Origin of the sequence: Demequina sp. NBRC 110052, from assembly GCF_002090075.1 — a bacterium.
In the GTDB taxonomy this organism is placed as follows: Bacteria; Actinomycetota; Actinomycetes; order Actinomycetales; family Demequinaceae; genus Demequina.
On sequence record NZ_BBRI01000002.1, the window covers coordinates 568092 to 624443 of the forward strand.

The window sequence follows — 56352 nt, forward strand, 5'->3', positions numbered from 1 at the left end:
GTCGCGGCGTCCCCGAGACGTAGCGATAGCGGAATGTGAGGTCCAGGTACTGCGAGCGGTCGCCGTTCTCGTACATCATCTCCGGCAGCGCCTTGACGCGTACGAGCGCCTCCGGCCGCGCAATCACGTCGGCCTCCTCGAGGCACTCTCGCGCACCCGCCACCGCGGGCTCCTCGCCGGGGTCGATGATGCCCGTCACCGGCGTCCAGGCACCGTTGTCGGAGCGCCTCACGAGCAGCACCTCACGCCCCGACTCGCCCTCGCGTAGCACGACTGCGGTCACGCCTGACAGCCACAGCAGGTCGTGACCGATCTGCGCACGAAGATCCAGGATGAACTCGGGTGTCGCCATGCGCCCAACCTACCTGCCGTCGCTCACGCGTCAGCGGGCACGCGCACCCAGCCGGGGTGCTTGGGGGTGCGTCCATCGCCCGACGAGCGTCCGGTGAGGCGACGGCCGATCCACGGCAGCACGTACCGGCCCACGTAGCGGGCCTGCTCGAGGACGCCTCCGCGCGCGGGATCGGGCTCCGCGACGGTCGGCAGCGGCGTCTCGACGTCCAGGTGCGTGAGCACGCGAGCGGCGACGCGGGCATGCCCGAGCGCGTTGAGGTGAAGGCGGTCCTCGGACCAGTACACCGGGCGGCGCAGCTCGTGGTCGATGAGGTTGTCGACGACGCTGGCGTGTGGCTTGTTCTCGATGTACTCGTCGATGCGTCTCATGAACTGCGAGGCACGTTCGACCATGAGCGCGCCGCGCGGAAGCTGCGCGGACGGGTCGCCACCCGAGAGGACGACGAGCCGCACGCCCGCCTCCTCAGTGCGGTCGATCACGCGCGCCACGAGCGCCATGAGCTCGTCGAGGTCCCAGCCTGGCCTCAGCATGTCGTTGCCGCCGCCGTCGATGGTCACCAGGTCAGGCAGCGGGTCGAGGGCGAGCGCGGCGTCGCACTGCTCGGTCGCGATCGGCGCGAGCAGGCGCCCCCGGATCGCGAGGTTGGCGTAGTCGACGGGCTCGTCGAGTCCCGCTGCGAGGCCCGCGGCGACCAGGTCGGCCCAGCCGCGCACCGCCCCGCCCTCGACCTCGTCTCCTACACCTTCCGTGAAACTGTCACCGATTGCCACGAAGCGCATGCGATCAGGATACGGGGAGCCCGTGGGACGCGCGCCGGACTCGACCGCCGGCGACACGGAGCCCGGGACCTGCGGCGCACACGACTTCGCTCTCCGACGCGATAGCGTCATGCCATGACACTGCTGTCCGGAGACCAGGTGACCCTCGAGCACGGCGCCCAGAGCGTCACGCTCGCCACGATCGGCGCCGCGCTGCGCACCTACGCGGTGGGCGGACGCGACGTGGTCCAGCCGTTCGAGGCCGATGCGGTCGCGCCCGCATTCCACGGCATGGTGCTCGCGCCGTGGCCCAACAGGCTCGCAGACGGCGCCTACGAGTTCGCAGGGCGTGATCTCCAGGTTCCCCTGACCGAGGTGGACCGCCGCACGGCGCTGCACGGGCTCGCATGCTGGCAGCGCTGGGAGATCGAGTCCGCGACCTCCGATGCGGCGACGCTCGTCCTCGACCTTCCCGCCTCCCCCGGGTACCCGTTCTCGCTGACCGTCGCGACGACCTATGCGCTCTCCGACTCGGGACTTGCGATCACCACCCGCGCAACCAATACGGGCCACGAGCCGCTGCCGTACGGCGTCGGCTTCCACCCGTGGTTCTCCCCCGGCGACGGCCCCCTCGACGCGTGCACGCTCAGCCTCGATGCGGGCTCGCGTGTGCTCGTCGACGACAGGCTGCTGCCCACCGGCACAGCGCCCGTCACGGACTCCTACGACCTGCGCGAGGCGCGGCTCATGGAGGGGATCTCCCTCGACGACGCGTTCGTCGACGTGATCCGCGACGGCGACGGACTGTCCTGGTCCCGCCTGTCGTGCCCCGACGGCGCCGTGACCGAGATCTGGATGGACTCCGCGGCGCAGGCGTGGCAGGTGTGCACGGGAGACGCCGTGCCCGGAGTGCGGCGCTCGTCGGTCGCGATCGAGCCGATGTCGTGCATCGCCGACGCATTCCGCACCGGCGACATGCTGGTCACCCTCGCGCCAGGCGAGTCGCACGAACTCGCGTGGGGCATGCGCCTGAGCCGCTGAGTCGGCAACCCCGCGCGAGGCAGCGGGATAGTCTCGTGAGGTGACCTCCGCGCTCGCTCCGCTACCGCCCGGGCGCAAGGCCATCTTCCTCGACATCGACGGCACCTACGCGGATCACGGACAGGTCCCTCACGCGCACGCCCACGCGGTGCGCGCGGCGCGCGCCGCCGGACATCTGACGTTCCTGTGCACCGGCCGGCCGCGCTCCTTGATCTTCGATCACGTGCTCGCCGCAGGCTTCGACGGCGTCGTCGCAGCGGCCGGCGGACACGTCACCCTCGGCCACGAGGTACTCGAGGACGTGCGCTTCCCGCGCGAGCTCGCCGCGCGCACGATCGCCGCACTGGACGCGCAGCGCGCCGCCTACTGGGTGGAGGCGCCTGAGGCCACGTATGCGCGCGAGTCCACGATCGACGCGATCGTGGCGCATCGCGAGCGGCGCCGGCAGCGCGACGCGGAGGCCTCCGATCCCGAGGCAGCGCACTCCCGCCAGGACATCTCCGCTCATCTCACGGCCGTCGAGGACCTCTCCTCGGTGACGTTCGCGAAGATCACATCGCTCGCCGCGAACGCGCCACTCGCGCAGATCGCGGCGAGCATCGGGCCTGCGGTCGCGTCCATCCCGAGCTCGATTCCCGAGCTCGGTCCCGGGGCCGGCGAGCTGTTCCTCGCGCATCTTCACAAGGCGCGCGGCATCCAGACCGTCATCTCCAAGCTCGGTCTCACGCCCGACGACGTGGTCGCCTTCGGCGATGGCTTGAACGACCTCGAGATGCTCGAGTTCGCGGGCACCGGCATAGCGATCGAGGGGTCGCATCCCGACCTGCTGGCCGTGGCCGACGCGACGTGTGCCGGCCCGTCCGAGTCGGGACTGGCCGACGCCTTCATCGCACTCGGCCTCATCGAGGCCTGAGACGCGAAAAGCCGCCCCGAAGGGCGGCTTCTGCGGTGCTGTCTCCACACCACGTGGAGCTGAGGGGACTCGAACCCCTGACCCCCTGCATGCCATGCAGGTGCGCTACCAGCTGCGCCACAGCCCCGTGACCCGAAGGTCAGGCGCTCCGAAGAGCGAGTTAGATGATAGCCCAGATTCCGATCCAGGTGTTAATCCTGCGCCAACCCTAGTCGACGTCCGGCGCCTCACCGCGGCGAGGCATCCGCGCAGCGGAGGGATCGATCGCATAGCGCTCGAGCGACCACGCGCCCGTGCTCGATCGGGTCATCACGTTCCAGTGCCCGTGCGGAAGCTTCCCGAGCGCGGTGGAAAGCGGCGGGATCCCCAAGAGCGCGAGCGCGCCGAGCATGAGCGCGCTGCCGTGGCTGACCACCGTGACCAGCTCCCGCCCATGCACGGCCTCCTCGAGACACTCGGCGACGCGCCGCCCCACCTCCACGGACGTGCCCCATCCGGGGATGTCGGGGTCCTCGCCTCGCATGCGGGCCGCGTACTCCTCGGGCCACCGTGCGCGCACCTCGTCCCAGGTGCGCCCCTCCCAGGCGCCGTATGAGCGCTGCGTGAGGCGCGCGTCGGACACGGGCTCCATCCCCACGAGCCGTCCGATCTCCGCAGCCGTGTCGAACGCACGCGCCAGCGGCGAGGTCAGCAGGGCGTCGGGCGTGCCGTAGGCGGCCGCGAGGTGCTGGCCCGTTGCGACCGCCTGCGCCCGCCCCTCAGCGCCCAGCGGCACGTCGAGGCTCCCCTGCAGCCGCCCCTCGACGTTGTAGTCCGTGCGACCGTGGCGCACCAGGATCATCGTCGACATCTCAGCCCCTCACCGGGTCCGCGCCGACGTTGTGACGGTCGAGCGACCACGCGCCCGACGCGGTGGGCACCAGCCGCGACCAGCACGCATTCTCAAGGTTGCCGAGCGCTCGCCCTGTGCTCGGCAGGCCGAGCAGGCTCATGAGCAGCATCCGCCCCGTCGAGCCGTGCGAGACGAACACGAGATCGCCGCCGCCTGACGCTTCCACGCGCGCCGTCCACTCGTCCGCCGCCGCGACGCTGCGCGCAGTGAGGGCCGCGTGGGTCTCGTAGCCCTCGATGCGCGGCTCGAGCCCTGCCTTCCAGCGGTCGTAGTCCTCCGGATGGTTCACCTGGCGAAGATCGGCCTCCATGCCCTCCCACACGCCATAGGACCGCTCCGCGATGCGCGCGTCCTCATGAATCTGAACATCCCACCCTTCGAACAGGATCTGCGCAGTCTCGCGCGCCCGCGACAGCGTGGAGGCGACGACGGTCGGCATGCCCTCGAGCTGCGCGAGCAGGCCGGGCGCAGCGACCGAGGCCTGCGCACGCCCCGTGTCGTTCAGCGGGATGTCGGACGAGCCCTGCAGGCGGTTCGCGAGATTCCAATCGGTCTGGCCGTGCCGGACCACGAAGAGGCGGGTCACTCGGCGTCGGGCAGCGGCACGACCGGACAGTCCTTCCACAGCCGCTCGAGCTCGTAGTACGCGCGATCCTCCTGGTGCATCACATGCACGATCACGTCGTTGAAGTCCATGAGCGCCCACCGGCCCTCGCGCATGCCCTCGCGCCGGATGGCCTTGGCCCCCTGGTCGAGCAGCGCGTCCTCGATTCCCTCGGCGATCGCCGCCACCTGGCGTTCATTCGTGCCGGAGGCGATCAGGAACACGTCGGCGAGCGGCAGCTGCTGCGAGACGTCGAGAGCGACGACCTCCTCCGCCTTCTTGTCCGCCGCCGCACGCGCGGCAGCCTCGGTCAACGCGAGCGCGCGCGAGGAGGCGGTCACGAGCCGGGCCCCGCGAGCTGCCACACGAGCACTCCGCACACGAACGCGACCGCGCACAGGACGGCCAGGTGGGCCCATCGGAAGTCGCGGGCTCCGCCTGCGGGGTTGAGCCGTGCTCCCTCTTCAGGGACCTCGATGCCGCTGGTCACCGGAATCGCGGCCGTGATCGGGATGGAGCCGGTCGTCGTGGGCGCCTGGCCGAAGGCGATCGCCTGCGGGATCGCGCCGGTCACGGGCGGCGCATACGACGTGCGCTGGCCTCCCAGAGGGGTCGCCTGGGGAGCGCCGCCGGTCGCCGGACGCAGCAACTGCGTGAGGTCGGGGCGCGGGAGCTGGTCGCTCGGAACGTACTCGTTCGGGTCGAACGACGGGGCGTCCGCGTCCTGCAGCGGGTGATGCTCCCACGGGCTCGGGGCAGGCACAGGGGCATGCAACTGCGACGCCGCCTCGGCATCCTGCGCCGAGCGCGCAGAGAATCCCGACGGCGCGTGCACAGAAACCTCGCCGCTCACCGAAGGGAACGTGGGCTGAGGAGGCGGAGCGTCCTGGATCGCGCTCTCATGGACAGCCGTGGTCGGCTCGCGCTCGACGCCGGCGGGCGCGGCCGGCGCCACGTCGGTCGCCACCTCAGGCTCCGGCCCATGCGCGGGCCGCGACGCGCGCTCGAGGCCCGCCATCGCCTGTGCGGTGAGGCGACGGAACTCCTCGGCTGGGTCGGTCTCGGTTGCCAGTTCGGGGTCCTCGGCGGCGGGCTGCGCTGCCGCGGGAGGCTCGACGGGCGCGTCCGGCTGCGGCTCAGGTGCAGGCTCCGACTGCGGGGCTGGCTCCGGCTCGGGATCTGCAACTGCCTCGGCGTGAGTGTCCGGCTCGGGAGTCGGCTCGGGGCGCGAGGCAGCGAAGCCCTCCGCCATCAGGCGCGCCTGAAGCGAGCCCGGCGGGAACAGGTGGCGAAGGCTCTCGGGGACGGCGTTGGCGGGGTCGTCGGCCGCCGGCGCGGGCACGGCTTCGGCCTCGGCTTCGGCCTCGGGCTCGGCCGCAGGCGCGTCTGACGCCGGCACTGGCTCGAGCCGCTCCGTGAGGTCAGTCAGGTCGTCCCATTCGCTGGCAGCGGGAGGCGCGGTCTCGGCTGCCTCCGCGGGCTCAGGCGTGGGCTCTGCGACATCCGCGTGCTCCACCGCTGGCGACACCTCGGCCACGGGCTCGGACACGGCAGCCGGCTCGGGTGCGGACTCCTGCTCGGGCTCGGCCTCCGAAGCCGCATGCACCTGCACGGGCTCTGGCGCCACGGGCGCGGCCGCCGCGTCGGTCAGGGAGACCCGTCGCAGCTCGGCCGAGGTGCGGGCGGCCTCCTCGGCGGCCTCCTCGGCCTTGCGCTTCGCGAGGCGCTCCTGCTCGGCGATCACGTCGGGCGTCATGGCGGGGAGCTGACCGGTCGCGATCATCTCCTCTTCCGCAGTCCACGTCTCCATGGGCTGCTCGGACCGCTCGAGCGCTCGCCGCTCACGACGCGACAGGGCGCGGCCGTCAGGGGTCTGCGTCGGGATGTCGCCTGTGCCAAGCTCGGCGGCCTGGGCCTGCTGCTGGGCGCGCAGTCGGCGCTCGCGCCGCGACAGCGGCGCACCCGCGTCAGTCATCCCGTCCTCCGGTGTAGAGATCATGCTCGACGATGTAGTCGGCGACGCAGTGAGGGACCAGGTACCTGATGGGCGCACCTTCCCTCACTCGGCGACGCACATCCGTCGAGGATACATCCAGGGCGGGGACGTTCACCAGCACGAAGGGCCCAGGTGCGTCGGGCGTCCCATGCCCCGGGCGGGATACGCCCACGAAGGTCGCGAGCTCGTGCAGACGCGCGGGCTCCTTCCACTCATCGAAGCGCTCGAGGGCGTCGTATCCGGTGATGAAGAACAGTTCCGCGTCGGGTAGCTGCGCCCGCAGATCCGTGAGCGTGTCGAGCGTGTAGGTGATGCCTCCGCGGTCGACGTCGACGCGGGACACCTGGAGCCTCGCGTCCTGCGCGGCCACCCGCTCGAGCATCGCGATGCGGTCCTCGTCCGACGAGACGGGCTCGTCAGTCTTGAACGGCTGCGTGGCCGTGGGCACGAGGAGCACGCGATCCAGGCCGAGCGCGGCGCACACCTCGCTCGCCGCGGCGAGATGGCCGTGGTGGATGGGATCGAACGTCCCTCCCAGGACGCCGATGCGCGGTGCCGTCACGCTCAGTGGCGCGTGCCGACGCTCCGGAAGGCGTATGTGACGAGCAGCAGGCCGACAAGGCCCGCGAAGGCGAGAAGGCCGATCGCGGGGGCATTGATCGTGGACTCGTGCACCGCCTCGGCGGCGGGGGCAACCTCGGTGAAGATCACGTCAGACTCCTTCGGGACTTGGCGACCAGTATTCCACGCCGCGACCGCGCCCACCGTCAGCGTCCGCCGCCCGGCGCGCATGAGCCACGTCAGGGGCGGATGTGCCCGTCGCCGTACGCGATCCAGCGCGTGGTGGTGAGCTCGCCGAGCCCCATCGGCCCGCGCGCGTGGAGCTTCTGCGTGGAGATGCCGATTTCCGCGCCGAGGCCGAACTCGCCGCCGTCGGTGAAGCGCGTCGACGCGTTGACCATGATCGCAGCCGTGTCGAGGCTGCTGACGAAGCGCTCCGCGGCGTTGATGTCTTCGGTCACGATCGCCTCCGTGTGGCCGGTCGTGTACCGCTGGATGTGGTCGATCGCCTCGTCGAGGTTGCCGACCACCTTCACCGCGAGGTCGAGGCTGAGGTACTCGGTGGCCCAGTCCTCCTCGGTCGCGGAGACGATGCTCACCGTCTCGGGCGCAAGCGACGCCGTCTCGTCGTCCCCGTGCAGCACCACCTGCTCGGCGGCGAGCGCCTCGAGTAGCGCCGGCATCACGCGCTGGGCGGCATCCCGGTGCACGAGCAGGGTCTCGGCGGCATTGCAGACGCCGACGCGGTGCGCCTTCGAGTTCACGGCGATCGCGACGGCGCGCTCGGTGGGCGCCGAGGCGTCGATGTACACGTGGCAGTTGCCTTCGCCCGTCTCGATGGTCGGCACGGTCGACTCGCGCACGACCGCCTGGATCAGCCCGCGCCCTCCGCGCGGGATCAGCACGTCGACCAGTCCCCTCGCCTGCATGAGCGCGGTCGCCCCCGGGCGGCCGTATGCGTCGATGGACTGCACGGCCTCGCGGGGCAGTCCCACAGACTCGAGCGCGTCCTGGAGCACCGCCACGATCACCTCGTTGGATGACGCGGCGGCCGAGCCGCCCCGCAGCACCGCCGCGTTGCCGGACTTCAGGCACAGCGCCGCAGCATCGACCGTCACATTGGGGCGCGCTTCGTAGATCATGCCGACCACGCCCATCGGCACGGACTTCTGCAGCAGTCGCAGCCCGTTCGGGAGCGTCGAGCCGCGGCGGACCTCGCCGACAGGGTCCGGCAGTCCGGCGACGAAGCGCAGCGCGCCCGCGATGGCGGCGACCCGGTCCTCGGTGAGCGTGAGGCGGTCGAGCAGCCCCTCGCTCATGCCGCCTTCCCGCTCGCGCGCCACGTCCACGGCGTTCGCCTCGACGATCCGCGGCGCCTGCGCGATGAGCGAATCGGCCATGGCATGAAGCGCCTCGTCCTTCACGGCTCGCGTGGCGGTGGCGAGCACGCGTGAGGCGAGCTTCGCGTGCTGGCAGATGTCGTGCACGGCGGCCTCGACGTCGACGTCGACGGTGGTGGCGGTGTCGGTCATGCCGACCAGTCTAGGCCGCGCCACGCGGGCCGCCCGGGTGCTCGCTGGCACCACCGGAGCCGCAGGCTAGAGCACCACGAGGTGGTCGATGTGGATCAGCTCGCGCGCGTAGTGCTCGCCAAGCGTGTCCCCCAGAGCCTCAGTGCTGAGGCCCTTCATCTGCTCGGCCTCCTCCGCCGAGAAGCCCGCGAAGCCGCGCGCGACGAGCGACCCATCGGGCGCGAGCAGGTCGACGGGCTCTCCCGCCTCGAACTGGCCGCGCACCTCGATCACGCCGGCGGCGAGCAGCGAGGCGCGTCGGCTCGTGACCGCCCGCACGGCGCCCGCGTCGAGCACGATCCCGCCGCGCGTGCGCGCCGCGTGCGCGAGCCACTGGAGACGCGTCGTGTCCCGCTTGCCGGTCGGGAGGAACAGCGTGCCCACATCCTCGCCGACGATGGCGCGTCCGGCGTCGGCCGCGCTCGCGAGCACCACGGAAACACCCGAGGTCGTCGCGATCGATGCCGCCTCGACCTTCGTGATCATCCCGCCCGTGCCCACGGCCGAACCTCGCCGTGAGATGTCGATGCCGCCCAGGTCGTCGGGTCCGCGCACCACGGCGATGCGGTGAGCCCCTGGCGAACCAGGCGCGGCGGTGTACAGCGCGTCCACGTCGGTGAGCAGCACGAGCGCATCGGCCGCGACCGCCGTGGCCACGAGCGCCGCGAGCCGGTCGTTGTCGCCGAACCGGATCTCGTCCGTCGCGACGGTGTCATTCTCGTTGATGATGGGCACGATGCCGAGGCTGAGCAGAGACTCGAGCGCGCGCGTCGCGTTCCCGTAGTGGGCGCGGCGGACCATGTCATCGGAGGTCAGGAGCACCTGGCCCACGTCGAGACCGTGACGCGCGAACGCGACGGTGTACGCGTGGATGAGCTTGCCCTGGCCCACCGATGCGGCGGCCTGCTGGAGCTCGAGGTTGGTCGGTCTCGCGCCGAGTCCGAGCGGTCCGAGGCCTGCGGCGATCGACCCCGAGGTGACGAGCAGCACCTCACGGCCCGCGAGGCGTTCACGCGCAAGCACGTCGACAAGCTCGCCGAGGCGCTGTTCGTCGAGGTGCCCGTCGGGGCCAGCGAGCGAAGAGGAGCCGACCTTCACGACCACGCGTCGCGCGTGGGACACCGCGGATCGCAGGTGCTCGCTCACTCGTCCTCCCTCACACGCCCGACGCTGGGGGCGCTCCCCCGCCGACGCACCGGAAGCGTCGGCTCAGCCTATGGTGTCAGAGCTCGTCGTCGTCCTTCGACGGGTCGGTCCAGTGACCGGAGTCGCGTTCGGTCCAGAGCTCCTGGCGCGCGGCGGACTTCGCGTCCATGCGCTCCTTGTGCTCCGCGCGCTTCTCGGCACGCGTGGCACGGTGTGTGCGCTCGTGGTCCTCCACGCGCAGGTCGGAGCCGCGCTGGCCGAGGAGCTCGGCTCCCGCGGCCATCGTGGGCTCCCAGTCGAACACGACGCCACCCTCGCGCGGTCCGATGACGACCTCGCTGCCTGGAACGGCGCCAGCCTTGAACAACGCGTCCTCGACGCCCGCGCGGGCCAGACGGTCCGCGAGGTAGCCGACGGCCTCGTCGTTGGCGAAGTTCGTCTGGCGAACCCAGCGCTCGACCTTGGCGCCGCGCACCTGGTAGTAGTCCTCGGCGCCGTCGCGCACGTGCGTGACGGTGAAGCCCGACTCGTCGACGGCCCTGGGGCGCAGCACGATCGGCGCCTTCTCGAGCACGGGCGCCTTGGCGCGCTCCGCCTCGACCATCGCAGCGAGCGCGAATCCCAGCTCCCGAAGGCCCTCGTGGCTGACGGCGCTGACCTCGAAAATCGGCATCCCGCGCTCCTCGAGCTCGGGACGGACGATGGCCGCCAGGTCGCGTCCGTCCGGCACGTCGACCTTGTTGAGGATGATGATCTGCGGGCGCTCTGACAGCGGCACCCCGCTGATGGCCTCGTCGCCCGTGTACGCGCGCAGCTCCGCAGCGATCACGTCGAGGTCACGCAGCGGATCGCGGTCGCTCTCGAGCGTGGCGGTGTCGAGCACGTGCGCGATCACCGAGCAGCGCTCGATGTGGCGCAGGAAGTCGTGGCCAAGGCCCTTGCCCTCCGAGGCGCCGGCAATCAGGCCAGGCACGTCCGCCATGGTGAAGCGGCCGCCGCCGGTCTCGACCACGCCGAGGTTGGGCACGAGCGTCGTGAACGGATAGTCGGCGATCTTGGGACGCACCTTGGACATCGCGGCGATGAGCGACGACTTGCCCGCGCTCGGGTAGCCCACGAGCGCCACATCGGCGATCGACTTGAGTTCGAGGACGACCGAGGCCTCCTCGCCCGGCTCGCCGAGCAGTGCGAAGCCCGGCGCCTTGCGCTTGGTCGTGGCGAGGGCCGCGTTGCCGAGTCCCCCTCGGCCACCCTGCGCGATCACGAGCTCCGCGCCCTCGCCGACCAGGTCCCCGAGCACCTCGCCGTCCTTGGTCTTGACGATCGTGCCGCTGGGGACGCCGAGGACCAGGTCGGAGGCGTTGGCGCCGTGGCGCATGTCGCCCGCACCCTGCTTGCCGTTCTCCGCAGTGCGGTGCGGTGCGTGGTGATAATCGAGCAGCGTCGTCACCTGCGGGTCCACCCGCAGCACGACCGAGCCGCCGCGGCCGCCGTTACCGCCGTCGGGGCCGCCGAGCGGCTTGAACTTCTCGCGATGCACGGACGCGACGCCGTGTCCGCCGTTGCCTGCCGTGACGTGCAACGTCACGCGGTCCACGAAGCTGGCCACGGTCGATCCTTCCGTCGGGGCCCGTCGAGGGCCTGGTGCATGTGCCCCGAACTCGTCTGGGGCCATGCTGGTCGGCTCGTCTCCGAGCCTAGAGACACGTCAGGGGCGCTGCCTGTCGGCGCGCCCCTGACGTGGATAAGAGTGATGCGTGTGGTTACTCGCCCACCACGATGTCGACGACCTTGCGGCCACGACGCTGGTTGAACGCCACCGAGCCGGCCGACAGCGCGAACAGCGTGTCGTCCTTGCCACGGCCGACGTTCTCGCCGGGGTGGAAGTGGGTGCCGCGCTGTCGCACGATGATCTCGCCAGCCGAGACGACCTGACCGCCGAAGCGCTTCACGCCGAGGTACTGGGGGTTCGAATCGCGACCGTTGCGCGAGGAGCTCGCGCCCTTCTTGTGTGCCATGAGTGTCTCCTCGCCTTACTTGATGCCCGTGACCTTCAGGCGCGTGAGCTCCTGACGGTGACCGATGCGCTTGCGGTAGCCGGTCTTGTTCTTGTACTTGAGGATGTCGATCTTCTCGCCGCGCTCGTTGCGGACGACCTCAGCGGTCACCTTGACCTTGCCGAGCGCCTTGGCGTCCGAGGTGACCTTGTCACCGTCGACGAGCAGCACGGGGGCGAGCTCAACGGTGGAGCCAGCCTCAGCCTTGAGACGGTCGACGACGATGACATCGCCCTCGGAGACCTTCTCCTGACGGCCACCGGCCTTCACAATCGCGTACACCATGATGTGTCTTTCCTCTTGAAACTCTTGGGTCATGGGCCCTGCACGGACCCGGTCCTGCCGCAGCCGCTCCCTCGAGGAGGGCGCAGGCAGGGCTTGAGGCGCTCTCGCGCCGACGGTCTAGATTACCCGAGCCCTGCCTCGCCGGTCAAACCCGGCGCGCCAGGAATCTCGGCGGTCAGCCTTCGCGCGTCTCCTCGGCCTCGGCGGGCGCGTCCGACGCTCCGTCAGCCGCCGCGTCGGGCGCCTCCGGGTCCGGTGCGACCGCCTCGGGAACCACGTCAGGAGCCGCCCCTCCCTCCGGCTGCTCCGCAGGAGCGTCGGGCAGGACGACCGGCACGACGACGCCCTCGAGGTGGTCCTCGCCGTGGTGATGCGCCTTCTCGGCGGCCGCCGCGATCGAGGCCAGCGTGGCCTTGACCGCCGCACGCGCCTCCTCGCGGTCGTCGAGCGCGTGCGTCTCGCCGCCACCCGCCTTCGAGTGCGCGTGGTCGTCATGCGCCTGCGCGGCGCCGCCGGAGCGCTGTCCAGAACCCTGGCTCTGGCCCTGCGACTGGCCCGACTGGCCGGAGCCGCCGCCCTTGCCACGACGCGAACGACGCTGCTCAGGCTGCTTCTCGCTCGCCTCGGCCACGGGCTCGCCGTGCACGAGGAAGCCGCGTCCCTTGCAGTGCTCGCACGTCTCAGAGAAGGCCTCCACGAGACCTTGGCCCACGCGCTTGCGCGTCATCTGGACCAGGCCCAGCGAGGTCACCTCGGCGACCTGATGCTTGGTGCGGTCGCGTCCCAGGCACTCGATGAGGCGGCGCAGCACGCGGTCACGGTTGGCCTCGAGCAGCATGTCGACGAAGTCGATGACGATGATGCCGCCGATGTCGCGCAGCCTCAGCTGGCGGACGATCTCCTCGGCCGCCTCGAGGTTGTTGAGCGTCATCGTCTCCTCGAGCGTGCCGCCCTTCCCGACGAACTTGCCCGTGTTGACGTCGATGACCGTCATGGCCTCGGTGCGGTCGATGACGAGCGAGCCGCCGGAGGGCAGCCAGACCTTGCGGTCCATGCCCTTCGCGAGCTGCTCGTCGATGCGGGACTCGGCGAAGACGTCTCGGTCGCCCGTGAAGCGGTGCAGACGCGGCATGAGGTCGGGGGCGACCTGCTGCACGTACATCGACAGGGAGTTCCACGTGTCCTCGCCCTGGATGGTGAGCGAGTCGAAGTCCTCGTTGAAGATGTCGCGGACCACGCGGATGGCCATGTCGGGCTCGCCGCGCAGGAGCTTGGGAGCCTTGCCGGTCTTGGCCTCGTCCTGGATGGTCTGCCACTGGCGCTTCAGACGCTCGACGTCGGCGCGCAGTTCGTCCTCGGACGCACCCTCGGCCGCGGTGCGCACGATCACGCCGGCGTCCGAGGGGATGACCTCGCGCAGCAGCTTCTTGAGGCGCGCACGCTCGGTATCCGGGAGCTTGCGAGAGATGCCGGTGACGCCGCCGCCGGGCACGTACACGAGGAAGCGTCCCGCGAGCGAGATCTGGCTCGTGACGCGAGCGCCCTTGTGGCCGATCGGGTCCTTGGTGACCTGCACCATGACGGTGTCGCCCGGCTTGAGCGCGAGCTCGATGCGGCGAGGCTTGCCCTCGAGGCCGGCTGCGTCCCAGTTGACCTCGCCCGCGTACAGCACGGCGTTGCGGCCGCGACCCACGTCCACGAACGCGGCCTCCATGCCTGGCAGCACGTTCTGCACGCGCCCCAGGTAGACGTTGCCCGCCATGGACTGCTGCGCCTGGTGGGAGACGTAGTGCTCCACGAGCACGTCGTCCTCGAGCACGGCGATCTGCACGCGGTGATCCTTCTCGCGCACCACCATGGAGCGCTTGACTGCCTCGCGGCGCGCGAGGAACTCCGCCTCGGAGATCACCGGGCGTCGGCGCGAGCCGTCGCGGTTATCACGGCGACGCTGGCGCTTGGCCTGCAGTCGCGTCGAGCCCTGGAGCTGGTCGTCGGAGCCGCCACCGGACGAGCCGGAGCCGCTGCCCGAGCGCGAGCCGCGGCTGCGGCGGCGCCGACGACGCGACGAGCCTCCCTCACCGTCGCCGTCGGACTCGGCGCTCTCGCCATTCTGATCGTCGCCGACCTTGTCCTCCGAGGCGGGCGAGTCGCCACCCTCGTCCATCACACTGGAGTCCTGCTCGCCCTCGGCGCGCTTCTTGCCGCGACCGCGTCCACCACGACGGCGACGGCGCTTCGCGCCACCACCCTCGCCGGACTCGCCACCGTTGTTGTCGCCGTCGCTGTCGTCGCCGCTGGCGTCGCCGTCATCGGAACCCGCAGCGTCGGCAGTCTCCGCGCTGGCCTCGGCGGGCGCGTCGGACTGCGCGGCGGCCTTCTTCTTGCGACCACCGGACTTCTTCTTGGGCTTGTCGCTCGCGCCCTGCTCGGGCGAGTCGCCGCTCGACGCCTCAGCGGACGTGCCCGACGCGTCGGCCGGCTTGTCGTCCGACGCCTTGCTCTTCGCGGAGCGGCTCTTGGCCGACTTCGGCTTGTCGCTCTTCGGCTTGTCGCCCTGGGGCGCCGCGTTCGCAGACCGGTCGGCCTGGGGTGCCCCGTCGCCCGCGGGGGCGGACTCTGCGGCCTTGGGCGGGCCGGCGGGCGCCGATGCGCGGCGCGACTTGGGGGGCTCCGGCGCCTGGAATACCAGGGCGGCGGCAGGTGCGGTGGTGCTGTTGTCCTCGCTCAAAGCGGGTACCTCGCTGTCGAGGCCGACCACACTCGGCCCCGACCTCGTCGTCGGTCGCGATTCACGTTGCGTGACCGCGGAAGTCTGTCGGTCGCGGCTGACAGCGGCGCCCCTCGTGCGCCGTTTCCCCGATGTCGCCGCGGTGGGCTGTAGCCCTGCGGGATCCTGACGGGACCGGCGGCAACGCGTTCGCTGCGTCTGTCGCGCGGCAGGCACTCGGTGTGGACGAGTGCCGGACCTGCGGACCATTGTGTCACAGGACCGCGGAACTGGGCCGCCATCTTCCGAGCGCGTCGCGCGCGCGAGGCCAGCGGGCCGACCGCGAGCACGCCGCTCGTGCATTCTCATTCTCGGTAATGCAATGCGACAACATCCCTGCCATCCGCCCCGACCCGGGACTGAGGTCCCGGTGCGTCAGATTGCCTCCGAAGGTAGTTTCTGACGTATCTACTAAGGGAGGTCCCCACCATGCTCGAGGCCCTTGATCTCGCGCGTTGGCAATTCGGCATCACGACCGTCTACCACTTCATCCTCGTCCCGCTCACGATCGGTCTGTCCACCCTGGTGGCGATCATGCAGACCGCGTGGGTGCGCACCGGCAAGGAGAAGTGGCTGCGCCTCACCAAGTTCTACGGCAAGCTGCTGCTGATCAACTTCGCGCTCGGCATCGCGACCGGCATCGTGCAGGAGTTCCAGTTCGGCATGAACTGGTCCAACTACTCGCGCTTCGTCGGCGACATCTTCGGCGCCCCGCTCGCGATGGAGGCGCTGCTCGCGTTCTTCCTCGAGTCGACCTTCCTGGGCCTGTGGATCTTCGGCTGGGACAAGCTGCCCAAGAAGATCCACCTCATGACCGTATGGGCCTTCGCGATCGGATCCGCACTGTCGGCGTACTTCATCATCGCGGCGAACTCGTGGATGCAGCACCCCGTCGGCGCCGACTTCAACCCCGAGACCGGTCGCGCCGAGATGAACTCCATCGTGGACGTGCTCACGAACAACACCACGCTCCTGGCGTTCCCCCACGTGATCGCCACCGCGTTCCTCGTCGCCGGCAACTTCGTCGCCGGCATCGCGGTGTACTGGATGTGGCGCAAGCATCGTGAGGACAAGAACCACAAGGACCTGGGTCTGTACCGCACCGCAGCGCGCTTCGGTGCGGTCACGATGCTCATCGCTGGCGTCGCCGTCATCGTCACGGGCGACCTGCAGGCGAAGCTGATGTTCCAGCAGCAGCCCATCAAGATGGCCGCCGCCGAAGGCGTGATCCACAGCGAGGAGTCCGCGTGCTTCTCGCTCCTCGCGATCGGCAACCTCGCCGGAGACGACCCTGAGTCCGTCAATCACCTGCTGTGCGTGCCCGGGCTGTACTCGTACATGGCCACCGGCGACTTCAGCGCCGAAGTCCCCGGACTCGTCGATCTCCAGGAGCAGTACGCGGACCGCTACGGAGCCACCGATACGGCGGGCAACGAGATCCAGTACCGCCCCAACCTCATGGTCACCTACTGGTCGTTCCGACTCATGATCGGCCTCGGGGCATTCTCAGCCGCGCTCTCGCTCGTCATCCTGTGGTTCACACGCAAGGGCGGCTATGCCACCGCGAACTGGATGAAGAACCTCGCGATCGTGTCGCTGCCGATGCCCTACCTCGCTGCCAGCTTCGGGTGGATCTTCACCGAGATGGGACGCCAGCCCTTCGTGGTAGCCCCGAACCCCGACGGCGTCGACATGGTCATGCTGCTCACGCAGTACGGCTACTCGCCGAACGTCTCCGCAGGTGAGGTGGCGACGTCGCTCGCGGTCTTCACGATCGTCTACGCCATCCTCGGAGTCTTCTGGTTCCGCCTCATCCACCGCTACGCGGTCGAAGGGGCTCCCGAGGTCGAGGAGCCCACCGTCGACGAGGACGGCAGCCGCCCGCTGTCGTTCGCGTACTAAGGAGTCCCCGCCATGGATCTGCCCCTCATCTGGTTCATCCTCATCGCGGTCCTCTGGACCGGCTACCTGGTCCTCGAAGGCTTCGACTTCGGCGTCGGCATGCTCATGGGCCTGCTCGCGAAGGACAACAAGGAGCGCCGCGTTGCGCTCAACTCCATCGGCCCCGTGTGGGACGGCAACGAAGTGTGGCTGCTCACCGCTGGAGGCGCCACCTTCGCGGCATTCCCCGAGTGGTACGCGACACTGTTCTCAGGCTTCTACCTGCCGCTGCTCCTGATCCTGCTCGCGCTGATCGTGCGCGCCGTCGCGATCGAGTACCGCGGCAAGATCAACGACCCTGTGTGGCGTCAGCGCTGGGACTGGGCGATCATCGGCTCCGCCTGGGTGCCCTCGATCCTGTGGGGAGTCGCGTTCGCCAACCTCGTGCGTGGCGTGCCGATCGAGGAAGTGAACGGCCACCTCGAGTTCGTCGGGAACTTCTTCGACCTGCTCAGCCCGTTCGCGCTGCTCGGCGGCCTCGTGACGCTGACGCTGTTCCTCAGCCACGGTGCGCTGTTCCTCGCGCTCAAGACCAGCGGCGACTTCTCGAAGCGCGCCGGGGACTTCGCCAAGAAGATCTCGGTCGCCGCTCTCGTGCTCGCGGGCGGATGGGCCATCTGGACCCAGCTCGCGTACTCGGTGCCGTGGACCTGGGCGGTCGTCGCGGTCGCCGCGCTGGGCCTGCTCGCGGTCGTGTGGTTCACGCGCGTCGAGAGCTACGGGAGAGCGTTCATCGCCAACGCCGTGGTGCTCGTGGGTGCCGTCGTGCTGATCTTCGGCTCGATGTACCCGGACGTGATGCCGTCGAGCATCGACCCTGCATACTCGCTGACGGTGGACAACGCTTCGTCGACCGACTACACGCTCACCGTCATGACGTGGGTCGCGGTGATCCTGACCCCGGTGGTGCTCCTGTACCAGTCGTGGTCGTACTGGGTGTTCCGCCGCCGCATCAGCACGGACAACATCCCGGAGCACAGCGAGCTCACCTTCCTGAAGAAGTAGCATCGCTCGATGCGTCCTCTCGATCCGCGCCTGGTCGTGCGGATCGGCCCGGCCCGCCGCTACATCCTTGTGACGGCGGGCCTGGGCCTTCTCACGGCCCTGGCTGTCGCTGTCCAAGCGCTGCTCATCGCACGGCTCCTCGCGCCGTGGCTCGCCCCTGCCCCGCTCGCCGACGATGGCCTCGGCTGGCTCGGCACCATCGTGCCCGTGGCCACACGCGAGCTGTCGACGGGCCTACCGCTGCTCGCGGGCGTCATCGCGCTACGCGCGCTCGCCTCCTGGGCTCAGGAACGGCTCGCGCATCGCGCAGGCGCGCGCGTCGTCTCTGAGCTGCGCGAGCAGGTCGTCGCGCATGCCGCGGCGATGGGTCCGCGGTGGATCGCCTCGGGACGCGGCGCCGAGGTCGTGACGGTCGTCACCCGTGGACTCGACGATCTCCTGCCGTACTTCGTGCGATACCTGCCGCAGCTGGGTCTCGCAGCCACGCTCACTCCCCTGCTGCTCGTCATCGTCCTGGGCCTCGACTGGCTCTCGGCGCTCATCATCGGCCTCACGCTCCCTCTCGTGCCGATCTTCATGGTGCTGGTGGGCCTCGTCACGCGCGACAGGTCCGCTCGTCATCTCGTCGCCATGCAACAGCTCGGCGCGCGCACCCTCGACCTGATCGCGGGAGTGCCCACCCTGCGCGGCCTGGGGCGCGAGCGTGGCCCCGCCGCGCGCGTGCGGGACCTCGGCGAAGCCCACCGACGCGCGACGATGGGCTCGCTGCGGGTCGCGTTCCTCTCGGGAATGGTGCTCGAACTCCTCACGACGCTCGCCGTCGCGATCGTCGCCGTCACGATGGGCTTCCGGCTCGTCGAGGGCGGCATCGGCATCGAGACCGCGCTCGCCGTGCTCGTGCTGGCGCCTGAGGTCTACCTCCCCGTGCGCAACGTCGGCACGCACTTCCACGCTTCGGCAGACGGGCTCGCGGCCGCGGACGCCGCCTTCGACATCCTCGACGAACCGCTCGCCGCGCCGGGAGGCAACGACCCGGCCCCCGCGCTCCGTGGACGTGCGCTCACGTGCGACCGCATGGGGATCGCTGTGCCCGACGGCTCCCGCCTCGCGCCCGCGCATGTCACGACGACGCTGCTCCCCGGATCCATCACGGCGATCGTGGGGCCGAACGGATCCGGAAAGTCGACGCTGCTGCTCGCGCTCGCCGGACTGCTCGCACCCACGAGGGGGAGCATCGTCCTCGAGCATGCCGGCGAGGATGACGGATCAGGGACTTCCCTCCCTGGAGCCTCCGGCGCCACCGTCATCGCAGCAGACGGCACCGTGGCAGTGGACGTGGACGCCTGGACCGCACAGGTCGCGTGGGTGCCGCAGCGCCCCGACCTGGGTCCCGAGGCTCGCACGCTCTCACTTGGCGAGCGCCAGCGGCGCGCGTTGGAGCGCGCGTTCGACTCCGAACGGCCGCTCGTCCTGCTCGACGAGCCGACCGCGCACCTCGATCCCGTCTCCCGTGCCGACGTGGTCGCGCGCATGCGGGCACTCGCCGACGCGGGCGCCACCGTGGTGGTCGCGACCCACGAGGACGAGGTCACCGAGGCTGCCAACCAGGTGCTCACCGTGACCTCGGAGCAGACCACCGTCGCCGCGGACGAGGAGTCGCAGCGATGAGCGCCGCACCGATGCCCCCGGCCACGACAGCCCCGCGCGCGCTCCGGGATGCGTTGCGCGACACCGGCGTGAAGCCGTGGCCCGTCGTGCGCGCGATCCTGCTCGGCACCATGGCGCTGGGCTCGGCGGTGGGCCTCTCTGCCGTCGCCGCGTGGCTCATCGCCAAGGCTGCCGAGATGCCCTCACCCGCCGACCTGGCGCTCGCCGCCGTGATCGTGCGCTTCTTCGGCATCTCGCGCGGACTCTTCCGCTATCTCGAGAGACTCGCGAGCCACGACACCGCGCTACGCGGCATGGTCGCACTGCGCGAGCGCACATACGCGCGCCTCGCCTCGGCAGGCGCCGGTCGCGTCCTGGCGCTGCGGCGCGGCGACATCGTGGCGCGCATCGGAACCGACCTCGACGCCGTGGGCGACGCAGTCGTGCGCGCGATCGTGCCGCTCGGAGTCGCGGCGACGGTCAGCACTATCTCCATCGCGATCGTCACCGTGATCCTGCCGCTCGCAGGAGTCACGCTCGCCGCGGCTCTGCTGCTCGCGGGACTCGGGGTCGCCGCGCTCACTGCACGTCAGGCTCGCATCGCGGCAGAGGCGGGGGTCGCAGCGCACGCCGCCATGGCCACGAGCTCGCTCGCCGCCATCGAGTCGGCAGCCGAGCACCGCGTCTGGGGCACCCGAGACGAGGCCCTAGACGAGGTGCGCCGTGCGGATCGCGACGCCGAGCACGCGCTCGAGCTGGGAGCGCGACCCGGGGCGATCGGCGCCGGGCTCCTGGTGCTCGCGCAGGGCATCGCCCTGATCGCCGGCATTGCGCTCGCGATCCTCGCGATCGAGGCAGGCACCGTCTCCGGTCCATGGGCCACCGTCGTGGCACTGCTGCCGCTCGCCGCGTTCGAAGCGGTCGGCGCCGTTCCCGCCGCAGTCCAACAGCTGTTCCGTTCACGGGCAGCCGCCCAGCGGATCCGTGAGCTGACCCAACCGCTCGCGGGTGGGGCGTTCGCCGAGCCCGGCGCGGCGCTCACTGAACCCGGCGCCATGTCCGCCGCCGACGCAGACCGCGCCGCAGCGTCGGGCGGGCGCGAGAATCCCGGCGCCGGCCCCGCCCCCGCGCCCGAGGCACCACACGAGCTCACGCTCGACGGCCTCAGCGTCGCCTGGCCAGGCATGACGCCCACGCATCCGATCACGGCCACGCTACGGCGTGGCGAGGCGCTCGGCATCGTCGGGCCTTCGGGCATCGGGAAGTCGACGCTGCTGCTAGCGATCGCGGGAGCGATCCGCCCCCACTCAGGCGCGGCCCTCCTCGATGGCCGCCCCGTCTCCCCTGCCCACACCGGCCACGTCGTCGCGCTGACGTCGGAGGACGCGCATCTGTTCGCGACCTCAGTGCTGGAGAATCTTCGCGTCGCGCGCGGCGATGTCACCGAGGGTGAGGCACTGCGCGCGCTCGACGCGGTGGGCCTGACGGACTGGATCGCGGGCCTCCCGGACGGCATTCGCACCGAGATCGGCTCGGGCGGTCACACCGTCTCCGGAGGTGAGCGCCGGAGACTGCTGCTCGCCCGCGCCATGCTCCACCCCGCGACCATCGTCCTGATCGACGAGCCTGCGGAGCACCTGGACGTCGAAGGACATGGCGCTTTGCGCGCCGTCGTGGCCGATCTGAAGGCGCGGGACCGTATCGTGGTCATCGTCACGCACCACGAGTCCCCGCTCGAGTACACCGAAAGGCGGGTGACGCTTCATGAGTGAGGAGAGCCGTCCCGTGTCAGACGCGCTGACAGACGCCATCCTGGTCATGAACCGAGAGCTCGAGCTCTCGGCCGTGCTCGACCGCTTCCTTGACGCAGCCACCGAGCAGACCGGCGCCAAGATGGCGGCCATCAACATCCTCGACGCCGACGGGATCTCGCTCGAGTTCCACTACAACGGCATGCCCGAGGGCGTCATGGCGCACATCGGCCGCGCGCCCAACGCGGTCGGCACGCTTGGTCAGATCCCCACCGAGGGCTGCTTGGTCATCCCCGAGCTCACCGAGCACCCCGCCTTCCAGGGCCTCCCGCCAGGACACCCCCCGATGGGATCGTTCATGGGCGCGTCGCTCACCGTGCGCGGCGAACTCTTCGGCACGCTCTACCTCGCGAGCAAAGAAGGCGGCTTCACTCCCCGGGACGAGCAGATCGTTCTCGCGCTGGCTGCCGCCGCCTCCGTCGCGGTGGACAACGCCCAGCTGTACGAGGCTGCGCTCGCACGCGAGAAGTGGCTCACCGCCTCACAGGACATCACCACGCAGTTGCTCGCCGACCCCGGCGACGAGGAGGCCTTCGAGCGCATCGTGCAGGCCGCCGCTGAGCTCGCGGGCGCGACCTCCGCATCGCTCGTGCTGCCCGGCGTGGGCGATGAATGGGTCATGGAGTTCACGCTCGGCAACCGCGCCGAGGACCTGCTCGGCCAGGTGCTCCCGGATGACGGCTACGCCCTGACGGTGATCCGCTCGGGTGAGGGCGTGATCGCACCCGAACCACCTGGCGGCACCATCATTGAAGCGGTGCGTGCCTTCGGCCCGACGCTGTACGCGCCCCTCCACACCGAGGGACGCACCTCCGGTCTCCTCATGCTCTGGCGCGAGCCCGGCATGGCGCCTTTCGACAAGGACGACCTCTCCACCGCGCAGCGCTTCGCCTCGCAGGCCGCGATGGCGCTGTCGTTCGCCGAGCTCGCGCACGTCAAGAACGTGTCGCACATGCTCGAGGAGCGCGAGCGCATCGCCGACGACCTGCACGACTTCGTCTCGCAAGAGCTGTTCGCCACCGCGATCCAGCTCGAGACGATCGCCGCCAATGTTCCCGTGGAGTTCCGCCCGCGCCTGCTGTCCACGCTCGACCACGTCAAGCGTGCGCAGCGCGAGGTCCGCTCCGTCATGGGCACGCTCGCCGGGGAGCGCACCAACGAGCCGCTGTCCGAGCGTCTGAGGCGCGAGTTCGTGCTCGCGCAGGACTCGCTCGGCTTGGCGCCGCGCATCCAGGTGGACTGGGAGGACGCCGCCACGGCCACTCTTGTGGACCCGACGCTGTCAGACGACGTCGTGGCCGTGGTGCGCGAGCTGCTGTCCAACGTCGCGAGGCACGCCGACGCCACTGCGGTCACCGTCGCGATATCCGCGCCCCCGGGAAGGTTCATCGTGACGATCACCGACGACGGCATCGGACCTGCGGGAGCGACCAAGCGCCACTCTGGCACGTCGAATCTCGCCAACCGCGCGATCCGCCGTGAGGGCACGTTCACCCTCGCGCCGGTGCGCCCCGGCTACGAGCGGCCCGGCACGGCCGCGGAGTGGAACGTCGAGGCGTAGCCGCCGTGTGACGGCTCAGACGCGAAAGGGTGTGACGGCTCAGCCGCGGAACGACTGCGCGCGTCGGGCCGTCGCCCACGCCACGACCTGCGTGCGCCGCTGAAGACCCATCTTGGCGAGCACGCTCGTGACGTGGTTCTTCACGGTCTTCTCTGCGATGCCCAGCTCGTCCGCGATCTCCTTGTTGGCGAGCCCCTGGCCCACGAGAGTGAGGACGCGCCGTTCCATAGGCGTGAGGCGCGACAGCATGTCGTCCTCGTGGACGTCGATGTGCTGCCCGTGCTCGCGTCCCGTGGCGGCGTCCTTCACCGCTTGCAGCACCTCGGCGCTCGAGGCGGTCTTCGCGAGGAACACGTCGGCGCCAGCCGAGCGGGCCGCGGCCTTCGCATCGTCGTCGTCGTAGCTCGTGAGCACGACCACGCGAGTGTCGGGCAGCTTGGCGCGCACATGCTGGATGACGTCGAGGCCCGTCCCGTCAGGCAGGCGCAGATCGGACAGGATCACCTGCGGACGCACCGCATCGGCGCGGCGAGTGGCCTGCGCAACCGAGGACGCCTCCGCGACGACCGTGACGCCGTCGGCGCGGTCGAGGATGTCGCAGATTCCGCGGCGCACGACCTCGTGGTCGTCGAGGACAAGGACCGTGATGTCGGACATGCCTCGATGTTAGCGCCACGCACGCGCAATGCCCCGACGGCACGGCGTGCGCAGCGCAGTCGGACTCACGCTCGCGGCGCCCACACGCGCTGGCAGGTGGCGCACCAATGGGTCGAGCGCTGCCCGATCGTCGCGCGTCGCAGCGGGCGCCCGCACCGCAGGCACGGCTCACCCCCGCGGCCGTAGGCGTTCAGCGCGCGCGAGAAGTACCCCGACTCGCCGTTGACGTTCACGTAGAGCGCGTCGAAGCTCGTGCCGCCCTGCGCGAGGGCTGCTCCCATGACGTCTCGCACCGCCTCGAGAAGCCCACGCGCCTGCGCCGCGCTCACCGCACGCGCCGGCCGCTCCGGGTGGATCCGTGCCAGCCACAGCGCTTCGTCGGCGTAGATGTTGCCGATGCCGCTGATCACCGTCTGGTCGAGCAGGACCTGCTTGATGCCGCGCGTGCCGCGGCGCATGGCGGTCAGTGCGCGGCTTTCGTCGAGCGCGGGGTCGAGCGCATCGCGGCCGATGTGCGCAACGCTCGCCGGCACGGCGGAGAGCGCGCTGCCCGCTCCCCCGGCCGCCGCGTCGGGCGCGGGGACGAGAGGCTCGGCGTGCAGATACCCGAAAGTGCGCTGGTCCAGAAAGTCCAAGGTGAGCGGCGCGCCGCCGGCGCTGCGCAGGGTCAGCCGTGCGCGACAGTGCGGGTGCGGATCGGGGGCGTCGGCGCCCGCGCCCTCATGGACGCGGAACTGGCCCGACATCCCCAGGTGCGCACTCAAGGCGCTGACGGGCGCGTCGGCGGGGTGTTCGGGGTCCGCGAGGGGGACCCAGAGGAACTTGCCGCGCCGTGCGATCTCGGCGAGCCGGTATCCGGTGATGGCCGCCGAGAACTCGGCCGCGCCGCCTGCAAGGAGGCGCACGCACGAGTCACGGCGGATCTCGACGTGCTCGACGACGGCGCCCGCGATCAGTGAGGCGAGGCCCGCGCGGACGGTCTCGACCTCGGGAAGCTCCGGCATCAGCTCCGGTGGGCGCGCGCGAGGCCCGTGGGAAGCGCGTCGGGCGCGATCGGCTTGCTCAGATCGACGTCCGGGACGTCCTCGTCGGGCGTCAGCGCGGCGTAGGCGGCTGCTGCTGCCTCCTGCTCTGCATGCTTCTTGGCGGTGCCGGTGCCCTCGCCTTTGAGCTCGCCGTCGACGAGCGCGCGAGCGGTGAACACGCGTGCGTGATCCGGGCCGTCTCCCTCGACCTCGTAGACCGGTGCAGGCAGGCCGAGAGCGGCACACCGCTCCTGCAGGGAGGTCTTCCAGTCGAGAGCGGCGCCCGAGTGGGCTGCGGCCTTGAGGGACGGGCCCACGAGTCGCAGCACGACCTCACGCGAGACGTCGATACCGTGCGTGAGATAGACCGCGCCGAGGATCGCCTCGAAGGCGTCGCAGAGGATCGAGTCCTTGTCGTGCCCACCGGTCGCAGTCTCACCCTTGCCGAGCAGGACGCAGGGACCGAGCTCGAGCTCGCGAGCGACAGCGGCGAGCGCCTTCTGCGAGACGCACGCGGCGCGCATCTTGGCGAGCTCGCCCTCGGGCAGATCAGGGTGCGCGTGGTACAGGTGGTCGGTCACCACGATGCCGAGCACCGAGTCCCCGAGGAACTCCAGGCGCTCATTGGTAGGCAGACCGCCCGCCTCGTACGCGAAAGAGCGGTGGGTGAGGGCGAGCACCAGCAGATCGGGGTCGATCGACACACCGATCCTCCGGACCAGGGCGTCAGCCGCCTCCTGGCCCGGGATGCTCACCTCGTCACCTCACCGCACGCGATGGTGCGAAGCCCTACGCCTCGTGCTCGGTGCGCAGCGCCTCGGCGTACTGGCGGCCGTTGTAGGCGCCGCACGCGGGGCACGCGGTGTGGGGAAGCTTCTGCGCCTTGCACGCGGGGCACGCGACGGTGGCGGCAGCAGTGGTCTTCCACTGGGAGCGGCGTGCACGCGTGTTGCTGCGCGACATCTTGCGCTTGGGAACAGCCACGGCTAACTCTCTTTCTTCTCGGTCGGGTCGTCGGCCGCGAGGGCTTCCAACGCCGACCACCTGGGGTCGATCATCTCATGCGTGTGATCCGGGTCGTCCGCGAGCCGCGCACCACACTGGTCGCACAGCCCCGGGCAGTCCGGTTCGCACAGCGGGGTGAACGGCAGCTCCTCAGCCACCGCGTCCCGCACGATTTCCTCGAGATCGAGGGTCTCCCCGTCGAACTCGTGGACGTCCTCCGACTCATCCTCCTCGTCCTCGCGCGGAGCATCGGGGAACAGGAAGAGGCCGTTGAACGTGGTGTCGACATCGAGTCGCACCTCGTCCAGGCATCGTCCGCATTCGCCGACCGCCTGCGCGGAGACGGTTCCGGAGACCCAGATTCCGTCCTGCACGGACTCGAGCCTCGCGTCGAGGCTCACGTCCGCACCTTGAGGCACCGCGATCATGTCGGTGCCGAGGACCTCGGGGGCCGGGAACGTCTCGGAGACCTCGCGCATCGTGCCAGGCCTGCCCACGAGCTCGTGCGCGTGGAACCTGTACGGCGATGCGGGTAGGCGGCTGGTGTGCGACACACTGGCCTCCCGAACGATTCCGGTCCTCACGGACCTCGGCCACGCCAGACGACGGGCCAGCGCACGATTCTACGCGAAGATGCGGGGCACTCTCAACCCCGGCGCGCGAGCGCCTCGCGCACGGCCTGCGCTGCGGCGGGCGTCACATACGGCGCGATGTCGCCGCCGTGCGCCGCGATGTCCCTCACGAACGAGGAAGCAATGTGCGCGAGCGCGCTGTCCCCCGTGAGGAACACCGTCTCGATGCCCGTGAGCGAACGGTTCATCAGCGCCATCGGACGCTCCAGATCATAGTCCGCCCCGCCCCGCAGACCCTTGACGATCGCCGTCGCCCCGATCTCCTTGCAGAAGTCCACCAGCAGCGTGTCCGTCGCCGCGACCTCCACGCCCGCGACGCCCGCCATCGCATCCTGCGCGAGCGCAACCCTGGTCTCGACGTCAAGCAGCGGGCGCTTCGCCGAGTTGTGCGCGACCACGACCACGACGCGGTCGAACAGCGCACGCGCACGCGTAGCCACGTCCACGTGACCCAGCGTGATCGGATCGAACGTCCCTGGCAGTACGGCGGTGGTCATGGCGCCAACCTACTCCCCGCGCCCGGTGACGCTCGCGGATTCACCGTCCGCAGCGTCGGGCATGCCCGACGCGGTGGCGTAGTGCACGGTCGTCTCACCGTAGGCGCGCGAACGATCCGGCGCGATGCCCGCGGGCCATGGCGCGTCGCCCGCTCGCGTGGACCACTCGAGGACCACCTCCGCGCCGCGGGCAAGGTGCGGCACCAGGGCCGCCAGCACGGCGGTGAGGTCCTCGCGCGCGATGTCGTACGGCGGGTCCAGGAACACCAGGTCCCACGTCGCGTCGGTCCGCTCGAGGTAGGGACGCACCTTCTCCCGCACCACGGCCGCGCGGCCTCCGAGCCCCAGGTCGCGAACATTCGCCTGTAGCACGCGCGCCGCCTGCGGCCCCGCCTCGACGAGCACCGCCGCTGATGCGCCGCGGCTGAGGGCCTCGAGCCCGAGCGCACCCGACCCGGCGAACAGATCCGCCACCCGAGCACCCCTCATCGCATCGGCATGGTCCAGGCGGGAGAACACGGCCTCGCGCACGCGGTCGGTGGTGGGGCGCGTGCCCTTCGGCGGCACCGCGATCCGCCTTCCACCGAGGTCGCCTGCGATGATCCGAGTCATGCCGCCACCGTACCTGTGGGAACAAGCCGGGCGCCCCACACGCTGACACCACATAGCGGCGCGCTCACCCCCGGCGTGCGGGCAGGATGCGTGTCCACCCCCGGTGGCGCGCAGGAGGAACCACGATGACAGGCACAGACGATCACCATCCGTCCGAGGGCGGCGAGCCGCAGGAGACGACGCCGCACCAGGCAGACCACCGCGAGACAGGCACCAGCAACAGCAGCCAAGCCCGCAGCGGCCAAGCGGACGCGAACCGCCAGGACGCCAGGACGGAGGCACTGCCGATCACGAGGGAGCTCCCCGCGACGCAGCCCCTCCCGACCGCCATGCAGCCGGGCGCCACGCAGCCGGGGCCCCACGAGGCGGGAGGCGACCACCGTCCCCCGCCGGTGGTGCCGCCCCAGGTGGAGCCGGCCGCTGCGGCGGGCGACGCGCGCCCCGAAGCCGCTGACACGAGGACCCCGCGCTCGCCGTCAATGCTCCCGTGGGCGCTGCTCATCGCGGCAGTCGTAGCAGTGGCGCTCGCAATCATCGCCTCATCGCTGTGGACCTTGGCGAACAACCGCGGTGGTCAAGCTCTCGCGATCTCGCCGAGCTACTCCGCAACCGCCGCTGCCACCGCAGAACCTCCCGGCGAGACCCCGTCGGTCGCGCCCTCACCGACGCCGTCGATGCCTCCTGCTGAGGAGAAGACCCGCGAAGTCTCCGACGACAGCGGCCCTCCCGGACCCAACGGCGCATGCTCATCCGAGATCGTCAGCATCGACGCCGACGACGACGAGTTCGAGGTGAAGATCCGCATCGACGCCCGAGCGGGCGGGGTCGACGGCTGGGAAGCCGAGATCGACCTCGACGGTGCCGCACTCACCGATGCCGACAAGGTGGAGCTGATATCCCATTCGGGTGACCTCTACACGGTGGCAGGCAAGGGGAAGGCTGCGACGATCGACTCGGGCAAGTCGATCACGTTCAAGGTGGAGGCTGAGGGCCCCCTCGGAGACATCGCTGTCGGCTGCCACGCCTAGCCGCGTTCGAGGAACTCCTCGCGCTCGCCGAGCCAGTCCTCGATCGCCGCGACCAGTGCGGGGTGCTCCGCGAGCTCGGGATCCTCACCGACGAGCTCCCGCGCGTCCTCACGCGCGGTCGCGATGACCTTGGCGTCACGCACCACGCGCAGCAGGCGCAACGAGTTGCGTCCGCCCGACTGCGCGGAGCCGAGAACGTCTCCCTCACGCCGCAGCTCCACGTCCTTGTCTGCGAGTACGAAGCCGTCCGTGGTCGCCGCCACCGCGTCGAGGCGCTCGCGCGCGACGCTCCCCTCTTCGGCGCGCGCGACGAGGAGGCACACGCCCGGCAGCCCGCCACGCCCGATGCGGCCGCGGAGCTGGTGCAGCTGCGAGATCCCGAAGTGCTGCGCATCGAGCACCACCATCGCCGAGGCCTCCGGCACATCGACGCCCACCTCGATCACGGTCGTCGAGACGAGCACGGGCGTCTCACCCGAGGCGAAGGCCGCCATTGCGGCGTCCTTGTCATCGCCGCTCAGGCGTCCATGTATCAGTCCGATTCCGATGCCCGCCATCTCGGGGCGCTCGCGCAGCATCTGGGCCACCTGGGTCGCGGCGGCGAGAGGTGGCTTGGTCCCGCGGGGTCCCGCGCTTCCGGGCCCGCTCCCGCCGCCGGCCATGTCGAGCGCGAGCTCGCCGGCTTGCACTGTGTCGTCGTGCACGGGGCCGTCGTGCACGGCGCCGTCCAACACATCATCGGGCGCCTCTCCCCCATCATCGGCGGCATCGGCGGTGTCCGCCTCATCGATGCGCGGACACACGATGTAGGCGCGCCTCCCTGCGTCGACCTCTTCCCTCACGCGCGACCACACGCGCTCGAGCCAGGCTCTGTTGTCCGCGGGGACGACGTGGGTGACGACCTCGGCCCTCCCCGCGGGGCGCTCCGCGAGCACCGACGTCTCGAGATCGCCGAACACGGTCATCGCCACGGTGCGCGGAATGGGCGTCGCGGTCATCACGAGCGTGTGCGGCGGGTGCTCGCTGCGGCTACGGAGCGCGTCCCGCTGCTCGACGCCGAAGCGGTGCTGCTCGTCCACGACCACCAGGCCAAGGTCGGCGAACTGCACTGTCTCGCTCAGCAGCGCGTGCGTACCGATCACGATTCCCGCTGCCCCCGAGGCGGCGTCGGCGAGGGCCTGCTTGCGCGCACGGGAGCCCTGCGAACCCGTGAGCAGGGTCAACCGAGTGCCGTTCGCGTCACCGCCAAGGCGTCCCGCGTGCGCGAGCGATCCCAACATCGCCTCGAGGGTGCGCAGGTGCTGCGCCGCGAGGACCTCCGTGGGAGCCAGCAGCGCTGCCTGCCCGCCCGAGTCGACCACCTGGAGCATCGCGCGCAGCGCGACAACCGTCTTGCCCGCGCCCACGTCGCCCTGCAGGAGTCGCAGCATCGGGGTCTCGCGTGCGAGATCGGCGGCGATCTCCTCGCCCACGGCGACCTGGGCTCCGGTGAGCGGCCACGGCAACTGCGCGTCGAACGCGGCAAGGGCCCCATCGCCGCGCCCTGGTCGCGCCGTCGCCTTGAGCGCATCGTGGGAGGCCCGCCGCCTGGCGAGGGCGGCCTGCAGCACGAGGGCCTCTTCGTAGATCAGGCGCGCCCGCCCGGCGCGCCACTCGCTGTCGTTCTCCGGCACGTGCACCTGCCGCCACGCCTCGCGGAGCCCAGGGTGAGCATGCTTCTCCCTTAGGACCGGCGGGACCGGGTCCGGCACGTCGTCCTCCGCGAGCGGGTCGAGCACGGTCCTCACGGAGCGCCCGATGCGCCATGTAGGGACGCCCGCGGCGGCGGGGTAGATCGGGATCGGACGCGACGCCTCCAGGACGGCCTCGTCGGCATCGGCCGCGTCGACCCCGACGATCAGGTAGTCAGGGTGCGTGAGCTGACGCTCACCGCGGTACTCACCGACGGTGCCGGTGAACAGCCCGGTGCGGCCTGCGCGCAGCTTGTCCTCGTGCATGCGCAGCACGCCTTGGCGCTTGGCGAAGAAGGTGAGGCGGAGGCTGTCGCGGCCGTCAGTCACGACTGCCTCGAGCATCGCTCCACCGCGGTTGCGCATGGGTCGCACTGTCGCGGACCTGACCTGCGCCATCACGGTGACGTGCTCACCGACCTTCAGCTCGGCGATGGGGGTCATTTCGCCGGGTGAACCGTAGCGACGCGGGTAGTGGCGGAGAAGGTCGCCGACGGTCTCAAGGCCGAGCTTGCCGAGCGACTGCGCAGTGCGCGTGCCGAGCACCTTGCCCAACGGCTCGTCGAGGCGACTGGGGCTCACTCGTCGCCCAGCGTCTCGACGCCGATGAGGATGCCGGGCTCTCCATGCTCACCCTCGTACACGTGCACGTCCGCGTACGGCGCGGCGGCAGCGACAGAGGCGCGGACGGAGTCGCCGATGCTCTCCGGCACGCCGCGCGCGAGGATGAGGGTCACGACATCCGAGTCGAGGTCGACGAGTCGGTCCAGGTCGTCGTCGAGCGCATCGACCGAGGTGGAGGCCGTGCGGGTGCGGCGGACGGCGTCCTGCATGAGCGCGTGGAGGTCCTCTCCTGGGGTCGCGAGCGCGGCGGCGGCGACGGCGGAGATGAGCTGCGCCTCGTGCGCGGCGTCGATGACTGTCATGCGCCAGCTGCGGCGACGGGTGGCGACCGCTTGGGCGACGGCCTTGAGCTGCGGATTGCCTGCGACCACGACGGCGGAAACGCCCGAGGCATCCTTGACTGCGCGTCGCAGCTCGCGCTTCTTGAGCTTGGCCGGGTTGGGCACGACGAGCACCACGGCGCCGGCGTCGGCGAGCGGCTCGGCCAGGCCGGGGCACGACGTCAGCGCGACGATGCCGGTGGCTGCGCGGTCGCCCGCGTGGCCGACGAGCAGGCTGCGGACCACGATCTGGCGTGCGTGCACGTCGTCGGCGATCATGACGCCGCGGTGGGGCGCGTCGGTGTGCACGTGCGCTTGGGCGACGCCATGACCGGCCGAGACGGTGACCGAGTCGCCGATCGCCTCGAGCGCGGCCCGCAGTGCAGCGATATCGACCCCTGTCGTGGCGTTGTCGACGTCCTCGAGGTCGACCACGAACATGACTTCGTACGCGCCGCCCCCCGGGACTCCGTGGTCCGAGGCGCCGGCGGCGCGAATGACGGTGCGTCCGTCCCGGATCTCCCACTCGACCTCGTCGAGCGCGAGAAGCGCATCCCTGCCCGCCAGGGTCTCGGCGAGCATCTCGAGTTGGAGGACCAGCCCGGCCGCTCCCGCGTCGACGACGCCGGCATCTCGTGCGCTCGGCAGCTCCTCATGCGTGCGCGCGAGGGCGGCTCGTGCGGAGACGACAGCAGCGACTGCGGTGGCCTCGCGGCCCGCTTTCGCTCCGACCGCGTCGCGCGCTCCCTTCGCTGCGGCGCGGGCGACAGTGAGGATCGTCCCCTCGACCGGGGAACTCACCGCGCGATAGGCGGCCTCGGCAGCCTGCTCGAGCGCTTCGGCGATGGCCTGGGGCTTCGCCTTCGCCAGGCCGCCGTGCTCGTCGATGGCGGTCAGGAAGCCGGAGAGGTACTGCGACACGATCACGCCCGAGTTGCCGCGTGCTCCCAGCAGCGCTCCACGAGCGAAGGCGGCGACCACCTCCCGGTGAGTCGCGTCGTCAGGGAGCTTGGCGACGGCGCGGTTGCCCTCCTGAAGGGTGAGGTAGATGTTCGTGCCCGTGTCCGAGTCCGCGACCGGGAACACGTTGATCGCGTCCAGGTGGGCGCGCGCGCGCTTGATCGCATCGGCACCGGTGGTGAGCCAACGGCGAAGCTCCGTCGTCTCGCTCATGCCACCTCCTTGCGCCTTGTCTTCGTGCCTGCGCGCGCCTCCCTCAGGGCTACGCCGCGCACTGCTGCCTGGACTGTCTCATCGTGCCACGAGGGTGAGACAATGGCGGTCGGTCGAACCGCGTCGGGCATTCACCCGTGACCGGCGCCTTCGTCTCGCGCAGTCGGCTTCAGGTGCCCGACGCGCGGGCCGAGTGCGGCCGTTTGCCGCCAGGGCCATCGTCGGATATCCTTGTGCGGTTGCCCGATCACCGGGCTACCCCCAATCGTGGCACTGTCGGTATACGTCGGCGTGCAAGAACTGTAGGAGAACTATCGTGGCTGCCAACTGCGACGTCTGCGGCAAGGGCCCCTCGTTCGGGCACTCGATCTCGCACTCGCACCGCCGCACCAAGCGTCGCTGGAACCCGAACATCCAGCGCGTCCGTGCCGTGGTCGCGGGTACCCCCAAGCGCCTGAACGTGTGCACCTCGTGCCTCAAGGCCGGCAAGGTCACCCGCAACGTCTGATCGTCCAGCGCCAGTTCACTGGCGCTGATCCCAGTCAGGGCGTCTCCTTCGGGAGGCGCCCTTTCTGTTTGCCGCGCTGCTTCCCGCGCGACGCGCCTACTGCGGAGTGAAGACTGATTTCCCCTCGCCCTCGCCGATCAGGGTTTCCGCCAGATGTGCGACCGCGATGAACCCGGTCGTCTCAGCGCCCGGCTGGACTGAGTAGACACATGGAGGCTGCTGCGCACGGCACCGCAAGAGCGATGAGCACGCCCGCCGCCCAGAACTACCCAAACTTCACGCGTACGGCGCTCGGCCCAAGCTCACGAATTACAGCGCTGGCGCGCGCCAACAGCTCCCTATTGCCAACTACGTGATCCTCTGCGAGGCGGGCGAGTTCATCCGCGACGCGTGCGACATCGGACCCGAGGAACTCCGCCCCACGGTAGAAGTCGAATCCACTGAGAAGCGGCGCGAAGACTGCAATTCGGTGGATCTCCGCCTCGGACCTGTCGGTGCTCGGTTGGACGTGCGCGGTGAGTGCGCCGGCCGTGCTAGCGGGAAACACGAGCTTCTCCCCGATCCATGAGAACGGCAGTGGCGAAAGTCGCAGGAGTGGCGCAGCGGCGACGAATCTCGAAGTCGCCGCTACGCCACGATCAGCGAGCGCAGTCGGCGTATCGAAGATTTCCATGTAGTCAGGCACGACGGCTCCATCCTGATCGAGAACGCTTTGCAGTGACACTCAAGGTATGACTTCAACCCAGCCCGGGAAACTATTGAAGACAGTTGAACCGTCTTGTTCAACTAGCACTGTCAGCAAACTAGACGTGCCACCGGTGGAGATGTCAGTACCGATAGGCGACCCTAGGTCGTAGAGCAAGGCGTAGTTATCTGGGTTTGTCATTGAATGGCCGCTCAGAACCGGCTCCGATCTAAGCGCTTCACAGATCAGGTCCGCAATATCGCTCTCAGACTCGAATATCTCGTCGGAGAACTGGCTCTTGATCGGTGCCTTGGCGGGATCAAAGTGATCCCCAACAATCTTGGAGTAGAACTGATAGATCGAGAGCGTGTACTCGGTTCCATCAGGCGCCTCACACCGCCAGCCATCGTAGGCTGGCGGTCCAGGCGGGTTGGGGTCGTCCGGACCGTCGCCTTCACCCTCTCCCGGAGTTGGCTCCTCAATCGGGTTCTCGATGTCGGGCTCGTCACCAGCGTCGTTCCACGCGGCCAACGCACCGCTGACCCCGAACTCTGCGAGGAGAAGAGCCAGCGCTCGCACCTTGCTCGAATAGCACACGAGGGTGATGTCCGGGACCGAAGAACCGTTGAGGTATGTCCGGATATAGAAGCCGAGACCGACACACAACGCTTCGGTCGTCGCGGCTGACTGCGCGCTCAAGGCCGCGGGCAGCAACGCGACGCCGAGTGCAGCCTCGAGCGCTGGCTCATCCGCAGCGAGGACGAACTCGGCCAGCTCGTCGGTCGTCATCGAGTGAGTCGAGACGGGCCCGCTAGTTGCGACGACGTAAGAGGCGCCACCGGCAAGCTGCACGACAGCCTCAGCATGAAGCGACACGGTCGCGCCCTCAGCGGGTGTGACCGAGGTACTGCATGACGTCGCGCCATCTGCCGAGCAGGTCACTCGCACATCGCCGCTATCGTCGACGATTCGGATCAATGCGCCGCTGCTGAGCGGTTCGTCGATCCCGAAGGTCGCTGTGGCGGTATCACCCGAGACGAGCTTCGAAGACGAAACCGTCTCCTCGATGAACTCACCGTTCCAGCCCGGGTCCGTCACCGTGACCGTGTCCGACCATGCATAGTCGACCCACTCACCGTCACGCACGACCATCAGCTTCGCCCGATACGTCTCCGACACACCCGACGGCGGATTCGCTCCCACCGCACACTCAGAACCACCCGTGCAACCCCGCACATACGAGTCACCGCGATAGATCTGGATACGCGCATCCTTCAACTCCGGCGACACCCCAAAACGCACCGTCGTCGACGCACCCAACACCGGCGACGCATCATCCACCGTCGCGTACTCGAACACACCGTTCCAGCCCGGGTCCGTCACCGTGACCGTGTCCGACCATGCATAGTCGACCCACTCACCGTCACGCACGACCATCAGCTTCGCCCGATACGTCTCCGACACACCCGACGGCGGATTCGCTCCCACCGCACACTCAGAACCACCCGTGCAACCCCGCACATACGAGTCACCGCGATAGATCTGGATACGCGCATCCTTCAACTCCGGCGACACCCCAAAACGCACCGTCGTCGACGCACCCAACACCGGCGACGCATCATCGACGCGCGCATATGTGAAGTGCCCGTACCAACGGTGTTCGTCATCGGCGGTTGCGGACGGAGCAACGACCGTCACCATCGAGAGCGCGGCGAGCGCGATGAGCATGGCCGCGACCTGACGAGCGCGCAATGAACCCAAAAGTGCAGCGAGCACTTATCCCCCTAGGTGGCGGAAGTTCCCCCTGAACTTCCGAACGCGACCGAACCTAGCACGCCACCGTCCGATCTACGAGGCTTTTCACAGCGAGAAGTGATCCCACCCCACCGCGTCGGGCACGGCTCCGTCCACACGCACGCCGGAGAACGCATCGGTCACCTCGCCGATCACCGACCACCCCACCGGCACTGCCGAGGAGTAGGGGAAGACGGCGAGCAGCGCGTGGTCCTCTCCTCCGGTGAGCGCGAAGGGCAGTGCGGAGACCCCCAATGCGGCGGCAGCCAGGGACGCAGCGGGGTGCACCGGCACATCCGCGCTCACCAAGGCAAGTCCCACCTCGGACGCCCGAGCCAGCCTGCCTGCGTCCCGCAGCAGCCCGTCCGAGATGTCCATCATCGCCACTGCCCCGCGCAGCGATGCCTCAAGCCCGGCACCCACCACGGGCCGTGGACGTCGGAACAGCGCCGCCGCCTCGGGCACCTCGGCGCCACGGTCAGCGGACAAGAGCGCGAACCCCGCGGCAGCCGCCCCGAGCGGCGCCGACACGGCCACGACCTGGCCGGGCATCGCGTCGGCCCTGGTCACGACCTCCTGGCCGTGCGTCTCGCCGATGACGGTGACGGACACCATGATCTGGTCGGCCCCGGATAGGTCTCCCCCGACTACTCCGACGCCGTGCGGCGCGCAGGCTTCGCGCAGTCCGTCGGCGAAGTCGAGCACCCAGTCCACGTCGAGGTCACCCGGCGCGCACAGCGTCACCTGGAGCGCGGTCGGCACGGCCCCCATGGCGTCGATGTCGGCGAGGTTCTGCATCGCAGCCCGCCAGCCCACGTCGGCACCGGTGGACCACTCACGACGGAAGTGCCGGCCCTCGACGAGCACGTCGGAGGACACGACGAGGTCGCCGTCGACGGACAGCACGGCAGCGTCGTCGCCGGGTCCGAGGATCTCGGCGTCGGTCTCGGGCAGGCGGGGCGCGAAGAGCGCGATGAGAGCGTCCTCGCCGATCTCGCTGATGGTCGTCATGCGGTCAAGCCTAGGTGCGCGCTGGCATGCGCCCGACGCTGGGGCCGGCCGGGCGGCGCATGCCCGACGCTCGGCTCACGCGACCTCGACGACCACCTTGCCTGCGACGTGACCGCCTTCGAGCAGGTCGAGAGCGTCGCGGTATCGCTCGAGGGGGAAGACCGTGTCCAGGACCGGGCGCACCCGGCCGTCGTCGATCCACGCGGCGATGCGCGTGAGATCGGACGCGAGCACCTTGGCTGTCATCTGCACGACGCGCCGCCGCTTGACGAGTCCGACTGCCTGCGCACGCAGGATTCCGCCGAGCGGTCCCAGGATCTTGCCGCCGCCGATACCTCCGAGGAGCACGTACGAGCCGTTGGCGTCGAGCAGCGGCGCGAGAGCGCGGAAGGTCGACGTGGCGACGAGATCGACGATCACGTCGAACTGCTCGTTGCAGTCCTCGACGCGCTCGCGCGTGTAGTCGATGACGCGGTCGGCTCCGAGCTCGGCCACCCACGACGCGTTGCGACCCGAGCACACTGCAACGACGCGCGCTGCGCGGAGCACGCGCGCGAGTTGGACAGCCATGTGTCCCACGCCGCCGGATGCGCCGATGACGAGCACGCGGGAGCCTTCGCTGACGCGGCCTGCTTCGAGGCCCTGCAGCGCGGTGAGGGCGGCCATCGGCACGGCGGCGGCTTCGGTGAAGCTGAGCGACTGAGGCTTACGCGCCAGCCCGGCGGACTTCGCGACGGTGTAGTCGCCGCACGCTCCGAATCCGATCTCGCCATACACGCAGTCGCCGACGGCGAACTCGATGACGCCTGGCCCCACGGCGTCGACCACTCCGGCGACGTCCGCGCCGAGCACGCGCTCCCCTGGCGTTCGCCAACCGGAGAACGTGCGCGCCAGCGCCGGGTCGGCGCGGTAGATGTGCCAGTCATAGGGGTTCAGCCCGGCGGCGCGGTTGCGGATGCGCACCTGACCTTCGCCCGGCTCAGGGACGGGGACCTCCACGAGGCTCATCACCTCGGGGCCGCCGTAGCGGTCGTAGGTGACGGCCCTCATCGCGCCACCCCCGCGTCGGGCGTGCGGGGGCGGATCCCGATGCTGAGGAGGTATCCGATCATCCACAGCTCCCCGACGGTGGCGGGCATCGACACCGCCCCGACGATGCCGCTCGGCACGACCCCCGGCACAGCGCCCAGGAAGGCGCTGGCCACGTACCCGACGCCGCCGACCAGGAGCACCCAGCCGAGCGCCACGGGGAAGCGCCCCGACGAGCGCGCCACGTGGCCCATCGGGATGAGCCACAGTCCGAAGAACACGGCGCCTACTGCCCACCAGGCATCGGCGATGGTCCAGAGCAGTCCGACGGTGGCGGCGACGTCACCTCCGGGGGCGAGGGTCGCGTCGGACGCGACCGATGCGGCGACGGAGAGCGTCGCGGCGGAGCCCATGATCGCCACGGCGTTGACCATGCCGAACACGGCGACGGCCCACGCAGCGGCGGCGTTGAGCGGCCGCAGGAGCTTGTAGAAATACACCGACGCGAGCGCCTGCGTGAGCACGATGGCGAGCTCGAGCGCCACGAAGACAAGTGTGCGCGAAGGGAAGTGCGCGAGGTTGTCGACCGTGGAGTCCCAGTCCTCGGCGTGGAAGGCGGGCCGGAGGACGAGGAAGCCGAGCATGCCGGTGACGGCGAGACCGAGGTACCAGACGCCCGTGACGCGGGCGGTGCGGCGAGTGGGGCCGTGCGCTGTGGTGGCCACAGCGTCGGGCGCGTGGGCGGTGGTGATGGACATGGTTCCCCCTGGGATTCAGCGTGCGTCGGTGTCGACGTCGGAGTAGTGGAAGACGTCCTCGAGCGGAACGTCGAAGGCCTTCGCGATCTGGAAGGCCATCTCGAGCGTCGGCGAGTACCTGCCCTGCTCGATGGCGATGATGGTCTGGCGGCTGACGCCGACCTTCTTGGCGAGCTCGGCCTGCGTCATCTCGCCGGAGCGGAAACGCAGTGCGCGGATCTCGTTGGTGACGCGGGTGCTGCGACCCATCACAGGCCCCTGCTGTAGGCACGGAGCTTGGCGACGGCGCCCACGATGCCCCCGACGAGGCCGACTGCGAACAGGAGTTGCGCGATCCAGAACGGGTCGGCGTCGTTCATGGCGAGGATGATCGCTCCGAGCGAGCCGAAGGATGCCAGCGACATCCCCTTGGCGTTGCCGACCAGTTCGATCTGGCGGTCGCGCTCGTCGCCCTCGTCGAACTCGGGCTCCTCTCCGCGATAGGTGGCGGCGATGCCGTGCCCGATCGCCGAGGCGATCGCGCCGAGGATGATCGTGACGATGATCGCTCCCATCGAGATCGCCATGGGCAGGACCCAGCTGATCTCGTCAGGGGTGTGGCCCACGGTGCGCGGGATCATCACAGTCGCGTAGACGACGCCCACGGCGATGAAGGCGACAAGCGAAGCCCAGACGGCGCGCTGCTGCATGGTCATTCGGTCCTCCTCGTGTCAAGACTGCTTGACATCCTGAAGGTAAACCAGACGCGACACTGTGTCAAGAGTTCTTGACACTGCCCGCTACCCCTTTGCGCTGGCAGTCGTCCAGTGCGGAGAATGGGCTGGATCCCAGCACTCATTGAATTCCAGGGCGCAGCGTGGGCGCGGGGTGCGCGCAGCGTGGGCGCGGTGTTGGCGCACGGTGGGCGCGAGGTGGGCCTGCGCTAGGCGGCGGGCAGCGGCTCCTCGTGCTCGAGCCACCGACCGCGCCGAGTGGTCACCGCATAGGCGATCCCGAGGAACACCCCGCGAGCGACATTGAAGAACAGGAACGCCCGCCACAGGTCGTGGCCGCGGTCGTCCGGCACGAGCGCCTCGCCCACCCACACGAGAGGGAAGAACACGAGCGCTGCGGACGCCACCATCGTCAGCAGCATCGCGCGCGTATGGCCCGACCCGAGGAACACCCCGTCGAACAGGTACGCGAACGCGCTGAAGAGTGGCAACGCGATCACCCACGGGAAGTACTCGCGCGCGGTCGCCGCCACGGGTTCAAGGTCCGTCATGAGGGAGATGAGCGGATCACGCGCGACGAGATACAGCACGGTGAAGCACGCACCGATCGCGAGCGCGGGGAGCGCCGCGGCGAGGTTGGCGCGATGGAACTCGCGGATGTCACCGCGACCGATCTCACGCGATGACATGGCCTCGGCAGCATGCGCATAGCCGTCCTGCGCATACGAGGACAGATACATGAACTGCATGAGCACCGCCGTCGCCGCGAGCACGTCCTCTCCCACGCGGGCCGCATACGCGGTGACGAAGGTCAGCACCACGTACAGCGTCGCAGTCCGGCCGAACAGCCAGCCGTTGAGCGCGACCACCCTCATCCAGCCGGAGCGCAGGCCCTTGTGACGCCAACGTCGGACGTCTGCGCGCACCTCGCTCGCGGCGAAGCGCCACCACAGCACCCCGGCCACGAGGACGCCAGCCCATTCCGCGATCGCAGACGCGCCCGCCGCCCCTGAGGATCCCCATCCGAGCCCGGCGACGAAGAGCACGTCGAGCCCGATGTTCAGGACGTTCACCGTCGCCACAATCGCAAGCGGCCGCTTCGTGTCGCCCGTGCCCACGAACCATCCGTTCGCCACCAAGGTCAGCAGCGTGGCGGGTGCGGCGAGCAATCGGATCCATGCATAGTCGGTCGCGAGCGACTGCACCTCGCCGGCCGGCGCGAGCACTCCCATCACCAGAGGCACCGCGATCCATTGGACGAGCAGGATGCCCACGCCCAAGCCGACAGCCATGAGCATCGCGCGCTGCAGGTGCGTGACGGCCGCCTCGATCCGCCCGGCACCGAGCGCGCGCCCCACGAACGACGTGGTGCCGTTGCGCAGGAAGTTCAGCAACCAGAACACCGCGCCGATGACGGTGGAGCCCAGCGCGACCGCGCCCAAGCTCGTCGCATCGGCGAAGTGCCCCAGCATCGCGGTGTCGACGAGCCCCACGAGGGGCACCGTGACGTTGGCGAGGATCGCGGGCCAGGCGAGCGAGAACGCGCGCCGGTGCGGCAGGCCGCGAAGCATCCCCCACCGCCCGGAGGCGGAATCAGTCACCGATCACCATGAGCTGGACGCCCTGCGACTGCGCGTAGTCGCGGAGGCGGTGGAACCGTTCTGGCGTCAGATCGGAGTCGTGCAGGAACCGCACGTCGGCCTCGCCGTCGGAGAGCGACCACAGCGCAGCACCCTGCCGCGTGGAACCGGCCTTCGTGAGCTCGAGCCGCCCGCCAGTGAGGGGCGTCCAGCGACGGCGAGCCATGGGCGACGCCATGCCGCCGAGCTCGAGACGGCCGTCCACCACGCGCGCCTCGAGCACCGACTCCTCGGCAGTCGCCAGGCGACGCCCCTGGTACCCGATCCATGCATTGAGGATCGTTCCGGGCACGAGCGCGAGCACGATGAGGACGGTCAGGACCCCATAGTCCGAGAGCAGGTAGATGAAGAAGCCCATCGTGACGAGCCCGAGCACCACCGAGACCGCCCAGTGGCGGTACCACTCGGCGAACGGCTCCGTCCAGGCTGGCGGCGACAGGATCTGGTGGTCTCGCATGCTCCTCCTTGCTCGGCTTCCCAGCCTAGTCGCCACGCCTGACGCGCACTCGCAGCGGCTCACGGCGGCGAGGCACCGCGTCCGGATCGCGGCGAGGCTCGCCCCCGAGCCGCCCTAGGCTGAGGGCATGCGTCGTGCAGCCCTGGTCCCGATTCTGGCCGCCCTGGCGGCGCCCGCCCTCGCGGGCTGCGCGCACAGCGTGGTCGTCGACCCCGCCCCCTACGCCGCGGACCCCGACTGCGCGCGCGTGATGCTCGCCATGCCGGATGAGCTCGGCGGGTTGGAACGGCGCCAGACAACCTCGCAGGCGACCTTTGCCTACGGAGGCGACGAGGCCGTCGTGATCGCGCGCTGCGGCGTCGAGCCCCCCGGACCGACCACCGACGAGTGCCTCGCAGTCGAGGCGAGCTCGGGCACGCAGGACTGGGTCCTCACTGAGACTGAGGACGCATGGATCGCGGTCGCCTTCGGCCGCTCCCCCGCGCTCGAACTCACGGTGCCGAAGATCCGCGCGGACGAGGCCGTCGGCGACCTGCTCGCCGAGGTCTCGGGCCCCGCCTCGCTCGCGCCGAGCAACGGACTCGCCTGCCGCTGACCTCGCGCCAGCGGTGCCGGGCGGGATGCTACTCGCGCCCCTCCTCGAGCGGGATGAGCATCTCGCGGAACGGACCGTCCGCGTCGTGGAGCTCCCAGATCTTCTGCGCCACCTCGTCGATCGTGTAGCGGAGCTTGGGGATCGCGCCGGGGATCACCAGCTGGTGGACCCTCACGCCGGAGCCCTCGAGCGCGTCGTGCAGCATCTCGCCGTACGCGCTCTCCGCAGGGAACGCCACGGAGGTGCCTGCGAAGTCGTGCCGTGCCTTGATGGATGTACCGCCGTTGATGAGCACGATCGAGCCCTCGCCCGCCTCCTGCATGCCGGGCAGCACGGTCCGCACGGCCGTGATGAGCCCGATCGCGGAGAACTGGAATGCCTGCGTCGCAAGCTCTGGCGTGAGCTCGAGCACGGGCTTGAGGAACGTGCGGAACGGCAGCGGGCTGTACTGCAGCACCGAGATCGCACCGAGCTCGGCCCCGGCACGCTCCAGGGCCTCCGCGAGCTGCGTGGGCTGGAGCACGTCGGCGGCATAGCCGCCCGCGACGATGCCCGCCTGGTTCAGCTCGTCCGCAAGGCCGTCGAGCTTGTCCTGGTCGCGCGACACGAGGGCGACGGAGTAGCCCTCCTTGCCGAAGCGTCGGGCGACTGCCATCCCCAGGTTGGGGCCGGCGCCGATGATCGCGATGGTGGGCATGGGCTTCCTCCTCGTCGAGAGTTCGTCTTCCTCGACCCTAGCGCTCGCGCCCGGGCTCGTCGGGCGCACAGGCCCGACGCTGGCGCCGGGCGGGAACGGCGCGTCAGCGCAGGCCGAGGGGCCGGGTCAGCGCCTCCTGGATCAGCGCCTCGACGAGCACCGGATAGTCGACGCCTGCGGCCGCCCACATGCGCGGGTACATGCTCGTGGGCGTGAAGCCCGGCATGGTGTTGATCTCGTTGACCGTCACCGTGCCGTCCGCTCCGACGAAGCAGTCGACGCGCGCGAGCCCCTCGGCTCCCACCGCGGCGAAGGCGCTCACCGCGTAGTCGGAGACGATGGCGGCCACGTCGTCGGGCAGCTCGGTGGGGCACAGGAGCCGCACGTGCCCCTCATCCAGGTACTTGGCGTCGAAGTCGTAGAAGTCGTGGTCGCCCTCGGTGACGATCTCGCCCTGCGGCGAGGTGCGCACACCCTCGGCGGTGGCGAGCACCGCGGTCTCGATCTCGCGTCCGGCGATGCCCGCCTCGATCAGCACCTTGGGATCGTGCTTGACGGCATCGGCGACGGCGGCCTCGAGCGCGTCCCACGAGGACACCTTGGAGATTCCCATCGACGAGCCCGCGCGGGCCGGCTTGACGAACACCGGCAGGCCCAGGGCCTCGATCTCGGCGCGCCGCGACGCGACCGGCTCGCCGGGGCGCAGCACCACTCCGGGGGCCACGGGAAGACCCGCATCGGTGAACGCGGCCTTCATGAACTGCTTGTCCATGCCCACGGCGGAGGCGAGCACGCCGGAGCCGACGTAGCGCACGTCCACGAGCTCGAGCGCGCCCTGGATGGTGCCATCCTCGCCGTAGGGACCGTGGAGCAGTGGGAATACGGCGTCGATCGCGCCGAGCTCGGCGATCCCGTCAGCGGACTCCAGCCTCCACTGCGACTCGCCGACGCGTCGGGGCGGCAGCACAGTCGCGCCTTCGTCGAGAACGGAGGGCAGGGCTCCGTTCGCGATGCGCCACGCCGAGGGGTCGGCCGACGCGAGGGTCCAGCGCCCCTCGCGCGTGATCCCGATCGCGATCACGTCGTAGCGGTCTCGGTCGATTGCGCCGAGCACTCCGCCTGCGGTGACGCACGAGACTCCGTGCTCCGAGGAACGCCCCCCGAAGAGGACGGCAACGGTGGGCTTCGTCATGCCGCCGACCCTACTGCCCTTCGGCCTTGCGGGGACGCGACAGGAGCGCGCGCAGCACTGTCTCCTTCGGCTCTCCGCCGTGGATCATCGCGACGACCGCGTCACAGATGGGCACGTCCACCCCGGTCGCCCGTGCGAGTTCCTGGATCGACTGCGAGGTCTTGACGCCCTCGGCGGTGCCGAGGGTCGACGCGATCGCGTCGTCGAGCGACGCGCCGCGGCCGATCGCGGAGCCGAGCTGGTGGTTTCGCGACAGCGGCGACGCGCACGTGGCGATGAGGTCGCCCATGCCCGCCAGCCCCGAGAACGTGTCCGGCGCTGCGCCGAGCGCGAGGCCCAACCGGGTGATCTCGGCGAGGCCTCGCGTGATGACGGTCGCCGTCGTGTTGTGGCCAAAGCCCATGCCGTCGGCGATGCCGACGCCCACAGCGATGACGTTCTTGTACGCCCCAGACAGTTCCACTCCCACAACGTCAGCGTTCGTGTACGGACGGAAGTACGCCGAGGCGGTCGACGACGCCACGAGCTCGGCTGCCGCGGGGTTCGCGCCCGCGATCACCGTCGCAGTCGGCTGCTTGGTCGCGATCTCCTTGGCGAGGTTGGGGCCAGAGACGACGGTGAGCCGCTCCTCCCCCACCCCCCAGGTCTCGCCGAGCACCTGCGACATGCGCTCGTGCGTGCCGAGCTCGATGCCCTTCATGAGCGAAGCGACCACGGCACCCTGGGGCACCAGTGCGGCCATGTCGCCCACGATGCCGCGCACGTGCTGCGCTGGCAGCGCGACGGCGACGATGTCCGCGTCGGCGAGCGCCGTCGCCGCGTCGGTCGTCGCGTCGATGCCCGCCGGGAGTGACACGCCCGGCAGGACGCGCGAGTGGGTGCCCTGGTCGCGGATCTCAGCAAGAGCGTCGGCGTCGCGCCCCCACAGAGTGACGTCCGTGCCCGCGTCGGCGAGCACTGCGGCGAACGTGGTGCCCCACGCCCCCGCACCGAGGACCGCTGCGCGTGTCATGCCTTGTCCCCCGTCGCGTCGGACGGATCCGGGGCGCCGGCGGCGCCAGGGCGACCGCCCTTGCGCATGTCCCACGCCACCGCAGGAGGCTCTTCGCCCCTGATCTCCGCAAGCATTGACGTCAGCGTGCCCATGATGCGATCCGTCGCGACACGCAGCGACTCGGCGTCGCCCGTGCCTGCGAGGTCGCTCAGGTCGATCGGCGGCCCCGCGACCACGGTGATGCGCTTGGGCGGGATCGGCTTGAGCACCTTGCCATACGGGGCCAGCAGGCGATGCGCGCCCCACTGCGCGACGGGCACGATCGGCACGCCGGCGTCGAGGGCCATGCGCGCCGCGCCGGTCCGGGCCACCATGGGCCACAGGTCCGGGTCGCGGGTGAGCGTGCCTTCAGGGAACATCGCGATGCAGTCGCCGCGGTGGAGGATCTCCATGCCCTTGTCGACCGCGTCCTTGGCCTTCGACGTACCGCGATACACAGGCACCTGGTCCAGCCCGTGAAGCGCCCGTCCCAGCACCGGCAGCTCGAACAGCGAGGACTTCGCCAGGAAGCGCGGCGGGTGGCCGTTGTTGTACAGGAAGTGCGCGAGCGTGATCGGGTCCGCGTAACTCGCATGGTTGGACACGGCGATGAAGCCCGTGTCCTTCGGCAGGTGCTCGGCGCCGTGCCAGTCCTTGCGAGTGATCGACCACATGATCGATTTCAGGAACAGCGCGGCCGCGCGGTAGCCGCGCGTCTGGGTGCTGGGCATGTCAGTCCACCGACGCGCCGAGCGCGGCCAGCTTGCCCCTGAAGTTCTCGTAGCCGCGGTCGATGATGCCGATGCCGTGCACGGTAGACGTGCCCTCGGCGGTGAGCGCGGCGATCAGGTGGGAGAACCCACCACGCAGGTCGGGCACCTCGATCTCTGCGGCTTTGAGGGGCGTGGGCCCCGAGATCACCGCGGAGTGAGTGAAATTGCGCTGCCCGAACCGGCACTTCTTGTCGCCCAGGCACTCGCGGTACAGCTGCACCTGTGCACCCATCTGCACGAGCGCCTCGGTGAAGCCGAAGCGGTTCTCGTACACCGTCTCATGCACGATGCTGAGGCCCTTGGCCTGCGTCAGCGCGACGACGAGCGGCTGCTGCCAGTCGGTCATGAATCCCGGGTGCACGTCGGTCTGGACAGCGATCGGGTTGAGGTCTCCGCCCGGGTGCCAGAAGCGGATGCCCGCGGGGTTGACCTCGAACTGGCCGCCGGCCTTGCGGAACACGTTGAGGAACATGCCCATGTGGCGCTGCTGGGCGCCGTGGATCATGATGTCGCCGCCGGTCGCGAGCGCGGCGCAGGCCCACGAGCCCACCTCGATACGGTCGGTGAGCGACACGTGGTCGTAGCCGAACAGCTCGGGCACGCCCTCGATGGTGACCGAGCGGTCGGTGTCCACCGAGATGATTGCGCCCATCTTCTGCAGCGTGTCGATGAGGTCCTTGATCTCGGGCTCCACCGCCATGTTGTGCAGCGTCGTGATGCCCTTCGCCATGACGGCGGTGAGCAGCAGCTGCTCGGTCGCACCCACGGACGGGTAGGCGAGCTCGTGGTGGATGCCGTGCAGTCCGTTCGGGGCGCTGAGGTGCAGACCGTCGCCTGCCTCCGTGACGACCGCGCCGAACTTGCGCAGGATCTCCAGGTGGAAGTCGATGGGACGGTCGCCGATACGACAGCCGCCGAGGTCAGGGATGACGGCCTCGCCGAGTCGGTGCAGCAGCGGGCCGCAGAGCAGGATCGGGATGCGGCTCGAGCCGGCGTGGCTCGCGATCTGCATCGCGTCGGCCGGCTTGAGCTCCGAGGTGTCCATGCTGAGAACGCCGGACTCGACGTCGTAGTCGACGCCCACGCCGTGCAGGCTGAGCAGGGACGACACGACCTTGACATCGCGGATCTCAGGGACGTTGCGGAGGGTCGAGGCGGTCGAGCCGAGCAGTGCGGCGACCATGGCCTTGGAGACGAAGTTCTTGGCGCCGCGGACAGTGATCTCGCCCGTGAGCGGCCGTCCTCCCGTGACGCGGATGGAATCGGTCATGGCCACTATCTTCCCCTATGGCGCGGCATATGCCCGACGCTGTGGCGGGGCGGCGGGCAGAACCCTGCCCGATGCCGGGAGCCACTCAGCAAGGCTCTGGCCCCGGCGCTGCGGTGGGCCTGGTCACGACGACCGGGTGCGGCTAGCGTGGCGCGTATGAGTCTCGCGTTCCTCGCCACCGCGCTCGTGGTCGTCATCACGCCTGGCACTGGCGCCCTGTACACCGTGAGCACCGGCCTGGGCCGGGGGCGCAGGGAGGCCATCGTCGCGGCCACGGGATGCACCCTGGGCATCGTGCCCCACATCGTCGCCGCCGTGACCGGCCTCGCTGCGCTGGTCCACGCGTCGGCGGTGGCCTTCTCCATGCTCAAGTGGGCGGGCGTGGCGTACCTCCTGTATCTCGCATGGGTGACCTGGACGGATCGGTCGGATCTGGCGGCCGACGCCGGCGGCACGGCGAGCTCCACGTGGCAGGTGATCCAGCGCGCAGTGTTGATCAACCTCCTCAACCCGAAGCTGACCGTGTTCTTCTTCGCGTTCCTGCCCCAGTTCGTGGCGCCTTCCGACCCTGCGCCGTGGCGCGCGATGGTGGGGCTCTCGCTGGTCTTCATGGCGCTCACGTGGGTCGTGTTCGTGGCGTACGGGCTGTTCGCGTCGGCCATGCGCTCGCAGGTGCTCGCGCGGCCGCGGGTCGTGACGTGGATGCGCCGCACGTTCGGGCTCGCGTATGTCGCGCTCGCAGGCCGGTTGGCGCTCGCCAGCCGCTGACCGTGCCTGCGGCGCTCGGGTCGTCCGCACCGGGACCGAAGTCGGCGCCAGGCCCTGCCGTGGAACGGATGGCACAGTGGTGTCCGTGACGGGATCCTCGACTCCACGCGCGCTCTTCGCAGGGCTCGCGACGCTAGACATCGTTCAGCTGGTCGAACGGCTGCCGCAGCCGAACGAGAAGGTCGGCGCGCTCGACTTCCTTGTGGCTGCGGGCGGCCCGGCCGTGAACGCGGCTGTCGCAGCGGCGCACTGCGGCTCGGAGGCCTCGCTGCTCACTGCCCTGCCCGCGCATCCACTGACGGAGCTGATCCGCGCGGACCTCGGGGACTGCCGCGTGGGGCTCGAGATCGCCGACGTCGGCCCGGATCCCACTCCCCCGACGGCGGCCATCATGATCACGCGTGCCACCGGAGACCGCGCGGTCGTGTCGCCCACGGGCGGCGCGATGACGGAGCGTGTGACCCCAGGCGAGTTCGACGCGCATCGGGCGCTCGAGGGCGTCCGCGCGCTGCTGATCGACGGCTACCACCGGCACCTTGCGCTGCCACTGGCGCTGGCCGCGCGCGAGCGCGGCATTCCCGTCATCCTCGACGCGGGCAGCTGGAAGCCCTACACGCCCGAGGTGCTCGAGCACGTTGATCTCGCGGTCGTCTCCGACGACTTCGCGCCGCCAGGCACGGACGGCGAGCCGGGCGCCGTGCTCGACGCGCTGAGCGGGCTGGGCGTGGAGCGCATCGTCATCACTCGCGGCGCCCGCCCGATCCTGGTGCGGCTGCCACGCGGCGACGCCGAGGTCGCGGTCGAGCCCGTCGACGTGGTCGACACCCTGGGCGCAGGGGACTTCATCCACGGCGCCCTCACCCACCGGATCGCTGAACTGGGACTGCGTGATGCACGCCTCGTCGAGGACCTCGCGTGGGCCTCGCGCGTCGCGGGCACCTCGCTGGGGAGCTTCGGCACTCGCGCCTGGCTCAGAGAGTGATCAGCCGGTCCGCGAGGCGCGACGAGTTCTGCGCGAGCCAGTAGTTCTCGGCGTCCACCGAGTCGACCCACGTGCGCGCGGCTACATCCTCGCGTCCCGTGGCGACGCGTCGTGTCACGAGTCGCTCGCGACACACCTCCCACGGCACATCGAGGAACCACAGGGCATCGAGTCGCGCCCGCACACCGAGCCACTCCCCCGCGTCGAGGCCCAGCCAGTTGCCTTCGACGATCACCAGCCCGACGCGCGGACCCACCTCGATCGCCGACCTCACGGGCTCGTGCAACTCCCGCGAGTACGCAGGCGCCCACACGGCGGCACCACTCGGCTGGCGGATCGCATCGAGGATCGCCGCCAGGCCCTCGCAATCAAAGGTCTCGGGAGACCCCTTGCGGTCGGCGAGATGACGACGCTCGAGCTCCGCATTGCTCAGATGGAACCCGTCCATCGGGAGCGCCACCGCCTCGACTCCCGACGTGGTGACGGCGGCGGCGAGCGCCGTAGCGAGTGTCGACTTGCCCGAGCCCGGCCCGCCCGCGAGGCCGAGGACGGCGGTGCGCGACGTGGTCGCGGCGTCTGGCGCGTGCGTGCGGGCGAGCGCGAGGGCGTCGGCGACGAGGGCGTCGGGCAGGCTCATGGGGAGGCTCCTGCGGCGGGGGCCGTCACGAAGATGTCGAACAACTCGGGGTGATGTCCGTGCACGAGCACGGCAAAGACGACGGCGTCGAACAGCAGGTGCACCGTGACCACGTAGGACAGCGACTTGACGCGCGAGAAGAGCCAGCCCTGGACGAGCGCGAACGGGATGGTGAGCAGCGGACCCCACTCGCGGTAGCCCAGCTCCCACAGGAACGAGACGAACACGGCGGCCTGCAGCAGGTTCGCCTGCCACACGGGGAAGTGCCTGACCAGCAGGGTGAAGACGACGCAGATGAAGAACAGCTCGTCCCACAGCCCCACGGCGTTGACGCCCACGAACAGGCGTGCGATGTCGTTGCCGCCGTCGAGCGGAGGCCAGTTGAGGTACGCGCCGGACCCGAGGAAGTAGAACGGCAGCACCAGGTAACCGATCGCGACCACGGCGGCGAGGTAGATCCACATGGGCCGGGTCCAGCGCCGGCCCGTGCGCACCGGGAACTTCACCGCGTCATCGCGATAGACCCAGCGCGACACCGCCCACGGCACCAGCACCGCAAGCGACAGCACGACCGCGAAGCGTGCGATGCCCGCGTCGCTGAGGTCCGCCTTCAGCGAGATCGTGGAGATGATCGCCTGGCTGATCGCGATCAGGGCGAGGTCGCGCCCCAGCCGGCGGTCGACCCACAGACCCAGCGCGACGCCCAGCACGAGGGGGACGTACCCGAGGGGCCGCACATGCACGGCGAAAAGCAGCACCGCCGCCCCCGAGACGAGGGCGGCGGCGAGCAGACGCAGTGCGGTACGGATGGCGGTGCCTCCGCGCCTACTGGACCGGGCGGGCCGCGACGATCTCCTCCTTGGGGAGGGTCTTCGCCGGGAGGGTCTTGGGCCGCCAGTTCGCGCGCGTCGCCTCGAACTCGGTGATCGCGTCCTCGTCCTGCAGCGTGAGTCCGATGTCGTCGAGGCCCTCCATGAGGCGCCAGCGCACGTAGTCGTCGATCTCGAACGGCACGGTGAGCTCGCCGCACGTCACGGTGCGGTCCTCGAGCGAGACGGTGATCTCCTTGCCGGGCTCGGCTTCGAGCAGCTTCCAGAGCAGCTCGATGTTCTCCTGGCTGAGCACGCCGGTCACGAGGCCCTGCTTGCCCGAGTTGCCGCGGAAGATGTCCGCGAAGCGGGGCGCGAGGACCACCTTGAAGCCGTAGTCCTTGAGCGCCCACACGGCGTGCTCACGGGACGAGCCGGTGCCGAAGTCGGGGCCCGCGACGAGCACGGAGCCGTGCGTGTACTCGGGCTGGTTGAGGACGAACGAGTCGTCGCCGCGCCACGCGGCGAACAGCGCGTCCTCGAACCCCGTGCGCGTGATGCGCTTGAGGTACACGGCGGGGATGATCTGGTCGGTGTCCACGTTCGAGCGGCGCAGCGGGACGCCGACGCCGGTGTGGGTGGTGAACTTCTCCATGGCTGTTCTCCCTTACACGAGCGCCGCGGGGGCGTCCTCGAGGTCGTCGGGGCTGGACAGGGTGCCGCGCACCGCGGTGGCGGCGGCGACGAGCGGGGACACGAGGTGCGTGCGGCCGCCCTTGCCCTGGCGGCCCTCGAAGTTGCGGTTCGAGGTGGAGGCCGAACGCTCCTGAGGCTTGAGCTGATCGGGGTTCATGCCCAGGCACATCGAGCAGCCGGCGTTGCGCCACTCGGCGCCGAAGTCGAGGAACACCTTGTCGAGACCCTCGCGCTCGGCCTGGAGGCGCACGCGCGCCGAGCCGGGCACCACGAGCAGGCGGATGTTCTCGGCCTTCTTGCGGCCCTGCAGGATCGCGGCGGCGGCGCGCAGGTCCTCGATGCGGCCGTTGGTGCACGAGCCGAGGAACACGGTGTCCACCGGGATCTCGCGGAACGGCGTGCCGGGGGTCAGGCCCATGTACTCGAGGGCGTTCTTGGCGGCAATGCGGTCCGACTCGTCGGCGAAGTCCTCGGGGTTCGGAACCGAGGCGCTCAGCGGCAGGCCCTGGCCGGGGTTGGTGCCCCATGTGATGAACGGCTCGAGGTCCTCGGCGTTGAGGTCCACCTCGGTGTCGAACTCGGCGTCGTCGTCGGTCTTGAGCGTGCGCCAGAACTCGACGGCCTCGTCCCAGTCCTCGCCCTCGGGGGCGTGCGGACGGCCCTTGACGTACTCGAACGTCGTCTCGTCGGGCGCGATCAGGCCTGCGCGGGCGCCGGCCTCGATCGACATGTTGCAGATCGTCATGCGCCCCTCCATCGAGAGGGAGCGGATGGCGTCGCCGCGGTACTCGAGCACGTAGCCCGCGCCGCCGCCCGTGCCGATCTTCGCAATGACGGCGAGGATGATGTCCTTCGCGGTGGTGCCCTTGGGGAGCGTGCCATTGACGTTGATCGCCATGGTCTTGAACGGCTTGAGGGGCAGCGTCTGGGTAGCGAGCACGTGCTCCACCTCGGACGTGCCGATGCCGAACGCCAGCGCGCCGAAGGCGCCGTGCGTGGAGGTGTGCGAGTCGCCGCAGACCACTGTCATGCCCGGCATCGTGAGACCCAGCTGCGGGCCCACGACGTGAACGATGCCCTGGTCGGCGTCGCCCAGCGAGTGGATGCGGATGCCGAACTCCTTGGCGTTCTCGCGCAGTTTGTCCACCTGCTTGCGGCTCGTGGCGTCCGCGATCGGCAGGTCGATGTCCAGCGTCGGGGTGTTGTGGTCCTCCGTCGCGATGGTGAGGTCGGGCCGGCGCACCTGGCGGCCAGCGAGGCGGAGTCCCTCGAAGGCCTGGGGGCTGGTGACCTCGTGACACATGTGAAGGTCGATGTAGATGAGATCGGGCGCGCCGCCCTCGCCCTTCTTGACCAGGTGGTTGGCCCACAGCTTCTCGGCCAGGGTCGTGCCCATGCTGTCCTCCTCGGATCCGGCCTAGACATCTCAGATTGTGAGACGCTAGTATCGCTCTATGGACAATCATAGCGGCGTCGGCGTGATTGACAAGGCAGCGGCGCTGCTCGCCTCTCTCGAAGGCGGGCCTGCCACGCTGAGCCAGATCGTGGCCGACACCCATCTTGCCCGGCCCACCGCCCATCGACTGCTCCTCGCGCTCGAGCACCACCGCCTCGTGGGCCGCGACGCCACTGGCGCCTTCATCCTCGGACCGCGCTTCGCACAGTTCGCCGCGGCCGTCGGCGAGGACCGCCTGGTCAGTGCCGCCCAACCCGTGCTGACCGTCCTGCGCGACCGGACCGGCGAGTCCTCGCAGCTCTACCGCCCGCACGGCGACCAGCGCATCTGCATCGCGGCCTCGGACCGCCCCATGGGCCTGCGCGATTCCATCCCCGTCGGCACCACCATGACCATGACCGCTGGCTCAGCCGCGCAGGTGCTCCTCGCCTGGGAGGAAGGCGAGCGCCTGCACCGCGGGCTCGCCGCGGCACGATTCACCGCATCCGACCTTGGCGTGGTCCGCGAGCGCGGATGGGCCGAGAGCTCCGGCGAGCGCGAGGCCGGCGTCAGCTCGGTCTCGGCGCCCGTGTGGGGCACCGCTGGCACCGTCATCGCCGCCGTCTCCATCTCGGGACCCGCCGAGCGCCTCACCGCGCACCCCGGCGCGCATCACGCGACCGCCGTCGTCGAGGCGGCGCAGCAGCTCAGCGAGGTCCTGCGCCGCACGGAGGGCTGAGCAGGCCCGACGCCAGGGCCGGCGTGCCGGCAGAAGCCGGCCACAGCGTCGGGCCGGCACTTCCACAAAGCAACCGGTTCAGATGCGCACGCCCGCGCTTCGTGTTACGTTCCCCAAGCGTGCCGGTGCTGGCGAAAGCCCTGGCATCCACGTTCCGATTCTCAACGGCGACAATCTGGAGGAACAGTGCAAAGCTTCGTGAGAGCGCTCTCATCAGCCGCGGCGGCGGCTTCGCTCATCGTGTTGGCCACAGTGCCAGCAACGGCTGACGTCACCAACGGCGACTTCTCGGAAGGCGAATCCGGGTGGTTCGCCTACGGGTTCGACTCGCAGAGCTTCGATGACGGCCAGTTCTGCGGAACCGTCGGCTCCGGAACCGCGAACCCGTGGGACGCGGCCGTCGGCCAGAACCTCACGTCGCTCGACCCTGGCGCCTACACCCTCTCCTTCACTGCCTCGGGAGATGGCCCCGCCTCAGTCGTGGTCGGCCAAGGTGTGGACCCCTACGCGCAGTACTGGTCGACCACGGTCGACCTCACCGCCGAAGCGCAGGAGTTCTCGCTCGACGTCACGGTGAGCGAGGAGACCTCATCGCCGCAGATCGTGTGGCAGACGGGCGCCGCGCCCGGCGCAACCGTATGCCTCGACGATGTGTCGTTCACCCAGGCCGGCGTGGAGTACCTCTCCAACACTGACTTCACGGATGGCACCGACCCGTGGTGGACCTCGAACGTCTCAGACTCCACGCTCACGGATGGCGTGTGGTGCCTCGACATCCCGGGCGGCACCTCCAACCCTTGGGACGTCATCATCGGGCACAACGACCTCGGCCCGCTCGACCCCGCCTCAGGCCGCACCGTGCTTCCGGCAGGTCCGTACACGCTGTCGTTCACGGGGACAGGCACGGGACCCGTGCGCGCCATCGTCGGCGACAACGGAGCCCCGTACACCACCTACGGCGAGCTCATCCAGGCGGCGCCCGACGGGACCTACACGACGTCATTCACTCTCGGTGAGGCCACCCCGTCCTCGCCCGACGCGCCCACCTTGCAGGTCGCGCTCCAGGTCGGCGGCTCAGCCGAGCCGTGGACCCTGTGCCTGGACGAGGTGTCACTCATCGGTGGCGCGGAGCCGCCGCAGTACGTGCCCGAGACCGGGCCGCGCGTGCGCGTGAACCAGGTCGGCTACCTCGTACAGGGGCCCAAGGAGGCCACGCTGGTCACCGAGGCGACCGAGCCGGTCACGTGGGAGCTGAGGAGCGGCGGCGCGACCGTCGCCTCGGGTGAGACGAGCCCCCTGGGAACCGACGCATCGGCCGGGCAGAACGTGCACGGCATCGACTTCAGCGACGTGACCGCGAGCGGCACTTACACCCTCGTAGCCGACGGCGAGGAGTCCTACGAGTTCGAGATCGGCACCGAGGCGTACCAGCAGCTGCGGTACGACGCGCTCAACTACTTCTACCTGGCGCGCTCAGGTATCGAGATCGACGCCGACATCGTGGGCGAGGACTACGCTCGCGCCGCTGGCCACGTCTCGTCCCCGGAGGACGGCGCCGTCAACCAGGGCGACCTCGACGTGCCCTGCCAGAACCCGGCCGATGCGGCGGCGGCCTACACCGACGAGTACGGCTGGGCCGGGTGCGACTACACGCTCGACGTGGTCGGGGGCTGGTACGACGCAGGAGACCACGGCAAGTACGTCGTCAACGGCGGCATCGCTACGGCACAGCTGCTCGGCACGTTCGAGCGCACCAAGACGGCCGCCACGACCGACCTCGGGGCACTGCGCGACGGCACGCTCAACGTGCCAGAGACGTCCAACGGCGTGCCCGATGTGCTGGACGAGGCACGCTGGCAGCTCGAGTTCATGCTGTCGATGCAGGTGCCCGAGGGCGAGCAGTTCGCGGGACTTGTGCACCACAAGATCCATGACGACGGATGGACGGGCCTTCCCCTCATGCCGGCGAATGACCCTCAGGTGCGCGAGCTGCACCGGCCCTCGACGGCCGCGACGCTCAACCTGGCGGCCACCGCAGCTCAGGGCGCGCGCCTGTTCGCTCCGTACGACGAGGACTTCGCACGCGAACTCCTCGATGCTGCACGCTCAACGTGGGAGGCAGCGCTCGGCACACCGGACCTGTACGCTCCTGCGGCGGACGGCAACGACGGCGGCGGCCCCTACGACGATGACGATGTCACCGACGAGTTCTACTGGGCCGCTGCAGAGCTGTACCTCACCACGGGAGAGCAGCAGTTCGAGGACTACCTGAGGGCGTCCAAGGTCGACACCGCGGACTCGTTCAGCGACGGGTTCTTCTGGGGCGACCTCGCCGCTCTCGCGAAGATGGACCTCGCGACCGTGCCGAACAACTACGCGAACCGGGCCGCGATCGTCGACCAGGTCATCGCAGGCGCGGACGGACTGCTCGCGACACAGCAGGGCCAGGAGTTCGGCCTCGCACTCGCGGATGACTCCTTCGAGTGGGGCTCCAACTCCGCCGTGCTCAACAACCAGGTGATCCTGGGAACCGCGTACGACCTCACGGGTGACCCCGCGTACGCAGACGCAGTGGTCGAGTCCATGGACTACCTGCTGGGCCGCAACGCGCTCAACATCTCGTACGTCACCGACTACGGCGACGTCACGAGCCGCAACCAGCATTCACGGTGGTTCTCCGCACAGCTCAACCCGGACCTCCCCCACCCGCCGCCGGGCTCGGTGTCCGGAGGCCCGAACCCCGACGTGCCGACCTGGGATCCGACGTTCGCAGCGCTCTACCCTGACGCCGACTGCGCACCCCAGCAGTGCTACGTGGATCACATCCAGTCCTGGTCGACCAACGAGATCACGGTGAACTGGAACTCGGCGCTCAGCTGGGTCGCCTCGTGGATGGCCGACTACGACCAGGGCGAAGCGCCGGTCCTGCAGTGCGAGGTCACGTACACCGTTCACGGATCGTGGGCGAAGGGCTACAACACGCAGATCTGGATCAACAACGTCTCGGATGAGGCGCTCACTTCCTGGGATCTGACGTGGGGCTACCCGGCCGACGACGCGATCTCGAGCCAGGCGTGGAGCGCGGAGTGGAGCCAGGATGGCGCCTTCGTGACCGCGTCGTCCATGCCGTGGAACGGCACGATCAAGCCGGGCAAGCGGGTGACGGTCGGGTTCCTCGGCGAGCCCGGCTGGCTCCCGGACGCCGAGCCCGAGCAGTTCTGGCTCAACGGCCAGCCTTGCATCACCGGCTGAGCAGCACCACCGGCGGCGGCGTGACACACGCCGCCGCCGGTGGACGGTCGCCCTGCGCGCAGCACTCTCGGACATGACACGTGGACGACACATGGCTGCGCTTGACTGGGGCCATGCGCGTCGATGACTATCTGCGGCTGCTGCCGAAGACCGAGCTGCACTGCCACTTCACCTCCACGATGTCCGCCGGGCGCCTGATCGCGCTCGCAGACAAGTACGGCGTCGAGCTGCCGACGACGGACCCCGAGCAGCTCTTCGCCTACACGGATCTCGCTGATTTCCTCGTGGCATTCCGCGCAGCCACCGACGTGCTGCGCGAACCCGAAGACCTCGCGCAGGTGGCATACGACGGAGTCCGCACCGATGTCGCGGACGGCTCACTGCGCTACCGCGAGTACTACGTCAATCCGCAGTACTTCGCACCAAAGGGACTCGACTATCGCGCCCTGCTCGACCCGATCATCGAAGGCCTGCGCGCCGCCGAGACGGACCTCGGCGTGGGGTTCCGGATCGTTATCGCGATCAACCGCCAGGACTCCCCCGGCTCTGCCGTGGAGCTCGTCCAGACGATGCTGGACAACCCGCTGCCCGAGGTGGTGGGGCTCGGCATGGACGATCTCACGCCGGAGCTCACGGAGGACCCAGGGAGGTTCGCCGAGGCCTAC

At 70.0% G+C, this 56352-nt stretch carries 56 protein-coding genes and 1 tRNA gene (2 of these 57 running past the window's edge); 15 read left to right on the forward strand and 42 right to left on the reverse strand.

All coding sequences use genetic code 11. The features are described 5' to 3' along the window. Positions 1 to 352: the 5' portion of an NUDIX domain-containing protein gene (locus B7K21_RS02715; RefSeq protein WP_084073619.1), read on the reverse strand. It extends 128 nt beyond the left edge of the window; the window shows 352 of its 480 coding nt (coding positions 1–352); it begins with the start codon at positions 350 to 352; the stop codon falls past the left edge of the window. Between the two features lie 23 nt (positions 353 to 375). Then, positions 376 to 1134, reverse strand: a complete 759-nt coding sequence (locus B7K21_RS02720; RefSeq protein ID WP_084074778.1) for an SGNH/GDSL hydrolase family protein — start codon at positions 1132 to 1134, stop codon at positions 376 to 378. A gap of 114 nt (positions 1135 to 1248) precedes the next feature. Here B7K21_RS02720 and B7K21_RS02725 point away from each other — a divergent pair, with 114 nt between their 5' ends. Both B7K21_RS02725 and B7K21_RS02730 read left to right on the forward strand, forming a co-directional pair. Further along, on the forward strand, positions 1249 to 2154 hold the full coding sequence (locus B7K21_RS02725) for an aldose 1-epimerase family protein (RefSeq protein ID WP_084073621.1): 906 nt from the start codon (positions 1249 to 1251) through the stop codon (positions 2152 to 2154). Between the two features lie 40 nt (positions 2155 to 2194). Beyond that, positions 2195 to 3067 (forward strand): HAD-IIB family hydrolase, encoded by an 873-nt coding sequence (locus B7K21_RS02730; RefSeq protein ID WP_084073624.1) that lies wholly within the window; start codon positions 2195 to 2197, stop codon positions 3065 to 3067. Between the two features lie 54 nt (positions 3068 to 3121). On the opposite strand, the gene B7K21_RS02735 is transcribed toward B7K21_RS02730, so the two are convergent. From B7K21_RS02735 to B7K21_RS02790, 13 genes are all read right to left on the reverse strand, one after another. Beyond that, a tRNA-Ala gene (locus B7K21_RS02735) sits at positions 3122 to 3194 on the reverse strand. 81 nt (positions 3195 to 3275) lie between these two features. Beyond that, complete coding sequence (locus B7K21_RS02740) at positions 3276 to 3917, reverse strand: histidine phosphatase family protein (protein WP_084073626.1); 642 nt, start codon at positions 3915 to 3917, stop codon at positions 3276 to 3278. A 1-nt stretch (position 3918) separates the two neighbouring features. Beyond that, positions 3919 to 4545, reverse strand: a complete 627-nt coding sequence (locus B7K21_RS02745; RefSeq protein WP_159448389.1) for a histidine phosphatase family protein — start codon at positions 4543 to 4545, stop codon at positions 3919 to 3921. After that, complete coding sequence (rsfS, locus tag B7K21_RS02750) at positions 4542 to 4904, reverse strand: ribosome silencing factor (protein WP_084074779.1); 363 nt, start codon at positions 4902 to 4904, stop codon at positions 4542 to 4544. Before rsfS ends, B7K21_RS02745 begins: the two co-directional genes overlap by 4 nt. Beyond that, positions 4901 to 6562 (reverse strand): hypothetical protein, encoded by a 1662-nt coding sequence (locus B7K21_RS02755; RefSeq protein WP_159448390.1) that lies wholly within the window; start codon positions 6560 to 6562, stop codon positions 4901 to 4903. Before B7K21_RS02755 ends, rsfS begins: the two co-directional genes overlap by 4 nt. Continuing rightward, positions 6531 to 7121 carry a nicotinate-nucleotide adenylyltransferase gene (nadD, locus tag B7K21_RS02760; RefSeq protein ID WP_307155776.1) on the reverse strand — a complete coding sequence of 197 codons (591 nt, stop codon included), beginning with the start codon at positions 7119 to 7121 and terminating at the stop codon, positions 6531 to 6533. Before nadD ends, B7K21_RS02755 begins: the two co-directional genes overlap by 32 nt. A gap of 2 nt (positions 7122 to 7123) precedes the next feature. Then, the gene (locus tag B7K21_RS12555; RefSeq protein ID WP_159448391.1) at positions 7124 to 7270 is read right to left on the reverse strand and encodes a hypothetical protein; all 147 of its coding nucleotides are present in this window, start codon (positions 7268 to 7270) and stop codon (positions 7124 to 7126) included. Positions 7271 to 7359: 89 nt separating this feature from the next. After that, positions 7360 to 8652 (reverse strand): glutamate-5-semialdehyde dehydrogenase, encoded by a 1293-nt coding sequence (locus B7K21_RS02765; protein WP_084073636.1) that lies wholly within the window; start codon positions 8650 to 8652, stop codon positions 7360 to 7362. 66 nt (positions 8653 to 8718) lie between these two features. Beyond that, positions 8719 to 9837, reverse strand: coding sequence for a glutamate 5-kinase (gene proB, locus B7K21_RS02770; protein WP_200806231.1), 1119 nt, complete (start codon positions 9835 to 9837; stop codon positions 8719 to 8721). A 76-nt stretch (positions 9838 to 9913) separates the two neighbouring features. Next, entirely contained in the window at positions 9914 to 11446 is a 1533-nt protein-coding gene (gene obgE, locus B7K21_RS02775) for a GTPase ObgE (RefSeq protein WP_084073639.1), read from the reverse strand. Positions 11447 to 11600: 154 nt separating this feature from the next. After that, complete coding sequence (rpmA, locus tag B7K21_RS02780) at positions 11601 to 11855, reverse strand: 50S ribosomal protein L27 (RefSeq protein ID WP_084073645.1); 255 nt, start codon at positions 11853 to 11855, stop codon at positions 11601 to 11603. A gap of 15 nt (positions 11856 to 11870) precedes the next feature. Continuing rightward, positions 11871 to 12179, reverse strand: a complete 309-nt coding sequence (gene rplU, locus B7K21_RS02785) for a 50S ribosomal protein L21 (protein WP_084073647.1) — start codon at positions 12177 to 12179, stop codon at positions 11871 to 11873. Positions 12180 to 12354: 175 nt separating this feature from the next. Then, the gene (locus B7K21_RS02790; protein WP_234989153.1) at positions 12355 to 15156 is read right to left on the reverse strand and encodes an Rne/Rng family ribonuclease; all 2802 of its coding nucleotides are present in this window, start codon (positions 15154 to 15156) and stop codon (positions 12355 to 12357) included. Positions 15157 to 15375: 219 nt separating this feature from the next. On the opposite strand from B7K21_RS02790, the gene B7K21_RS02795 reads away from it, so the two are divergent. From B7K21_RS02795 to B7K21_RS02815, 5 genes are read left to right on the forward strand one after another with little or no spacing between them, the layout of a single operon-like run. Beyond that, complete coding sequence (locus B7K21_RS02795; RefSeq protein ID WP_084073652.1) at positions 15376 to 16848, forward strand: cytochrome ubiquinol oxidase subunit I; 1473 nt, start codon at positions 15376 to 15378, stop codon at positions 16846 to 16848. A gap of 12 nt (positions 16849 to 16860) precedes the next feature. Next, positions 16861 to 17892, forward strand: coding sequence for a cytochrome d ubiquinol oxidase subunit II (gene cydB / locus B7K21_RS02800; protein ID WP_084073655.1), 1032 nt, complete (start codon positions 16861 to 16863; stop codon positions 17890 to 17892). Between the two features lie 9 nt (positions 17893 to 17901). Beyond that, on the forward strand, positions 17902 to 19560 hold the full coding sequence (locus B7K21_RS02805; RefSeq protein ID WP_084073658.1) for an ABC transporter ATP-binding protein/permease: 1659 nt from the start codon (positions 17902 to 17904) through the stop codon (positions 19558 to 19560). Then, positions 19557 to 21311 (forward strand): thiol reductant ABC exporter subunit CydC, encoded by a 1755-nt coding sequence (cydC, locus tag B7K21_RS02810; RefSeq protein ID WP_084073661.1) that lies wholly within the window; start codon positions 19557 to 19559, stop codon positions 21309 to 21311. Before B7K21_RS02805 ends, cydC begins: the two co-directional genes overlap by 4 nt. Beyond that, the gene (locus B7K21_RS02815; RefSeq protein WP_084073663.1) at positions 21304 to 22911 is read left to right on the forward strand and encodes a GAF domain-containing sensor histidine kinase; all 1608 of its coding nucleotides are present in this window, start codon (positions 21304 to 21306) and stop codon (positions 22909 to 22911) included. Before cydC ends, B7K21_RS02815 begins: the two co-directional genes overlap by 8 nt. Before the next feature lie 39 nt (positions 22912 to 22950). On the opposite strand, the gene B7K21_RS02820 is transcribed toward B7K21_RS02815, so the two are convergent. The 7 genes from B7K21_RS02820 to rsmD all read right to left on the reverse strand — a co-directional run bounded on the left by B7K21_RS02820 (position 22951) and on the right by rsmD (position 27339). Beyond that, a complete protein-coding gene (locus B7K21_RS02820) occupies positions 22951 to 23568 on the reverse strand; it encodes a response regulator transcription factor (protein WP_084073666.1) in 618 nt (205 codons plus the stop codon). A 65-nt stretch (positions 23569 to 23633) separates the two neighbouring features. Continuing rightward, positions 23634 to 24572, reverse strand: a complete 939-nt coding sequence (gene mutM / locus B7K21_RS02825) for a bifunctional DNA-formamidopyrimidine glycosylase/DNA-(apurinic or apyrimidinic site) lyase (protein ID WP_084073669.1) — start codon at positions 24570 to 24572, stop codon at positions 23634 to 23636. Further along, a complete protein-coding gene (rnc, locus tag B7K21_RS02830) occupies positions 24572 to 25348 on the reverse strand; it encodes a ribonuclease III (RefSeq protein WP_084073672.1) in 777 nt (258 codons plus the stop codon). The genes mutM and rnc overlap by 1 nt, the downstream gene beginning before the upstream one ends. A gap of 34 nt (positions 25349 to 25382) precedes the next feature. Next, a complete protein-coding gene (gene rpmF, locus B7K21_RS02835) occupies positions 25383 to 25577 on the reverse strand; it encodes a 50S ribosomal protein L32 (RefSeq protein WP_084073674.1) in 195 nt (64 codons plus the stop codon). 2 nt (positions 25578 to 25579) lie between these two features. Further along, positions 25580 to 26152 carry a DUF177 domain-containing protein gene (locus B7K21_RS02840; protein WP_234989154.1) on the reverse strand — a complete coding sequence of 191 codons (573 nt, stop codon included), beginning with the start codon at positions 26150 to 26152 and terminating at the stop codon, positions 25580 to 25582. Positions 26153 to 26244: 92 nt separating this feature from the next. Beyond that, a complete protein-coding gene (gene coaD, locus B7K21_RS02845) occupies positions 26245 to 26727 on the reverse strand; it encodes a pantetheine-phosphate adenylyltransferase (protein WP_084073678.1) in 483 nt (160 codons plus the stop codon). Between the two features lie 9 nt (positions 26728 to 26736). Continuing rightward, complete coding sequence (gene rsmD / locus B7K21_RS02850; protein ID WP_084073681.1) at positions 26737 to 27339, reverse strand: 16S rRNA (guanine(966)-N(2))-methyltransferase RsmD; 603 nt, start codon at positions 27337 to 27339, stop codon at positions 26737 to 26739. Between the two features lie 125 nt (positions 27340 to 27464). Between rsmD and B7K21_RS02855 the strand changes: the two genes are divergently transcribed. Next, the gene (locus tag B7K21_RS02855; protein WP_084073684.1) at positions 27465 to 28367 is read left to right on the forward strand and encodes a hypothetical protein; all 903 of its coding nucleotides are present in this window, start codon (positions 27465 to 27467) and stop codon (positions 28365 to 28367) included. Here the strand turns inward: B7K21_RS02855 and B7K21_RS02860 are convergent. Then, positions 28364 to 30679 carry an ATP-dependent DNA helicase RecG gene (locus B7K21_RS02860; RefSeq protein WP_084073687.1) on the reverse strand — a complete coding sequence of 772 codons (2316 nt, stop codon included), beginning with the start codon at positions 30677 to 30679 and terminating at the stop codon, positions 28364 to 28366. The genes B7K21_RS02855 and B7K21_RS02860 overlap by 4 nt on opposite strands. Further along, positions 30676 to 32214 (reverse strand): DAK2 domain-containing protein, encoded by a 1539-nt coding sequence (locus tag B7K21_RS02865; protein WP_084073689.1) that lies wholly within the window; start codon positions 32212 to 32214, stop codon positions 30676 to 30678. Before B7K21_RS02865 ends, B7K21_RS02860 begins: the two co-directional genes overlap by 4 nt. Before the next feature lie 316 nt (positions 32215 to 32530). On the opposite strand from B7K21_RS02865, the gene rpmB reads away from it, so the two are divergent. Beyond that, on the forward strand, positions 32531 to 32722 hold the full coding sequence (gene rpmB, locus B7K21_RS02870) for a 50S ribosomal protein L28 (RefSeq protein ID WP_084073692.1): 192 nt from the start codon (positions 32531 to 32533) through the stop codon (positions 32720 to 32722). Between the two features lie 265 nt (positions 32723 to 32987). On the opposite strand, the gene B7K21_RS02875 is transcribed toward rpmB, so the two are convergent. From B7K21_RS02875 to B7K21_RS02915, 9 genes are all read right to left on the reverse strand, one after another. Next, positions 32988 to 33407 carry a hypothetical protein gene (locus B7K21_RS02875; protein WP_084073695.1) on the reverse strand — a complete coding sequence of 140 codons (420 nt, stop codon included), beginning with the start codon at positions 33405 to 33407 and terminating at the stop codon, positions 32988 to 32990. A 39-nt stretch (positions 33408 to 33446) separates the two neighbouring features. Beyond that, positions 33447 to 35183, reverse strand: coding sequence for a hypothetical protein (locus tag B7K21_RS02880; protein WP_144016031.1), 1737 nt, complete (start codon positions 35181 to 35183; stop codon positions 33447 to 33449). Positions 35184 to 35267: 84 nt separating this feature from the next. Further along, entirely contained in the window at positions 35268 to 36212 is a 945-nt protein-coding gene (locus B7K21_RS02885) for a thiamine-phosphate kinase (RefSeq protein WP_084073700.1), read from the reverse strand. A gap of 75 nt (positions 36213 to 36287) precedes the next feature. Then, positions 36288 to 37262 (reverse strand): NAD(P)-dependent alcohol dehydrogenase, encoded by a 975-nt coding sequence (locus B7K21_RS02890; RefSeq protein ID WP_084073703.1) that lies wholly within the window; start codon positions 37260 to 37262, stop codon positions 36288 to 36290. Beyond that, on the reverse strand, positions 37259 to 37999 hold the full coding sequence (locus B7K21_RS02895; protein ID WP_084073706.1) for a DUF4386 domain-containing protein: 741 nt from the start codon (positions 37997 to 37999) through the stop codon (positions 37259 to 37261). The genes B7K21_RS02890 and B7K21_RS02895 overlap by 4 nt, the downstream gene beginning before the upstream one ends. A 15-nt stretch (positions 38000 to 38014) precedes the next feature. After that, positions 38015 to 38248 carry a helix-turn-helix transcriptional regulator gene (locus tag B7K21_RS02900; RefSeq protein WP_084073709.1) on the reverse strand — a complete coding sequence of 78 codons (234 nt, stop codon included), beginning with the start codon at positions 38246 to 38248 and terminating at the stop codon, positions 38015 to 38017. After that, the gene (locus B7K21_RS02905; protein ID WP_084073712.1) at positions 38248 to 38694 is read right to left on the reverse strand and encodes a hypothetical protein; all 447 of its coding nucleotides are present in this window, start codon (positions 38692 to 38694) and stop codon (positions 38248 to 38250) included. The genes B7K21_RS02900 and B7K21_RS02905 overlap by 1 nt, the downstream gene beginning before the upstream one ends. Before the next feature lie 227 nt (positions 38695 to 38921). Beyond that, the gene (locus B7K21_RS02910; protein WP_144016032.1) at positions 38922 to 40313 is read right to left on the reverse strand and encodes an MATE family efflux transporter; all 1392 of its coding nucleotides are present in this window, start codon (positions 40311 to 40313) and stop codon (positions 38922 to 38924) included. After that, positions 40306 to 40809: a hypothetical protein gene (locus B7K21_RS02915; RefSeq protein WP_084073716.1), complete on the reverse strand. Its 504-nt coding sequence runs from the start codon at positions 40807 to 40809 to the stop codon at positions 40306 to 40308. The genes B7K21_RS02910 and B7K21_RS02915 overlap by 8 nt, the downstream gene beginning before the upstream one ends. Before the next feature lie 127 nt (positions 40810 to 40936). Between B7K21_RS02915 and B7K21_RS02920 the strand changes: the two genes are divergently transcribed. Then, the gene (locus B7K21_RS02920) at positions 40937 to 41404 is read left to right on the forward strand and encodes a DUF3515 family protein (RefSeq protein WP_084073719.1); all 468 of its coding nucleotides are present in this window, start codon (positions 40937 to 40939) and stop codon (positions 41402 to 41404) included. A 28-nt stretch (positions 41405 to 41432) separates the two neighbouring features. Here B7K21_RS02920 and B7K21_RS02925 read toward each other — a convergent pair whose 3' ends face one another. The 5 genes from B7K21_RS02925 to murA all read right to left on the reverse strand — a co-directional run bounded on the left by B7K21_RS02925 (position 41433) and on the right by murA (position 46369). Next, a complete protein-coding gene (locus B7K21_RS02925; protein WP_084073722.1) occupies positions 41433 to 42101 on the reverse strand; it encodes an SDR family oxidoreductase in 669 nt (222 codons plus the stop codon). A gap of 103 nt (positions 42102 to 42204) precedes the next feature. Continuing rightward, positions 42205 to 43293 carry a D-alanine--D-alanine ligase family protein gene (locus tag B7K21_RS02930; protein ID WP_084073724.1) on the reverse strand — a complete coding sequence of 363 codons (1089 nt, stop codon included), beginning with the start codon at positions 43291 to 43293 and terminating at the stop codon, positions 42205 to 42207. 10 nt (positions 43294 to 43303) lie between these two features. Beyond that, the gene (locus B7K21_RS02935; protein ID WP_084073728.1) at positions 43304 to 44305 is read right to left on the reverse strand and encodes an NAD(P)H-dependent glycerol-3-phosphate dehydrogenase; all 1002 of its coding nucleotides are present in this window, start codon (positions 44303 to 44305) and stop codon (positions 43304 to 43306) included. Then, positions 44302 to 45057 (reverse strand): 1-acyl-sn-glycerol-3-phosphate acyltransferase, encoded by a 756-nt coding sequence (locus B7K21_RS02940; RefSeq protein WP_084073729.1) that lies wholly within the window; start codon positions 45055 to 45057, stop codon positions 44302 to 44304. Before B7K21_RS02940 ends, B7K21_RS02935 begins: the two co-directional genes overlap by 4 nt. 1 nt (position 45058) lies before the next feature. Next, positions 45059 to 46369, reverse strand: a complete 1311-nt coding sequence (murA, locus tag B7K21_RS02945) for a UDP-N-acetylglucosamine 1-carboxyvinyltransferase (protein ID WP_084073730.1) — start codon at positions 46367 to 46369, stop codon at positions 45059 to 45061. Positions 46370 to 46525: 156 nt separating this feature from the next. Between murA and B7K21_RS02950 the strand changes: the two genes are divergently transcribed. After that, positions 46526 to 47137 (forward strand): LysE family translocator, encoded by a 612-nt coding sequence (locus B7K21_RS02950; RefSeq protein WP_084073731.1) that lies wholly within the window; start codon positions 46526 to 46528, stop codon positions 47135 to 47137. Between the two features lie 85 nt (positions 47138 to 47222). Next, complete coding sequence (locus B7K21_RS02955; protein WP_159448392.1) at positions 47223 to 48119, forward strand: PfkB family carbohydrate kinase; 897 nt, start codon at positions 47223 to 47225, stop codon at positions 48117 to 48119. Here B7K21_RS02955 and B7K21_RS02960 read toward each other — a convergent pair. From B7K21_RS02960 to leuC, 4 genes are read right to left on the reverse strand one after another with little or no spacing between them, the layout of a single operon-like run. Next, positions 48109 to 48756: a hypothetical protein gene (locus tag B7K21_RS02960; RefSeq protein WP_084073733.1), complete on the reverse strand. Its 648-nt coding sequence runs from the start codon at positions 48754 to 48756 to the stop codon at positions 48109 to 48111. The two genes, B7K21_RS02955 and B7K21_RS02960, sit on opposite strands and share 11 nt — an antisense overlap. After that, positions 48753 to 49565 (reverse strand): type II CAAX prenyl endopeptidase Rce1 family protein, encoded by an 813-nt coding sequence (locus B7K21_RS02965; RefSeq protein WP_084073734.1) that lies wholly within the window; start codon positions 49563 to 49565, stop codon positions 48753 to 48755. The genes B7K21_RS02960 and B7K21_RS02965 overlap by 4 nt, the downstream gene beginning before the upstream one ends. Before the next feature lie 16 nt (positions 49566 to 49581). After that, the gene (gene leuD / locus B7K21_RS02970; protein ID WP_084073735.1) at positions 49582 to 50220 is read right to left on the reverse strand and encodes a 3-isopropylmalate dehydratase small subunit; all 639 of its coding nucleotides are present in this window, start codon (positions 50218 to 50220) and stop codon (positions 49582 to 49584) included. A 12-nt stretch (positions 50221 to 50232) separates the two neighbouring features. Further along, entirely contained in the window at positions 50233 to 51657 is a 1425-nt protein-coding gene (gene leuC, locus B7K21_RS02975; RefSeq protein ID WP_084073736.1) for a 3-isopropylmalate dehydratase large subunit, read from the reverse strand. A 58-nt stretch (positions 51658 to 51715) separates the two neighbouring features. Between leuC and B7K21_RS02980 the strand changes: the two genes are divergently transcribed. The 3 genes from B7K21_RS02980 to add all read left to right on the forward strand — a co-directional run. Further along, on the forward strand, positions 51716 to 52435 hold the full coding sequence (locus tag B7K21_RS02980; protein WP_084073737.1) for an IclR family transcriptional regulator: 720 nt from the start codon (positions 51716 to 51718) through the stop codon (positions 52433 to 52435). A gap of 198 nt (positions 52436 to 52633) precedes the next feature. Further along, a complete protein-coding gene (locus B7K21_RS02985; protein WP_159448393.1) occupies positions 52634 to 55687 on the forward strand; it encodes a glycoside hydrolase family 9 protein in 3054 nt (1017 codons plus the stop codon). A gap of 113 nt (positions 55688 to 55800) precedes the next feature. Beyond that, a protein-coding gene (gene add, locus B7K21_RS02990; protein WP_084073739.1) for an adenosine deaminase crosses the window boundary here: on the forward strand, positions 55801 to 56352 show its 5' portion. 489 nt of this gene lie beyond the right edge of the window; 552 of the gene's 1041 nt are visible here — the first part of the coding sequence; the start codon lies at positions 55801 to 55803; its stop codon lies off the right edge, out of view.

Coding starts and splice junctions, on each gene's coding strand:
- B7K21_RS02720 (WP_084074778.1), bottom strand. CDS start 1,134: ATGCGCTTCGTGGCAATCGGTGACAGTTTCACGGAAGGTGTAGGAGAC.
- B7K21_RS02725 (WP_084073621.1), top strand. CDS start 1,249: ATGACACTGCTGTCCGGAGACCAGGTGACCCTCGAGCACGGCGCCCAG.
- B7K21_RS02740 (WP_084073626.1), bottom strand. CDS start 3,917: ATGTCGACGATGATCCTGGTGCGCCACGGTCGCACGGACTACAACGTC.
- B7K21_RS02755 (WP_159448390.1), bottom strand. CDS start 6,562: ATGATCTCTACACCGGAGGACGGGATGACTGACGCGGGTGCGCCGCTG.
- B7K21_RS02765 (WP_084073636.1), bottom strand. CDS start 8,652: ATGACCGACACCGCCACCACCGTCGACGTCGACGTCGAGGCCGCCGTG.
- rpmA (WP_084073645.1), bottom strand. CDS start 11,855: ATGGCACACAAGAAGGGCGCGAGCTCCTCGCGCAACGGTCGCGATTCG.
- rplU (WP_084073647.1), bottom strand. CDS start 12,179: ATGGTGTACGCGATTGTGAAGGCCGGTGGCCGTCAGGAGAAGGTCTCC.
- B7K21_RS02790 (WP_234989153.1), bottom strand. CDS start 15,156: ATGGTCCGCAGGTCCGGCACTCGTCCACACCGAGTGCCTGCCGCGCGA.
- B7K21_RS02795 (WP_084073652.1), top strand. CDS start 15,376: ATGCTCGAGGCCCTTGATCTCGCGCGTTGGCAATTCGGCATCACGACC.
- cydB (WP_084073655.1), top strand. CDS start 16,861: ATGGATCTGCCCCTCATCTGGTTCATCCTCATCGCGGTCCTCTGGACC.
- B7K21_RS02805 (WP_084073658.1), top strand. CDS start 17,902: ATGCGTCCTCTCGATCCGCGCCTGGTCGTGCGGATCGGCCCGGCCCGC.
- cydC (WP_084073661.1), top strand. CDS start 19,557: ATGAGCGCCGCACCGATGCCCCCGGCCACGACAGCCCCGCGCGCGCTC.
- B7K21_RS02815 (WP_084073663.1), top strand. CDS start 21,304: ATGAGTGAGGAGAGCCGTCCCGTGTCAGACGCGCTGACAGACGCCATC.
- B7K21_RS02820 (WP_084073666.1), bottom strand. CDS start 23,568: ATGTCCGACATCACGGTCCTTGTCCTCGACGACCACGAGGTCGTGCGC.
- mutM (WP_084073669.1), bottom strand. CDS start 24,572: ATGCCGGAGCTTCCCGAGGTCGAGACCGTCCGCGCGGGCCTCGCCTCA.
- coaD (WP_084073678.1), bottom strand. CDS start 26,727: ATGACCACCGCCGTACTGCCAGGGACGTTCGATCCGATCACGCTGGGT.
- rsmD (WP_084073681.1), bottom strand. CDS start 27,339: ATGACTCGGATCATCGCAGGCGACCTCGGTGGAAGGCGGATCGCGGTG.
- B7K21_RS02855 (WP_084073684.1), top strand. CDS start 27,465: ATGACAGGCACAGACGATCACCATCCGTCCGAGGGCGGCGAGCCGCAG.
- B7K21_RS02865 (WP_084073689.1), bottom strand. CDS start 32,214: ATGAGCGAGACGACGGAGCTTCGCCGTTGGCTCACCACCGGTGCCGAT.
- B7K21_RS02885 (WP_084073700.1), bottom strand. CDS start 36,212: ATGACGACCATCAGCGAGATCGGCGAGGACGCTCTCATCGCGCTCTTC.
- B7K21_RS02890 (WP_084073703.1), bottom strand. CDS start 37,262: ATGAGGGCCGTCACCTACGACCGCTACGGCGGCCCCGAGGTGATGAGC.
- B7K21_RS02895 (WP_084073706.1), bottom strand. CDS start 37,999: ATGTCCATCACCACCGCCCACGCGCCCGACGCTGTGGCCACCACAGCG.
- B7K21_RS02900 (WP_084073709.1), bottom strand. CDS start 38,248: ATGGGTCGCAGCACCCGCGTCACCAACGAGATCCGCGCACTGCGTTTC.
- B7K21_RS02905 (WP_084073712.1), bottom strand. CDS start 38,694: ATGACCATGCAGCAGCGCGCCGTCTGGGCTTCGCTTGTCGCCTTCATC.
- B7K21_RS02915 (WP_084073716.1), bottom strand. CDS start 40,809: ATGCGAGACCACCAGATCCTGTCGCCGCCAGCCTGGACGGAGCCGTTC.
- B7K21_RS02920 (WP_084073719.1), top strand. CDS start 40,937: ATGCGTCGTGCAGCCCTGGTCCCGATTCTGGCCGCCCTGGCGGCGCCC.
- B7K21_RS02925 (WP_084073722.1), bottom strand. CDS start 42,101: ATGCCCACCATCGCGATCATCGGCGCCGGCCCCAACCTGGGGATGGCA.
- B7K21_RS02930 (WP_084073724.1), bottom strand. CDS start 43,293: ATGACGAAGCCCACCGTTGCCGTCCTCTTCGGGGGGCGTTCCTCGGAG.
- B7K21_RS02935 (WP_084073728.1), bottom strand. CDS start 44,305: ATGACACGCGCAGCGGTCCTCGGTGCGGGGGCGTGGGGCACCACGTTC.
- B7K21_RS02940 (WP_084073729.1), bottom strand. CDS start 45,057: ATGCCCAGCACCCAGACGCGCGGCTACCGCGCGGCCGCGCTGTTCCTG.
- murA (WP_084073730.1), bottom strand. CDS start 46,369: ATGACCGATTCCATCCGCGTCACGGGAGGACGGCCGCTCACGGGCGAG.
- B7K21_RS02950 (WP_084073731.1), top strand. CDS start 46,526: ATGAGTCTCGCGTTCCTCGCCACCGCGCTCGTGGTCGTCATCACGCCT.
- B7K21_RS02960 (WP_084073733.1), bottom strand. CDS start 48,756: ATGAGCCTGCCCGACGCCCTCGTCGCCGACGCCCTCGCGCTCGCCCGC.
- leuD (WP_084073735.1), bottom strand. CDS start 50,220: ATGGAGAAGTTCACCACCCACACCGGCGTCGGCGTCCCGCTGCGCCGC.
- leuC (WP_084073736.1), bottom strand. CDS start 51,657: ATGGGCACGACCCTGGCCGAGAAGCTGTGGGCCAACCACCTGGTCAAG.
- B7K21_RS02980 (WP_084073737.1), top strand. CDS start 51,716: ATGGACAATCATAGCGGCGTCGGCGTGATTGACAAGGCAGCGGCGCTG.